Source organism: Streptomyces sp. NPDC056231, from assembly GCF_048270745.1.
GTDB lineage: Bacteria > Actinomycetota > Actinomycetes > Streptomycetales > Streptomycetaceae > Streptomyces.
The window spans coordinates 57672-115342 of the sequence record NZ_JBLVKW010000004.1; the positions used below are offsets into that span (position 1 = coordinate 57672).

A 57671-nucleotide genomic window follows, 5' to 3' on the forward strand; every position below is an offset into this window, starting at 1 on the left:
TCCAGCACGAGGAACGCGCTGGGCGTCATATAGGCGGGCAGCCGTGCGGCGCAGTGGGCGGCCAGTTCCGCGGTGACCGGGGCCCGGCCGTCGGCCGGAACGTAGTGGGCAACGAGCCGCGGATCGCCGGTCGCCGAACGGTGGGCGACGACGACGCACTCCTGGACGGCCGGGTGCTCGGCCAGGACGACCTGGATCTCGCCGAGCTCCACACGGTAGCCGCGGATCTTCACCTGCTCGTCGATCCGGCCGAGGAACTCGACGACGCCGCCCTCGGTCATCCGGGTCAGATCGCCCGTGCGGTAGAGCCGGGCGCCGGGCGGTCCGAACGGGTCGGGTACGAAGCGCTCGGCGGTGAGGCCCGGCTGGGCCGCGTACCCGCGCGCCACTCCCGCACCCCCCACATAGAGCTCGCCCGGCACGCCGACGGGGACGGGGCACAGCGTGGAGTCGAGGACGTAGAGCGTCGCGCCGGGGAGGGCGCTGCCGATCGGCACGGTCTCGGCGCCGCCCAGGCGCTCCACGTCGACGGGGAAGACGGTGCTGCCGACGGAGGCCTCGGTGGGCCCGTACTCGTTGATGAGCCGGCCGGGACCGAGGAGGCGCAGCCAGTGGTCGGCGCTGCGCCCCGGGAATGCCTCGCCCGCCACGACGACGACCGAGGCGAGCTCCTTGGCCCGGGCGTCGTCGAGCCGGTGCGCGATGATTTCCAGATGGCCGGGGGTCAGCTTGAGGAAGCTGAACGGGCCGGCTTCGTGCAGCAGCGGACCGAGGTCCTCGACCGGGAAGTCCTGCGCCAGGATGTGCACCCGGCGGCCGGTGACGAGGGGCGCCCAGAGGTTGGGCACGACCAGGTCGAAGGCGACGGAGGAGAAGAGGGCGGCGCCTCCGGGGCCGCGCGCGGCCAGCGTGCCGGCGGCCCAGCCGATGTGGTTCGAAAGGCCCCGATGGGTGATCTGCACGCCCTTGGGCACGCCGGTGGAGCCCGAGGTGTAGATGACGTAGGCCAGCCGGTCGAAGTCTGCGGAGGCCTCCGGCCTGGTGGCGGGGCGGCGGTCGATGGAGGCCGCTGCCTCGGGCCGGTCCACGACGACCTGGTGGCCCTCGAAGGCGTCGGCGAGCCGGTCGGAGTGGGCCGTCGCGGTCACCAGGAGGCGGGCGCCCGCGGCGCCCAGCATCCTGGCGGTACGGGCCGCGGGCTGGCCCGGGTCCAGCGGCAGATAGGCGGCGCCCGCCTTCCATACGGCGAGGAGGGAGACGATCAGCTCCGGGCCGCGGTCGAGGAGGACCCCGATCACGGACTCGGGGCCGGCTCCGAGCGCGCGCAGCTCATGGGCGAGCCGGTTGGCCCTGGCGTCGGTCTCGGCGTAGGTCAGCCGGTCCTCGCCGTAGGTGACGGCAGTCTCGTCGGGGGTGCGGACCGCCCAGGACTCGAAGAGCTCGGGGACCGTCGCGGAGACGCTCACCGGGGCGGCGGTGGCACTCCACTTCTCGACGAGCAACTCCCGTTCGCCGTCGGGGAGGAAGGTGGCGCGTGCGTCCCCGTCGGTGTCCGCGACCATCGCTTCGAGCACCGCCCGGTACATCCCGGCGAGGCGGTCGGCATGCTCCCGCGTCATGACGTGGGTGTGTGACATCAGCACCACATAGCCGCCCACCGCCAGGGTGGCGAGGGCGAATTCGGTGAGTGAGTCGTCGATGCTGGCGCCGAAGTCGACGAGTTCGGTGTCCACCTGGTGGAAGTCCAGGTAGCTGAAGCGGACATCGAGCAGCCGGGCGCCGTCGCCCTTCTCGCGCTGGATGGCGGGCATCGGGAACCGCCGGTGCGGCCAGAGCTCGACCTCCCGGTCGAAGGTGCGGCGCACCAGGTCGCGCCAGGTGGTGACGGCGGTCCGGTCGTAGCCGAACGGCAGGCTGTTGAGGTACATGCCGTAGACCCGGTCGGCGCCTTCCGCCTCGGGCCGGGCGTTGCAGACCAGGCCGGTGAAGAAGGCGGGCTCGTCGGTGAGCATGCTCATCACCTTGAGATGGGCGGCGTGCAGCACGCTCTTCAACGAGACACCGACCTCGGCGGCCAGCGAGCGCAGACCGGCGTCGAGGTCCTGGTAGGGAATGCGCACTCGGTAGTTGTCCCGCGGTTCGTCCTGGTCACCCGCCCAGGCGGCCGGGAGGGAGAACGTCGCATGGCGGTCGACGACGTCGTGCCAGTAGGCACGGTCCTCCGCGGAGGCCAGCGAGCGCTGCTCGGCGGCGATGAAATCGGCGTACCGGACGGCGGGCTGTTCGACGGGCGCCGGCAGATCGCCGTCGCGCAGGGTTCGGTAGGCCGCCAGCACCTCCATGAGCAGGGAGTGGAAGCTCCAGCCCTCGAGGATGGAGTGGCATTCGGTGAGTCCGAACCACCAGCTGCCGTCGTCGATCACATGGGCCGAGATCCGGATCATGGGGGCCTGAGTGGTGTCGAAGACGGCGGCACGCTCGCTCGCGGTGTACGCCTCCAGCTCTGCCTGCTGCCTTGCGGCGTCCAGGTCCCGCAGATCCCTTACCTCGACAGGGACATCGGCCCGCTCGTGGACGAGCTGCATCGGCACGGAGTAGCCGGAGACCGCGAAGGAAGTACGCAGCATCTCGTGCCGGCTCGTGACCAGCGCCGCCGCGTCACGAAGAGCCCGGGCATCGAAGGGCTGCTCGTCACGGATCCGGAACAGCGTGATGTTGTGATAGCTGTGCTGCTCCTCGTCGGCCAGCATCTCCACCAGCATCCCGAGCTGCACCTGCGACATCGGATACGCATCCGACACCCCGGCAGGCACAAGCTCCCGGTCCGCCGCCGACAGCAGCGCGAACCGCTCCACCGGCCGCTCCCGCTCCACCACCCCACGACCACCCACCGACGCCGCCAGCTCGGCAACCGTACGGAACTCGAACACATCCCGCACCGACACATCCACACCCGCCGACCGCAGCGCACCCACCAGCACCACCGCGCGGATCGAGTCCCCGCCGAGCTCGAAGAAGTTGTCGTGAACACCGATCCGGTCGCCGTCGAGGACCTGCGACCAGGCCGTGGCGATCTGCTCTTCGAGGGGGTTGCGGGGCGCGAGGTACTGGCCGCCGGTGTGGAGGCTGTGCTGCTCGGGTGCGGGCAGGGCGCGCCGGTCCAGCTTGCCGTTCGCGGTGAGCGGCAGGGCGTCCAGTACGACGAATGCGGCGGGGACCATGTAGGAGGGCAGGCGTTCTCCCAGGGCGGCCCGGAGCGCAACGCCGTCGGGGGCGCGTCCGGCCTCCGGTACGACGTACGCGACCAGCCGTCGGCCCACGGCGTCGTCATCGCGCACCACCACGGCGGCGTCGCGGACGCCTGGCCGGCCGGCCAGGGCGGCCTGGATCTCGCCGAGTTCGATGCGGTAGCCGCGGATCTTCACCTGGTCGTCGATACGGCCCAGGAAGTCCAGGGTGCCGTCCGGGTTGCGCCGGGCGAGGTCGCCGCTGCGGTAGAGCCGCGCGCCCGCCGGGCCGAACGGATCGGGTACGAAACGCTCGGCGGTGAGCGCCGGGCGGCCGAGATAGCCCCGGGTCACGCCGGGGCCGCCGACATGAATCTCGCCCGGCACTCCGGACGGCACGACCTGCCCGTGGCGGTCCAGGAGGTAGATGGTCAAGTCCTCCAGCGGGCGGCCGACCGGGTTGCCACCGGCCGTCAGGTCGTGCTCGGTGATGCGGTGGTAGGTGGAGTGCACGGTCGTCTCGGTGATGCCGTACATGTTGAGCAGCTGCGGTCGGTCGAGACCCAGCCGCTCCACCCACGGAGCCAGCTCGGCGAACTCCAGCCGCTCCCCTGCGAACACCACAGCCCTCAGATCGAGTTGGTCGATCCTCGGATCGTCCGACCCCGCGGCACCGACGAGCGACCTGAACGCGGAGGGTGTCTGGTTGAGCACCGTCACCCGGTGCCGCACCAGCAGATCGAGGAAGTCGTCCGGCGACCGGGCGACGTCGAACGGCACCACCACCAGCCGCCCACCGTGCGCGAGCGCACCCCACAGCTCCCACACCGACACATCGAAGGCATAGGAGTGGAACAGCGGCCACACATCCTCTGCGCGGAAGCCGTAATGCCGGTCCCCGACGGCCAACAGCCGCCACACCTGGGTGTGGCTCACGCACACACCCTTCGGGCGCCCGGTGGAGCCCGAGGTGTAGATGACGTACGCCAGCGCGTCCGGTCCCGCCGTGCTGGGGGCGGGGTTCGCCTCGGACTCGGCCGCGATCGTGACCGCGTCGCGGTCGAGGACGACGATCCGCCCGGTGTACACGCCCGCGAGCCGCTCTGCGTACTCCGAGGTGGTGACGACGACCGGCGCCCCGGTGTCGCCGAGGACGAATCCCCACCGGTCGACCGGGTGCGAGGGATCCAACGGCACGTAGGCGGCGCCGGACTTCAGCACGCCCAGCAGGGCGGGGACGAGGTGGCTGCCGCGTCCGAGGCAGACGCCGACCAGATCCTCGGTGCCCACACCGAGCGCCGTGAGGTGGTGGGCCAGCCGGTTGGCGCGGGCGTTGAGTTCCCCGTACGACAGCGCCTCGTCGCCGGCGACGACGGCAACTGCGGTGGGGTTCTCGGCCGCCCGGTCCTGGAAGACCTCGTGCATCGGCCGCGCTTCGCCGGCCGGCCGCACCGCGGGCGGCGCCAGGACGGCGCTCACCCGCTCGCCGTGGAGCGGCAGCCGGGTGACGGGGCTGTCCGGGGAGGCGACCAGGCCGTCGAGCAGGCGCAGGAAGGATGCGGCGAAGCCGTCCATCCACGGCTGGTCGAAGAGCGCGGTGGCGTACTCCAACTGGCCTCGCAAACCGCCGCCCGGTGTCTCCTCGATCTGCAGCGCGAGGTCGAACTTCGCGGTAAGCCACGGGAGTTCGACGACCGAGGTGGCGATGCCGGGCAGCTCGAGTGCTCCTTCCGCCGCCTCGTGCAGGGTGAAGGCGATCTGGAACAGCGGAGTACGGGAGGTGTCGCGGACCGGGGCCAGCTCGTCGACCAGGCGCGCGAAGGGCACCTCCTGGTGATCGAAGGCGCCGAGTACGGTGCTCCGCGCGGCGGCGAGCAGCTCGGTGAACGCCGGTTCGCCCTGCCAGGTTCCGCGCATCACGAGGGAGTTGATCCCGTATCCGATGACGTTCTGGAGTTCGGGGCGGGTGCGCTCGGAGACAACGGTTCCGACCGCGATGTCGTCGCGTCCGGTGTAGCGGGACAGCAGCGCCTGGAACGCGGCGAGCAGCGTCGTGTAGAGGGTGACACCGTGCTCCTTGGACAGGGCATGCAGCCCGGCCGCCAGCGGTTCCGGCAGCTCCAGCGGTACGGCGGCGCCCCGCCAGTCCCGCACCGGCGGCCTGGGCCGGGCAGTGGGGAGTTCGGCCGGTGTGCTGTCGGCGAGGAGGCCGCGCCAGTAGCCGAGCCGGCGGTCGAGCTCGGGACCGGCGATACGGCTCCGCTGCCATGCGGCGAAGTCGGCGTACTGCACGGGAAGTGCGGGTAGCGGGGAAGGGCGGCCCGCTGCGAACGCACCGTAGAGCGCGCCGAGTTCCCGCTCGAACACCTGGATGGACCAGGCGTCGCAGGCGATGTGGTGGAAGACCACGGCCAGCAGATGATCGTCCTCTGCGAGCCGGATCAGCCGGGCGCGGACCGGCCACTGGCCCGCCAGATCGAAGGGCGCGGCGGCGGCTTCGGCCGCCAGGTCGGCGGCCTTCTGCTCGCGTGCGGCGGCGGGCAGTGCGCCGAGGTCCGTGACCGGGAGGTCCGGGGTGCCCGCCGGGTCGACGACCTGGACGGGTTCGCCGCTCTCCAGGCGGTAGCGGGTGCGCAGGATCTCGTGCCGGGCGACGATCTCGGTGTACGCGGCGTGCAGGACGTCGAGGTCGAGCGGTCCGCGCAGGCGGCGCAGGACCGGCACCAGGTACTCGGGGCTCTCCGGGTCGAGACTGCTCAGGAACCAGAGCTGCTGCTGCCCGAAGGAGAGCGGCAGGGTGCCTGCGCGGTCGGCGCGCGGAATGCCCGCGCGGGGGGCCGAGCGGCGCCCGGCGAGCCGCTGCCGCAGCAATTCCTCGCGGGCCGCCGCCACGGCGGTGGCGGACTTCTCGGTCTCTCCGGCGCTCATATCTCTCGTTCCTCCGCCAGCATCGGGTCCGTCAGCAGTGCGGCGTCGTCGAGCCGCGCGATATCCGCTCTGAGCTGTGTCTCAACCTCGGCGGCCAGTTGGGCCACCGAGGGCATGTCGAAGACCTTGCGCACCGGCAGGTCGATGTCGAACTGTTCCTGGACCGCGGCCACCAGCCGCAGCGCGAGCAGGGAATTACCGCCGAGTTCGAAGAAGTTGTCGTGGACGCCGATCCGCTCGGTGTGCAGGATCTGGGCCCAGATGTCGGTGACGGCCTCTTCGGCCTGGTTGCGCGGGGGCACGTAGTCCCCGCCCGTGTGGAGGCTCTGCTCCTCCGGTGCGGGCAGGGCCCGCCGGTCCAGCTTGCCGTTGGCGGTCAGCGGCAGGGCGTCCAGCACGACGAAGGCCGCGGGCACCATGTACGACGGCAGCCGGTCGGCCAGGGCCGCCCGCAGCTCACCGCCGTCGGCCCGGGCGTCGGGTGCCATGACCACGTAGGCGACCAGCCGGCGGTCGCCGGGCCGGTCCTCCCGTACCACCACCGCCGCGTCGCGGACGGCCGGCCGATCGGCCAGCGCGGCCTGGATCTCGCCGAGTTCGATACGGTAGCCGCGGATCTTCACCTGGTCGTCGATACGGCCCAGGAAGTCCAGGGTGCCGTCCGGGTTGCGCCGGGCGAGGTCGCCGCTGCGGTAGAAGCGCGCGCCGGGCGGGCCGAACGGGTCGGGCAGAAAACGCTCCGCGGTGAGTCCCGGCCGCCCCAGGTAGCCACGGGCGACGCCGGGGCCGCCGACATGAATCTCGCCGGTGACGCCGACGGGCACCGTCTGTCCGTGGCGGTCGAGCAGATGGATCCGCAGATCGGCGAGTGGGCGCCCGACCGGGTTGCCGCCGGCGGTCAGGTCGTCGTGGGTGACGCGGTGGTACGTCGAGTGGACCGTGGTCTCGGTGATGCCGTACATGTTGAGCAGCTGCGGTCGGTCGAGACCCAGCCGCTCCACCCACGGAGCCAGCTCGGCGAACTCCAGCCGCTCCCCCGCGAACACCACGGCCCTCAGATCGAGTTGGTCGATCCTCGGATCGCCCGACCCCGCGGCACCGACGAGCGACCTGAACGCCGAGGGTGTCTGGTTGAGCACCGTCACCCGGTGCCGCACCAGCAGATCGAGGAAGTCGTCCGGCGACCGGGCGACGTCGAACGGCACCACCACCAGCCGCCCACCGTGCGCGAGCGCACCCCACAGCTCCCACACCGACACATCGAAGGCATAGGAGTGGAACAGCGGCCACACATCCTCCGCGCCGAACGCGTAGTGCCTCCGGGCGATGGCGTGCAGCCGCCACACCTGGGTGTGGCTCACGCACACACCCTTCGGGCGCCCGGTGGAGCCCGAGGTGTAGATGACGTACGCCGTCGAGGCCGGTCCTGCCGGCAGCGGTGCCGGGTTCGGCAACTCCGCCTCGCCCGGTTCCTGCGGCGCGTCCTCGTCGAGGACGATCAGGGTCCCGGAGTGGATCCGCCCCAGCCGTTCGGCGAACTCCGAGGTGGTGACCACGAGGGAGGCCGCCGTGTCACCGAGGATGAACTCCCAGCGGTCCAGAGGATGCGCCGGATCCAGCGGAACGTACGCGGCGCCCGACTTCAGTACGCCGAGCAGGGCGGGCACCAGCTCGGGCCCGCGCTCCAGGCACACGCCGACCAGCACTTCGGGTCCGGCACCCAGCCCCCTCAGGCGGTGGGCCAGCCGGTTCGCCCGTGCGTTCAGTTCGCCGTACGTCAGCTCGGTGTCACCCGCGACGACGGCCACCGCACCGGGGGTCGCCGCGGCCTGCTCCTCGAAGACCTCGTGCATCGTCCTGGCCTGCCCGGCGTCGTCCACGGCGGCGGGTTCGACGAGGGCCTGCTCGGCGGCCCCGAGCAGCGGAGCCTGTGAGATGCGGCCGGACGGGGCGCTCGCGAGGGCGTCGAGCAGCCGTACGAAGCCCGCCGCGAGATTCTCCACCCAGCCGCGCTCGAAGAGCGCAGTGGCGTACTCGATCTGGCAGCGCGCTCCGCCGCCCGGCTCCAGGTGGACGAAGAGCGTGAGGTCCGTCTTGGCGGTCCGCCAGTTGTCGCCGAGGAGCGCCAGATCGCTGTCGCTGAGCGCCGATCCGGTCTGGCCTTCGTCGAGCAGGTCGAAGGCGGCCTGGTAGAGCGGGGTCCGCGAGCGGTCCCGGTCGCCGAAGGCGTCCACGAGGCGTTCGAAGGGAAGGTCCTGGTGGGCGAAGGCGGTCAGGACCATGTCCCGTATCCGCTCCAGCGCCGCCATGAACGTCGGGTCGCCGCCGAGATCGCAGCGGAGCACGAGGTTGTTGAGGAAGCAGCCCGCGACGCCGGCGCTCTCGGGCCTGGTGCGGCCCGAGACCGGTGTGCCGACCGCGATGTCCTCGCTGCCCGTGTACCGGGAGAGGAGGGCGGAGAAGGCGGTGAGCAGGGTTGTGAAGGGGGTGGCCCCGTGGTGCTGGCCGAGGGCGAGCGCCTGCTTCGTCACGCTGTGCGGGACATGGAAGCCGACCACCGAGCCGCTGATGTCGCGTTCGGCCGGCCGGGGGCGGGCCGTGGGGAGATCGAGGGGGACGAGTCCGTCGAGGACCTCGCGCCAGTGGGCGAGCTGTCGTGCGCTCTCCTCGTCACCGGACTGCTCCCGCTGCCTGACGGCGAAGTCGGCGTACTGCAGCGGAAGCTCCGGCAGCCGGTCCGCCTCGGGTGTGAGGCAGAGGCCGCGGAGGTCGTTCTCCAGCAGGACCGATGACCAGCCGTCCGAAGCGATGTGATGGATGGTCAGGACCAACAGGTGTTCTTCTCCGGGAGTGCGGATCAGCCGGGCCCGCCAGACCGGGCCCTGCTCCAGGTCGAAGCCCTGGGCGAGCTGCGCCCTCAGGTGCGGGGCCGGACCATCGGGGCCCGCGTCCAGCACCTGGAAGTCCACCGTGCTGTGGTTGTCGGCCAGTTGGCGGGGTTCACCGAGCTCGGTGACGTACCGCGTACGGAGGATCTCGTGCCGGTCCGCCAGGGTGCGCAGCGCCGTGCGGACAGTCTCCGGGCGGGTGCCGGCGGGCAGGCGCAGCAGAACGGGCGTGACCCATTCGGCGCTCGCCGGGTTCATCCGGTCCAGGAACCAGATGCGTTCCTGCGCGAAGGACAACGGGAGCGGCGCGCCCCGGCCGGCCGCCGTGACCGTGGCCGTGTCGTCGGCCGGGTCGCCGCGGCCTAGCAGCTGGGCCTGTTCGGCGACGGTGGTGGCGGTGAAGAGGTCACGGAGTTCGATGCGGCGGCCGGTGGCGGCGGTGAGACCGCCGAGCAGCCGGGTCATGTGGAGCGAGGTGCCGCCGAGGCGGAAGAAGTCGTCGTGTGCGCCGACGGTGTCCGTGCCGGTGCCGAGCAGGTCGGCCCAGACGCGGGCGACGAGCCGCTCGTCGTCGGTGCGGGGCTCGACCGCCGCCGGCCCGTCGTCGGCCGTGCTGGGGTCGGGCAGGGCGCTTCGGTCGACCTTGCCGCTGGCGTTGAGCGGGAAGGCGTCGACCGTCACATAGACGGACGGGATGAGTGCCTCGGTGAGGCTGCCCCGGAGGAAGGCCCGGAGTTCGGCGGCGGGCACGGGTTCGGCACGGGGGACGACGTGCGCGGCCAGTCGCGCGGTCCCGTCGGGGGCCTTGAACGGGGTGACGACCGCACCGCTGAGCCCGGGGTGCGCGGCGAGCGCCGCTTCGGCCTCGCCGGGTTCGACACGGGTGCCGTTGATCTTGACCTGGTGGTCCACCCGGCCGACGTACTCCAGCACGCCGTCCGAGCGCCAGCGGGCCCGGTCGCCCGTGCGGTACAGCCGTTCGCCCGCTGCTCCGTAGGGGTCGGGGACGAAGCTCGCGGCGGTCGCGCCCGGGCGCCCCAGGTAGCCGCGGGCCACTCCGGGGCCTCCCGCGTACAGCTCGCCCGGCACTCCGACGGGCACCGGTGTCCCGGCCGCGTCGAGCACCAGGACGCGCATGGAGTCGATCGGGCGGCCGATGGGTACGGGGCCCTGCTCCCTGTCCGGGTGGACGGGGTGGGCGGTGACGTCGATGGAGCACTCGGTGGGGCCGTAGGTGTTCCAGATTCCGGCGCGGATGCGGTCGGGCAGCCGTCGGCAGAGGTCCGCGTGCAGGGGCTCTCCCGCGCAGAACAGCAGCCGCAGGTCCGTGCAGTCGGCCCAGCCGTCCTCGTCGGCGAGCAGCCGCAGCACGGAGGGCACCACCTGGAGGACGGTGATGCGCTGTTCGGCCACCTCCCGCAGCAGCAGCGCGGGGTCGCGCTCGGCTCCCTCGGGGGCCATGACGACGGTGCCGCCCGCCGTGAGCGGGGCGAAGATCTCCCAGCCCGCGGCGTCGAAGCTCATCGTGGTCTTCTGGAGGATCCGGTCGTCCGGGCCGATGCCGTGTCTGCGGACGGTCCAGCCGACGCGGTTCGCGATGCCCGCGTGGTCGACGAGGACGCCCTTGGGGCGGCCGGTGGATCCCGAGGTGTAGATGACATACGCGGCTGACGCCGGGGACACCGGTCCCGGCAGAGCGGTCGCGGGCTGCGCGGCGATGCGGTCCCGCTCCTCGTCCAGGCACAGGGCGGTGACGGGCAGGTCGCGCAGGGCGCCCCGGGCGGTGGGCCCGTCGGTGAGAACGACACGCGCTGCCGTGTCCTCCAGGACCCATTCCAGGCGGGCGCGCGGATGCCCGGGATCCAGCGGTACGTACGCCGCGCCGGCCTTCCAGACGGCGAGGAGCGCCACCACGAGGCCGATGCCGCGCGGCAGGCAGACCGCGACGAGGTCCTCGGGGCCGATGCCGCGGTCGCGCAGGACATGTGCGAGACGGTTGGACCTCCGGTCGAGCTCGGCGTAACCGAGCCGGTCCCGACCGCAGAGCACGGCGAGGGCGTCGGGGGTCCTGGCCGCCTGCAGTTCGAATCGCGCGGGCAACAGCTCCGTACCGGAACGGTCGGTCTCTGACGTCCGCGGCCACACCTGGGATTCCACCCTTGCTCCTCTTCACCTCTGGGCCGGCGCAGCGGGCGAGGGGCCGCCGCATACCTGCCGCGGCCCCTCGCCGTCGCTCCCGCTCCCGCTCCTGCTGCCTGCGTGCGCCGGTGTCAGACGGCGCTGTGCTGCTGTTCCATGCGCCGGCGCAGGCTCAGCGGGCGCATGTCGGTCCAGACCTCCTCGATCCGGGCGAGGCACTCGGCACGGGTGCCTCGGGTCCCCTCCTGGTGCCAGCCGGCCGGAAGTTCCCGGTCGGCGAGCCAGATCGAGTACTGGAGTTCGTCGTTGTGGACGACGAGGTAGGTCCGGTCGTCGCTCTGCTCTTCGGCCATCGGTGGCCTCCTTCTCGTCTGCGGAATCGGGGTCAGCGGCCCGAGGCCTCGGGTACGGCTGCTGCCGTGAGGAAGTCGTCGACGGCGACGCCGAGCTGCTGCTTCTGCGCCTCCTCGTACACCAGCTGGGCCACGGCGAGGTCGAGCACACCGAGGCCGAACGGCGAGACGATGACGGTGCGTTCCGGGTCGCGGCGGAACGACGTGGTACCGCCGACCAGTTCCCCGATCGACGCGTCGATGAAGTCGCGGTTCCCGGAGAGCTGTTGGGCCAGATCCGGGGAGGTCCGCTCGCGGCAGACGTGGTCGGCGTCGTCGACGACGTTCTGCGCGTCGAGGAGCGTCTCCGGGCGGATGTCCCGCAGCGAGACGTTGAGGACCGTCGAGCCCGGCAGGAAGGCGTCCACCGGCAGATACGGTTCTGCGGAGGTGGTGGCCAGCGAGACGAGCGAATGCGCGGCCAGCGCCTGCGCCTGCTCGCGGGCCACGGTCACGGTGACGCCCGGGGCCTTCTCCTCAGCCGTACGGACGAAGGCGGCGGCCCGTACCGGGTCCTGGTCGTACACCGTCGCCTCGGTCAGCGAGGGCAGCCGGGTCTTGAGGAAGTGCAGGATCTCCGCGTTGATGACGCCACAGCCGATGAGCGTGACGCCGGTGGTGCCCGCGCCCTCGTCGGGCAGCAGCAGACCGGCGGCGAGCGCCGCGCCGGCCGCGGTGCGCTTCGCCGAGATCAGCGAGGCCTCGATCACCGCCTGCGGGTGCCCGTTGAGCAGCGAGCTGAGCACGATCACCGCGCTGGCGCGGTCGACGCCCGTCCGGATGTTCCCGGGAAAGGAAGCGATCCATTTCATTCCGGCGGAAGGGCTGTCGCCGCCGATGAATGCGGGCAGTCCGATGATCCGGTTGGCCGGCGCATCGGGAAAGCGGAGAAAAGTGGAGTGCGGCAGCGAGGTACGTCCCTCGTCATGGAGCCGGTACGCGTTCGCCACCAGGTCGATCAGATCGGCTGAGCGGCTTTCGAGAATGCCACTCACCTCACTCTTGCGGACAATCAGCATTCCTGTGCCACCTGGCCTTCCTTTTCCTTCCAGAGATGGGTGACGTCACCGAAGTTCTCGCGCACCCAGTCGTCGGAATAAATCGTGTCGAGATAGCGGTCGCCGCCGTCGGGGAAGATCAGCACACAGGTGGCGCCGTCCTCGATGGAGGGGCTGAGCTTCTCCAGCGCGGCGACGGTCGCCCCGGAGGAGCCGCCGGCCAGGATCGATTCGCGTCGGGACAGCCGCCGGCAACCCGTCACGCACTCCAGGTCCGTGATGTGGACGACCTGGTCCGGTGTGCTGGTGTCCAGCAGGGCGGGGCGCACGGACGCGCCGTGGCCCGGGATCAGCCGGGGCTCGGTGGTGGTCGGCGGCCCGAACAGCACACTGCCGGCCGCGTCGACCGCGACGACCTTGGTGCCGAGGCCGTGCTCACGGATGTACTCCCCGCAGCCGCGGAGCGTCCCGGTGGTGCTCGCCGCGCAGAACAGGTAGTCGACCCGGCCGTCGAGCGCCTGCGCGATCTCGCGCATCGTCGAGCGGTGGGCACGGGGGTTGAGCGGGTTGGCGTACTGGTTGGGCCAGAAGGAGTTCGGCAGCGCGGCCACGAGTTCCCGTACCCGGCGCAGCCGCATCGGCAGGAACTCGCCGGTGACCGGGTCGGCCTCGGTGACCACCTCGACCTCCGCGTGCAGCGCCTTCAGCACGGCGAGGTTCTGGTCGGTGGTCTTGGCGTCCACGACACAGACGAAGCGCAGGTCGAAGTAGCCGCAGATCTGGGCCAGCCCGATGGCCAGATTCCCGGAGCTGGACTCGACCACGACCGAACGGCCGGGCTGGAGCACGCCGTTGCGGATCTCCTCCAGGAGCATGCTGATCGCCGAGCGGTCCTTGATACTGCCACCCGGGTTGAACCGCTCCATTTTGGCGAATACCCTGCCGCCGAATCCGGGGACGAGCCTTTCCAGTTCCACCAGCGGCGTATTACCTATCGTCGAGAGTATTCCCTTGAGACGTTCTTCTGCCACGATTTACCCTTCGCCACCGCGGATCGTCCGGCAAACAAATGATGAAGGCGTGCTCTATAGCCGCCCTATACAGTTCCTGACCCCATGGCCAGCAGCTCCGCGAGGTCGGCACGGTCCACCAGCGCAATGGCTTCTATTTCCGCTCCGGGATCGTCCGTGGCCCGGTCGAGCAGCCGCGCGTAACGCTGGGCGAACCGCTCGACAGTGCCGGCGTCGAAAAGGTCGGTGTCATAACTGAAGACCGCGTCGAGCGTGTCTCCGCTCTGCTCGATCCGCAGCATGAGGTCGAACTGCCCCTCCTGCTGCGGGACTCCGATCCGGGCGACGGTCAGCCCTTCGTACGGCCGGGCGTCCCCTTCGCCGTCGGCGCGGACGGGGCCGAGCCGCGGCTCCGTGCGGTCCGTGGCGATCAGGGTGACGGCGGTACGGAACGGCGGGGTCCGCCCGTCCGGCGCGGCGGCCAGCAGCGCGCCCGGATGTCCGGCGTGCGCCAGGCCCTGGACGAGCTGCCGCTGGGCGGCCAGGACCGCGTCGCGCATGCGGTCGCCGGGCCGGAAACTCCCCCGTACCGGCACGGTGTTGACGAAGTACCCCACTGCAGCGTCCGTCCGGCGGCCCGTGCCGAGCGCGCTGCGGGTGGACATCGGGCAGCCGACCAGGGAGTCCGGCTGTCCTGAGTGGCGGTAGAGCGTGGCCTGGAAGACGCCGAGGAGAAAGGCGAACGGGGTGATGCCGAGTGAGCCTGCGGTCTTCGTCAGCCGCTCTACCGTGCTCGCGGGCAACGGGAGTTCATGGGTGGCCCCGCGGAAACCCTGGGTGGCGGGACGCGGCCGGTCGGTCGGCAGCTCGGCGGGGAGCGCGCCGGCGCGCACCTGACGCCAGTACGCCGCTCCCCGGGCGCCCCGGGCCGAGGAGAGGAGCCGCCGTTCGGCCGCCACCTGCTCGGCATGGATGTCCGGGCCCACCCCCGCCGATACGGGGTCAGGGGCGGAGCCGTCGGCGAACTCCCGGTGCAGGGTGAGGAGCTCACGCAGGATCAGATGGTGCGAGGCGTAGTCGCTGACGATGTGGTGGGTGGCGATGACCAGCACCGCGTCCTGCGCGTCCCGCCGCAGCAGCGTGACGCGGAACGGCGGCTCCACATCGATCCGGAAGGCCTCCTGGGCGCACTCCCGTACCAACGCGTGCAGCTGCCCGTCGGTGGCGTCCGGCAGCTCCCGGACGGTGAGGGCGTCCTGCCCCGGACTGTCGAGCACGGTGCGGTACGGCTCCCCGCCCGCACCCTCGCCGTCCCCTTCCGCGAATACCGAACGCAGCAGGGGATGCCTGGCCGCGACGGCGCGAACGGCCGCGGACAGCGCATCGGTGTCCAGCGGTCCGCGCAGCCGTACCGGCAGCACGATGGTGTAGGCGGCGCTCTCGGGCGCCAGCCGGTGGGCCAGCCAGAGCGCCTGCTGGCTCGCCGAGAGGGGCAGGGTCCGATCGGTCGGTGGCATGCTGCGGCTCCCGGTGGGTAGGGCGGCCGCCGCGCGGGTCGGACGGGAGAGCGCGAAGGGCCGGAAGGCTGAGCGGAGCTGCCCGCCGGAGTTGTCCGGCTGAACAGGCCACTACCTTCCGGCCCTTGGCTATATCCGGGCTATACGCCACCGCCTCGGCTGCCCGCGGGTACCGCGGCCGGCGTGGTCTGCTCGCCCGCCGCGGGCGGTGCGGTGTCCGTGCCGACGGGGCGGCCCGGCCACCAGAAGGGGCGGCCGACGTCCAGGGCCAGGGCCGGGACGAGGACGGACCGCACGAGGAAGGTGTCGATCAGGACACCGACGGCCACGACGATTCCGATCTCGATGAACGCCACTTGCGGGGCCGTGGTGAGCGCGGCGAACGTCGCCGCCAGCACCGCGCCGGCGCTGGTGATGACGCCGCCGGTGGAGGTGAGTCCGCTCAGTACGCCGGCCCGGTGGCCGCGGTGACCGACCTCCTCACGGATGCGGTGGATGAGGAAGATGTTGTAGTCGACGCCGAGTGCCACCAGGAACAGGAAGCCGATCAGCATGACCTGGATGTCCACCGCCGGGAATCCCAGGACGTGCTGGAACAGCTGCCAGCTGATGCCGAGGGCGGCGAAGTAGGACAGCACCACGGTCGCCATCAGCAGCAGCGGCGCAACCAGGGCCCGGAGCAGGACGACCAGGATGAGGAAGACCACGGCGAGCACCAGCGGGATCACCACCTTGCGGTCGTGGGCCTGTGCCTCGGTCTTCTCCTGTGCCATCGCGGTGGGGCCGCCGACCTGGGCGTCGGCACCGGGGACGGCGTGCACGGCGGCGCGGATGCGGTCGACCGTACGGGCCGCCGCCGCGCTGTCCGGGCTGTCCTTCAGTACGGCCCGGGTGCTGGCGAGAGTGCCGTCCGTGGACTTCTCCGGCGCGGCGACCTCGGCAACCCCGTCGATGCCCTTCAGCGCGGCAGCGACCGCGGGTGCGGCCTCGGCCTTGCTGATCACCTCGGCGGGCCTGCTCTGGCCGGCCGGGTAGTGGTCGGCGAGGAGTTCCTGGCCGGCGATCGAGCCGGGCTTGCCGACGATGAGGTGCTCGTCGTCGAGACCGGTCTTCAGGCCGAGCGAGCCGAGGGCCAGCACGGTGAGGACGAGGGCGGAGCCGATCCACACCAGGCGCGGACGACGGGAGATCCTGCCGCCGACCCGGTCCCACAGGCGGTGGTTGGCGTTCTTCACGGCTACTCCGGCGCGCGGCACATTGGGCCAGAACACCCAACGTCCGAGGATCACCAGAACGGCCGGGAAGAGCGTGGTCATCGCGGCGAGACCGCAGATGATGGCGATGGCCCCGGCAGGTCCGAGCGTGTAGTTGAAGCCGACGTCGGCCTGCGTCAGGCAGAGCAGTCCGATGCTGACGGTCGCCGCGGACGCCGCGATCGCGGGGACGGCCCTGCGGACCGCGGTCTGCATGGCCTCGTGCCGGTCCTCGTGGACCCGCAGTTCCTCGCGGTAGCGGGCCAGCAGCAGCATCGCGTAGTCGGTGCCGACACCGAACAGCAGTGCTGTCACGACGATCTCGTTGCCGCCGCCGACCGTGAGCCCGAAGCCCTTGGCGAGGAGGTACGAGACGGCCTGCGTGGTGAGGAAGGCGACTCCGACGGTGAGCAGCGGCAGCAACCACAGGATGGCACTGCGGTACGTGATCAGGAGCAGGGCGGCGACGACGAGGACCGTGATGAGGGTCAGCGCGCGGCCGGTCGACTCCCGGGCGTCGGCCGCGTCCAGCGAGTTGCCCGCCGGGCCGGTGAGTCTGGCTTCGAGGCCGTCCGGCCGGTCGGCGGTGGCCCGGTTCCGTACCTTCTCCGCGTTGTTCGCGAGTGCGGTGCTGTCCTCCTTGTCGAGGGGCACGAACGCGGTCAGTGCCTTGCCGTCCTCGGACGGCCTGGCCGGCCCGACCTCACCGGCCGCGAAGGTCGCGAACTCCTTGATGTCGGACGCGACCTTGGCCTTGTCCTCGGCGGTCAGCCCGCTCTCCCGTACGTAGACGACGATGCCGAGGGAGATCTTGCCGTCGGCGAACCGGTCGGCGAGTCCGGCGACATCGGTGGACTCGGCCCCTCGGGGCAGCTCGATGGTCAGCTCGTCCTTCGCGATCTCCGAGAGCTGTCCGGCGAGGGGCACGGACGCGACGACGATGATCAGCCAGGTGATCAGCGTCAGCCACTTGCCCTTCCTCCCTCCTGGCAGTTTCAGGAGCCGGTCGGCCCAGCGGTGCGGTCGTGACATGGGGACTCCTCGTCCAGGGTGTGGGATGTGCGGGGCACGGGCGCGTGGTGCGTGGTGCGTGGGGGAACAGTTCAGGCGGCGGGCTGTTCGGCGAGCGCCGCCTCCGCGTCGTGGCGCTGGATCCAGGAGGTGTCGGCGACGAGCGCCTTCATCTCCTGGCCGGACTGTCTGCGGGCCTGCAGACCGGCCGGGCCGCCGCCCAGGCGCTGCGAGCCGCTGTCGCGGCTGCCCAGCTGGACCTGCGCGGTGTGGGCCAGGCGGACCGTCTCGTACCGCCGCAGTGCCGCGGCGATGCCCTGCGGACTCGGGGTCTCCCCCGCATCGGCGACGCAGGCCGCCAGGACGACGGCGTCCTCGATGGCCTGGCTGGCGCCCTGGCCGTGATGCGGGAGCATCGGGTGGGCCGCGTCACCGAGGAGCGTGGTGCGCGCGGTGCTCCAGCGGGTCAGCGGCTCGCGGTCGCAGAGTGTCCAGTGGCCGGCCTCGTCAGCGGCGTCGATCAGCTCCTGCACGGTGGGGTCCCAGCCCTGGAACGCCTTGGCGACCAGGTCCAGCTCGGCCGGCCTGCTCCAGGACTCGCGCCGCTGCTCCTCGTCGCTCTCGGGGATCACAGCGACGAAGGACAGCTGCTGCCCGGCGCTCACCGGGGCGGTGAGCATGCGACCGCCGGGACCGGCCCACACGTACATGTCCTCGGCGTCGAGGCGGGGCAGCCGGTCCATGGGGACGAGCCCGCGCACCGCGCAGGTCCCGGTCCGCACCAGGAGGTCCTGTCCGCCCGAAACCGCCGCACGCATGCGGGAGTTGACACCGTCGGCGCCGATCACGAGATCGGCCCGTGCGTTGGATCCGTCGGCGAAGTGAAGTTCCACGCCGTCGAGGTCCTCGGCGTAGCCGGTGCACCGGCTGTCCAGGCGCAGGCAGTCCACCGGGAGGCGGGCGGCGAGCAGGGCGTGCAGATCAGCGCGGTGCACGGTGTAGTGCGGACCGCCGAACTCGGCCTCCCAGGCGTCGCCCATCGGGCGTCGGGTGAGGACCTCTCCGTCGTTCCACCGCCGGACTTCGAGCGCCTCGGGACGTACGGCCACCCGGTGAAGGGCGTCCGCGAGGCCGAAGCGGTGAAGGAGCCGGCTGCCGTTGGGGGCCAGGTGGAGTCCGACACCCACTTCACGGAGTTCGGGGGCCTGTTCGTGGACGGTCACCCGGAATCCTCGGCGGGTCAGAGCCAGCGCGGCGGTCAGTCCGCCGATACCGGCGCCGATGACCGCGATCCTGGGTACGGTGTGCCGTGTCATCGAATCTCTCTGCTCTCTCAGGTACGACCGTTGGTGTCCGCGGTGGCCAACTGGGCCCGGACGTGGCTGACAAGGGCGTCGACCGTGGGGTGCTCCCACACCAGAGCCGCGTCGAGCTCCAGACCGAAGCGGTCCTCCAGATCGCCGCAGAGGGCGACGGCGTAGACGGAGTCGAGGCCCATCGAGATCAGCGAGGCGTCGGGCGGGATGACCGCCGGTGGCCTTTCGAGGTAGTCGGCGACCAGCTCGATGAGCCAGTCACGCGTCGCTTCGGCGTCGAAGTCCGCCGCGTTCACATCGGCTTCGAAGCCCAACAGATTCGGGTCGGTCGTCATGCCTGCCTCTCAGTGGCGTACAGCGGGGTGAGCTGGTCGGACAGGTACAGGTCCCGCATCAGTGAGCGCTGGATCTTTCCGCTGGTGGTGCGGCGGACCTGGCCGGGCCTGACCAGGACGACATGCGGGGCCTTCACGCCGAGGCTGCGGCCCATGGTGTCCTTGACGTGCGCCGCGAGGCTGCTGAGCCGGCCGGGGTCGGTCTGCCCGGCCCGTATCTCCTGGACGACGACGATCTCCTCGCCCTGACCCGCCGGGCCCGGGACGGAGAAGGCGCTGCCGGTCCTGCCCTCGAAGGCCGGGTCGAGTGCGCCGACCTCGCGTTCGATGTCGTGCGGGTAGAGGTTGCGGCCCCGGATGATGAGCATTTCCTTGATCCGGCCGGTGATGAAGAGTTCCCCGTCGAGGAGCGCGCCGAGGTCCCCGGTGCGCAGGAAACCGCGCTCGTCGTCGGTGGTGGCGGCGTGGAAGAGGCGTTCGGTGGCCTCAGGGCGCTGCCAGTAGCCCTGGGTGATGGAGGGGCCCCGCACCCACACCTCGCCGATGTAGCCGTCGGAAAGCTCGTCCAGCGAGCTGGGGTCGACGATCCGTACGTCCATGCCGGCGACCTGCCCGGACCCGGCCAGGGTCACGGAGTCCTCCTCCTCCCCGACCGGCACCATGCGGTGCTTCTCCAGGGAGGCCGGGTCGACCTGACGCAGCACGGGTGCGCGGCCGGTCGGGGTTCCGGAGACCAGGAGGGTGGTCTCCGCCAGTCCGTAGGCGGGAGCGAAGGACTCGTAGCGGAACCCGGCGCGGGCGAAGCGGCGGGCGAAGCGCTCCATGGTGGCGGCGTCGACGGGCTCGGCGCCGTTGGCCGCGCACACCCAGCGGGAGAGGTCGAGTCCGGCGATCTGCTCGTCGGTCAGCCGCCGGACGCACAGGTCGTAGGCGAAGTTGGGGGCGCAGCTGACCTGGATGTCGTACCGGTCGATCAACTGGAGCCACATGAGGGGCCGCTTGAGGAAGGAGGTGGCGGTCATCAGGACCGTGGTGGTGCCGAGGTAGAGCGGGGAGAGCACGGTCAGGATCAGGCCCATGTCGTGGAACATCGGGACCCAGCCGCAGAAGCGCATGTCGGCGTCCCAGCCGAGCGCGTCGGTGAGTTCCCCGATGTTGTGCGCGATGTTGGCGTGGCTGACGATCACTCCGCGCGGATCACTTGTCGATCCGGAGGTGTATTGCAGGAATGCCACGTCGTCGGGACCGGCGCCCGGATCGGTCCAGTTCCCGGCCGGGGCGAGGTCACCGTCGTCCGTCACGGCGTATTCCAGTGCGGGAGTTCCGGGCAGGTCCAGCCAGGCCTGCACGTCGGGCAGGCTGACGCTGTCGGTCAGCACCACGGATGCCGCGCAGTCGACGGCGATCCGGGCAGTCCGCTCGGCCTGGTGGGCGTGACCGCCCGGCACCGGGACGACGACCGGGGCGAGCCCCGCGTACAGACAGGCGACGAAGGACTTCACCAGGTCGAGGCCCTGCGGGTGCAGCAGCAGGACGCGGTCGCCGGGGCGGCAACGGGACTGGAGCCAGGCCGCGGTGGAACGGGCGGCACGGTCCAGGCCGGCGTAGTCCAGCCGTTCGGGCGCGTGGTCCTGGGCAGCCCCCCGGAAGAACAGCACGGCGTCCCGGTCGGGAAGCTCGTCGGCGTGGCGCCGCAACCTGCCGACCATTCCTTCGAATTCTGGCGATCCGGCTCGCATGATTCTGACACTCCCTGTCGGACCGACCGGCCCATTCATTTGGCTTCTCTGATTTCTCTGATTTCCCCGAATGAGGTCATGACTCATCGGGCGCAGCATGCCCGCAGGGGCTATACGGCGCCTATACAGCGAGAGTTGTCAGGAATTCAGATAGGCGAGGACGGCGAGAACGCGGCGGTTGTCGTCATCGGACGGTACGAGGTCGAGTTTCGTGAAGACATTCGATGTGTGCTTGGTGACGACCTTCTCGCTGACACCGAGCCGCCCGGCGATGGCGGCGTTGGAGCGGCCCTCCGCCACCAGTCCGAGCACTTCCCGCTCCCGTGCGGTGAGCCGGCCCAGGGGGGCGTCGGAGGCGTTGCCCGCCAGGAGCTTCGCCACCACATCGGGGTCCATCGCACTGCCGCCCGCGGCCACCCGGCGCACGCAGTCGATGAACTGGCGGCTGTCGAAGACGCGGTCCTTGAGCAGATAGCCGACCCCGCCCGAACCGTCCGCCAGCAGCTCACGGGCGTAGAGCTGTTCCACGTACTGCGAGAGCACGAGCACCGGGAGCCCCGGGATCCGGCTGCGCGCCTCGATGGCGGCGCGCAGGCCCTCGTCGGTGAAGGTGGGCGGGAGCCGTACGTCGACGAGCGCGATGTCCGGCCGGTGTTCGAGCAGGGCGTCCAGGAGTGCAGGGCCGGTGTCCACGGCAGCGGCGATCTCGAATCCATGGGCCGTCAGGAGGCGCACGAGCCCTTCCCTCAGGAGGAAGAGGTCTTCGGCGAGAACAATGCGCACGGGATCTCCATCGTCGCCATCGTCGGTCCACCCTGAGGGCTGTTCACGGCAAGTATGCCGTCGAATGCGGCAATGCGGCTCTCAATTCCGCGCAGCCCCGTTCCAGCAGATGCCGCGGCGCCACCGACCCCGTCGTCGCTCATGCTGATGCGCAGGGCGTCCCGGTCGTGCCTGATATCGATCCATACCCTCCCGGCCTTCGCGTGTTTCGCCACATTCGTCAGCAGTTCACTGACGGCGAAGTACGCGGCGGACTCGACGGGGGCCTCCAGCCGGCCGGGCAGGTCGACCACCACATCGACAGGGAGCGGACTGTCCAGCGCCAGGGCGCGCACGGCGTCTCCCAGACCCCGGTCGGAGAGGACCGGCGGGTGGATTCCCCTTACGAGGTCGCGGAGTTCACTCAGTGCCTTGGAGGACGAGTCCCTGGTCTCCAACAACAGGGCGCGCGCCGCCTCGGGGTTGGAATCCAGGAGCTGTTCGACGGCATCGAGGTTCATGCCCATCGCGACGAGCCTGGCCTGCGCTCCGTCGTGGAGGTCGCGCTCGATCCTGCGGAGCTCCGCCGCCTGGCTGTCGACGACCGCGCCCCGGGTGCGGGTCAAATGACCGACCCGTGCGGCGAGTTCGGCGCTCGGGTGGGTGCCGAGAAGGGTGCCGGTGAAGCGGCCATGTGCCCTGATCAGCTTGGGTCCTGCCCACAGCCCCAACCCGATGAACCCCATGCCGACGAAGGGCATCAGCCAGGTACGCAGACCGGTCTCGCCGTGCACATGGATCAGTCCTGCGTAGTGGTCGTCGTATCCGGCGGACACCAGGTCGTCCCAGACGAACGGGAAGACCAGGCCCTCCAGTCCGTAGACGAGCAGCGCCGCCGGCATGAGGGCGAGGACGGTGCCGACGACGGGGTCAGCGATCGTCCACAGCATGTCCCGCCAGGTGGCGGGGTCGGACAGGAGTTGCCTGCAGCGTCGCCATCGGCCGAAGAAGCCGGGCTCCCGCGGCGGCAGTTCACGGTACGGCTCGGCGATCCGGACCCCCGACCAGACGTGGGCCAGCCTCCGCGACCGGTTCGCCAGCTTCCTGACGGCGGCCACGACCAGCGGCAGGAGCAGGACGCCGACGCCGAGGCCGAGATAGGCCAGGGAGATCACCATCAGGACGAACAGGGCGAGCTGAGGCACCTTCTGTGCCGCCAGGGCCAGCCCCTGCAGTGGCGGCTGCCAGAGCTTGGGCGGTGCGGGTGTCGTCATCCGGGCCTCCTCGGTTCGGAACCTCTTGGTCCCTGCAGGCATCAGTCTGTCCTGCGACCGCTCCGGGAACATTGGGCTTGTCCCCCATTTCCAGGGGGGACCTAGGTCCCCCCTGGACGAATGCCTGGTCAGAGGCCCTGCGTGAGGAGAGGGCCGGGGTGGGCCGGCGGTCAGCGAGGGACGGCTTCGATGAGCGCCGCCCTGGCTCCCCGGTGGATGTCGGCGGTGTCGAAACCGCCCCGGTCCAGCAGGGCACGCCACTCCGACTCGGTACGCTCCCGACCTCCGAGCAGCACCAGCATGTGCAGGTCGAGCAGCGCGGCCGGGTGCCGGGAGCCGTCGTCGGGCACCACCTGTTCCAGGATGAGGAGCCGGCCCTGGCCGCCCATGGCCCGGCGGCAGGACTCCAGGATCCGTATCGCGCTCTCGTCGTCCCAGTCGTGCAGGATCTGGGCCAGGACATAGACGTCGCCGCCTGCGGGCACCTCGTCGAAGAAGCTGCCGCCGACGCAGTCCGCGCGGCCGTCGAGCCCGGCGTCGGCCAGGGCCTGCCGTGCCTCGTCGAGGACGTGCGGGAGGTCGAAGACGAACCCCTTCAGCCGGTCGTTGCCGCGCAGCAGGTCGGTGAGCAGGGTGCCGTTGCCGCCGCCGACGTCGACGACGCTGCCGACCGCGCTCCAGTCCCATTCCAGGAGCGGCAGGAGACGCAGGGTCACCAGACCCGCCTGGCCCTCGTTGAAGGTGCGGGCGGCCTCGGGATGGGCGGCGAGCCACTCGAAGTACGGGCTGCCGTAGACCTTGTCGAAACCGGGCCGCCCGGTGCGCAGCGCGTGGGTCGCGGCTCCCCAGGCCTCGTACGCCTCGCCGGCCATCAGGCTGGAGAGATGGGAGAGGGAGCCGGGGGTGTCGGTACGCAGGAGGGCGCCCATGGGTGTCAGCCCGAAGGTGCCGGGCTGCTCCTCGTTCAGGATGCCCTCGGCCGCGAGGACGCGGAGGAACCGGTGCAGGGCGTCGGGGTCGGCGCCGGTCCCGGCGGCGAGTTCGCCGATGCGCTGCGGGCGGTCACCGAGCAGGTCGGGGATGCCGAGTTCGCAGACCGCGTGGATGGCCTGGGAGACGATGTACCCCATGATCTTCTGGCGCAGTTCATGGTTGTGGCGCTGTGCGTCATCCATCAGTTGACTCCTTCTTCGGACGCGGTGTCCTCGGGGGCATCGGTTCCGGCCTCGTCACGCAGGCGCGGGAAGAGCGGGACCTGCGCGGCCGTCTTCAGATAGGAGGCCCCGCTCGTGCCGCCCGTACCAGGCACGTCGCCGATGATTTTCAGCGTGAGCCCCCAGTGGTTGCGCTTCATCGCCCGCCACGCCTTGTCCAGCCGCTCCATGGCCTCGGCCACCTGTGCCGCACGGTCGGCCGGCAGGCTGGCGGCGCGCGAGGCGAACGCGGCGTCCAGGCCAGGCCCTTCGACGACCACGGCCGGGATCTTCTTGCCCGTCGGCATCGGCTGTCCGGGCACGCAGAAGGCCTCCACCTGCCGGTACCAGCGTGACTGGATGGCGCTCCTGCCGTCCGTGTAGGCGCGGATGACGGCGAACGAGTCGATGGGCATTCCGGTCAGAACGCGGTACAGGATGGGCGTGGCCTCGATCCGGGCGGCCCCGTCGGCGAGCAGTTCGAGGACGGCCGGCACGTTCCCGAGCTCCAGCGCCGCTGCCGCCGCCTCCACGCCGCGGGCGACCTGCTGGTAGATGCCCTCGAAGATCTGGATGCTGCGGATGAACATCAGCTCGTCGTGCAGCCGGGTGGTGGGGATCAGCGTGAGCTCCACCGCCTTCCGGTAGAGCACGGGAAAGCGCTCGGCCGTCGACTGGGCGGCCTTGCTCGCGACGGCGGCCAGGGTGTCGGCGGCGCTCTGCCCGGTCAGTGCCGCACGCAGCTGCGCCAGGTCCTCCGACTCCGCCGCCGCGCGCGGAAGATAGTCCGCGATCCGGGTGAGCGTGCGGGCTGCTGCCCGGGTACGGGCATAGCCGCGCACGTCGTCGGGCGCGGTCGCCAGCGCCTCTGCCTCGATGGCCACGAGGTCGGCGACGGCCACCGCGGTGAATCCGTCGATGGCCTCGGCCCGGCGTCCGGGACCGGCCTGCTCGACGAGCGAGTCGAAGACAGCGGTCCCGATGTACGAGTCGTAGTCGCCGTCCGTGCGGTCGTACGTCATCGGCAACCAGTCAGCGAGCAGCCGCTCCTCCCCGTACGCCGGGGCGCTCGCGGTGAGCTTCTCGCCGACGGTACGCAGCTCGGCGAGCAGACCGTCTTCGGCGTGATTGCGCCCTACGGCCCGGTAGTGGGCGAGCACTTCGGCGTACGGGAACGCCTGCGCCGGAGCCTTCGACCACCGCGCGAGTGCGTGGCGAGCGGCCTCCGCCGAGCGTTCGGCCGGCCTCGCCCGCTCGACGGCCAGGCTCACCCCGCCGACGCCGCCGTGTCCCGGCCAGACGGTCTCCCCGGGGGCTGCCTGACCACCGCTGCGATCTTCTGTTGTGGATCCCACGGATTACCCCATATTCCCTGGATGCGGACGGGCCGCCCGCAGCTGCTCATCAGTCGGGTCTCCGGGCGAAGCATTCCGGGCGTGGCTATATTTCTTCGATATGCAGGGGGTGGCGGCCTGCGGCTCCGGGATTCACTATGATTCGGCGCCGGAGGGGATTTCATATGGGTATTACCGCGGAAAGAAGCGATGAGCTGTGGTTCCGGCGACTGCGGGGCACGGCCGAACCGGCCCTGCGGCTGGCGTGTTTCCCGCACGCCGGGGGCACCGCGAGCATGTTCCGGGGCTGGCGGCGGCTGCTGCCGCCGGACGTCGAGCTGCTCGCCGCCCGCTACCCGGGCCGGCAGGACCGGATCGCCGAACCGGCCATCGAGTCGATGGACGAACTCGCGGAGCGGATCACCGGGGCGCTGCTCGGCCTCCTCGACCGTCCGCTCGCGCTCTTCGGGCACAGCATGGGGTCCGCGGTGGCGTACACCGTCGCGGCCAAGCTGTCGGCGGAGCACGGGGTGAATCCCGCGCTCCTCATCGTCTCGGGCCGCCCGGCGCCGCACCGGGTGGAGCCGACGACCGTGCACCATGAGGGGGACGAGGCGATCATCGAGTCGCTGCGACGGCTGGGCAGTACGCAATTGGACGTCTTCGACGACCCGGACCTCAGGGAGCTCCTGATGCCGGCCCTGAGGGCGGACTACCGGGTGCTGGAGACGGGCAGGCCGCACTACCCGGTGGCACTCGGCACCCCGATCGTGGCCTGCGCGGGCATCAGCGATCCGCGATGCGGCCTCGACGGACTGAGATCGTGGGAGGAACTCACCACCTCGTCGTTCAGCCATCGCATTTTCCCGGGGGATCATTTCTATCTGGAACCGTACGAGGCGGATCTCGTCGACTACTTCTCCAAGCATCTTCGGGCGCTTCGAAATTGAAGTGATATCGCTTCAAAAATAGGAGCCCGTAGCGTTACTCCTGTCGCACCAACAAAGCCTGACGAGGAGTGGGAAATGCTCGCCACAAAGACGGTTTCCGCCACCACCGGAGCCCTGTGCACCGCCGCGCTCCTGCTGGCCGGCATGGCAGCCGCCCTGACCACGGGCCCGGCCACCGCGGACGGCTTCCGGTTCGCCGCCGAGCAGCCGTGGAGCGCTCCTGGCGAGGGAGGCGGCGCCACGGTACTGGGCGAGCAGCCGTGGAGCGCTCCCGGCGAGGGAGGCGGCGCCACGGTGCCGGCCGAGCAGCCCTGGTCCTAGGGCGTGTTTCGAAAGTAGCGTCGTCCGCCCGTAGGGCGGGCCGGGCGGCGTCTGGTGCGTGCGATCGCAAGGCGGAGGGCCGCCCCGATACCGGTCGTATCGGGGCGACCCGACAACGCCGCGAGCGTGCGTGCCAAACGCCGCCCGGCAGGCGGGACTTTCGAAACACGCCCTAGCCGCTCGCACAAGCCCGCCGGCCCGGCCCGCGCCCCCCGTTGCGGACCGGGCCGGCGTTCGTCGGCGCGCGGGCAGGCGGGTCCGCACACGGGCACACGGACAACCGCCGCGTCCCCTCTCCCGTGCCCCCGTCAGTTGTCGAGCAGCCGGGCGAGTTCGGCGACCGGGACGGGGCTGCCGGGGCCCGCGGTCCGTGCCGCGTCGCCGAGGCGGCCGACGCGGCGCTGCCAGGCGTCGGCGCCGAGGTCCTTGAAGACCCCCCGCGCCCGGCCGAGCATCCCCGCGCCTTCCCCGTCCCCCCGCGCGACGAGAATGACGCCGAGATCGACGCTGATCCGGGCCTGAAGGAATCGGTCGGCCAGCTCCTCGGCCACGCGCAGCGCGTCCTGGAGGCAGCTCTGCGCGTCGTCGAGCAGTTCCTGCCGCCACAGTGCCTCCCCGAGCCCCCGCAGCGCGAACACTTCGCCGACAATGTCCCCTTCGACACGGGACAGCCCGAGTGCGGTCCGGCAGTGCTCGGCCGCTCTGGCGGGCTCGCCGTTACGCATCTGGGCCTCGGCCAGCCGGTAGGTGTTCTGCGCCTCGCCCCTGAGGAATCCGGCCGCACGGCTCATCGAGACGGCCTCGGCACTCAGGATGATGGCCTCACGAACCCGCCCAGACTCCAGTTCGATCTGCGCCATCAGGCCGAGGACGTAGCTCTCGGACATCAGATCACCGACCTTCCTGAAGCCGCGCAGCGCCTCTTCGGCGTAGCGCAGGGCCGACCCCAACTCGCCCCGGAACCGCCCGCACAGAGCCAGGTTTCGTCGTACGAGCGCGAGCCCGTGCTCCTCGCCCTGTTCGTCGAAGAGCTGCTGGGCGGGATTCAGCCAGGCCTCCGCCGAGGCGTACCGGCTCTGGTAGATCTCCAGGGAGCCGAGGGACTGGAGCATCGCCGCCTCACCGATACGGTCGCCTGTCCGACGGGCGGCCTCCAGGGCATGCCTGGCGCAGGTGCGCCAGTCCTCCAGGTAGTTGTGGGTGGAGAACAGGGTGCTGCTGCTCATCGTCAGGTCCCAGGCCTGCGCGGACCGGTCGGTGCGCGCCGCCTGCTCGACGACCGCGACGATCGCGGCGCGCTCCGACTCGAACCAGGCCATCGGGTCGGCAAGCAGGCCGTCCACCATCTCCTCGGGCAGGGACAGGCGCGGCGCGGGCCCGTGAAAGATGGTGTAGTCACCGCCGTGCGCCCGTCGGTGTGCGGCATCGGCAAGGGCCAGCCAGCCGCCGAAGGCCCGGTCGAGGGCAGCGTCGCGTTCCTCCTCGGTCTCCTCGGCCTGCGCGCACTCCCAGCCGAACAGCCGCAGCAGATCCTGGAAGCGGTAGCGGATGGCACCGTCCGTTTCCCCGGTGACGACCTCCAGCAGCTGGGCGTCGACGAGTTGCTCGATGAGCGTCTCGGCGGTCGCCGGATCGGTGTCGAGGACGGCGGCGCCGACCCAGGAGGTGAAGTCGGGTACGGCGAGCAGGCCGAGGCGCCTGTACATCCGGGCAGCGGCCGGCGGCAGCGCCCGGTAGCTGAGCCGGAATCCGGCGCGTACCCCCTGGTCGCCCTGGCTGAGTTCGTCCAGCCGCAGCCGCTGGTCGGAGAGCCGGTTGACGAGGGTCCGTACCGACCAGTGCGGCTTGGCGGCCAGCCGGGCGCCCGCGATCCGCAGGGCGAGCGGCAGCCGGTCGCAGAGCTGGCTGAGGAGTTCGGCGCCTGCCGGGTCGGCGGCGATCCGCTCCTCGCCCGCGACCTTCCGGAGCAGCCGGATGGCCTCGTCCTGGCTCATCACGTTGAGCCCGATGCGGCGTACGGCGTAGTCGCCGGTCAGCCCGTCGAGCGCGTCCCGCCCGGTGATCAGCACACAGCACCGGCCGTTTCCGGGCATCAGCAGGCGGACCTGCTGATAGGAGGCGGCGTTGTCGAGCACGATCAGGACCCGTCTGCTGCCCAGGACGCTGCGGTACAGGGCAGCTCGTTCGTTCGGGTCGGTCGGGACCTGCGGACCGGGAACCCCGAGCGCCCGCAGAAAACGGTCGAGGACGGCGCTGGCCGCTGTGGGGTCGTCGTGCTCGTCGTACCCCCGCAGATCCGCGAAGAGCTGCCCGTCGGGGAACCGCTCGGCGACCTGGTGGGCCCAGTGCACGGCGAGCGCCGTCTTGCCCACCCCGCTCACCCCGGAGATGGCTGCCACGGCAAGCGGCGCGTGGCCCCGCCGCTCGTCGAGCAGCCCGTCGAGCAGGGCGAGCTGCGCCGCCCGCCCGGTGAAGGCCGCTCCCCCGGCGGGAAGCTGCGCGGGTAAGGAGACTGTCGGCGCGGCGATATGACGCACGGTCAGCTCCGGGGCGTCCCGCAGCACCTGGTCGTGCAGCTCCTGGAGTGCGGGACCCGGCTCGATCCCCAGTTCCTCCACGAGCAGCTGGCGTGCCTCGCGGAACACTTCGAGCGCCTCGGCCCGGCGCCCCGACCGGTAGTGGGCGAGGATCAGATGGGCACGCGCCTGTTCACGCAGCGGGTGCTCCTTGACCAGCCCGGCGAGCTCTCCGATGAGCGAGCGGTGCTGTCCCAGTTGCAGCCGTATCCCCGCCAGCTCCTCGTACGCGTCGAGGCGGAGCTCATCGAGCGCCGCCGCGCCCTCCTCGGCACCGTTGACCCCGTCGAGCGCGGGCCCGCGCCACAGGTTCAACGCACTCTCCAGCACGGCCCCGGCCTCGGCGGCCTGCCCTCGCCGGATCAGCTCCCGCCCCCGCCGCACCTCTTCCTCGAACTCCAGGGAGTCGACGACATGGTCGCCGGTCGCCAGGATGTAGCCGGGATGTGCCGTGACAATGAGATTGTCCACATTCACCTCGGACTCGAACATCTTGCGCAGCCCCGAGACGCAGATCGCGATCTGATTCCTCGACGTCGACGGTGGACTCCCCTGCCAGACCGCCTGGATGAGACTGTCCACCGACACGACGCGGTCGGGCGACAGCAGGAGCATGGCCAGCACGGTCCGCTGCCGTGCTCCTCCCACCGAGATGGTGCGTTCGCCCGCGTTGACGACCAGTTGCCCCAGGATTCTGAACACCAACTGCTGCGACAAAAATCTCCCCCGTCCCCCGTCCCCACAGATCAGTGTGACTGCGTGCAGTCACACTGACCACAAAAAGCGACCAAAATGATCACAGCATCGTCGCGACCATGAAGGTTGCGTGGGCAATCATGTCAACCGTGAAGGGGTCTGGCGATGCGAGAAGCGTACGGATCCGGACAGTTTTCATCGACCCGGGAGTAACTTCATCCGGCGGGCAACAGCACAGCAAAGAGACCAACGTCTGGAGCCGAAGATTCCGTTACGGCTGTGCGCAGTTCTGACCACCGGACGTTCCCCCGTGCCGATCAGCTCCTGCACCGAGCGCGTCGCACTCCCGGCACGTACAGACGAAACAGGCGTGACACACGAGCGGGAACACCCGTGGCGGAGCCGGGACGGCGGGGGTGATCGCGTCGTGGAGGTCACGGTGCCCCTGGGCGTGCGGGCGTCACTCGGTCACACCGCGTCTGCCACCCGGCCGAAGAACCAGTACAGACTGACCATCACGATGGGCGCGGTCATCGCGGGCAGGGCCCAGCGGTGTGCGGGAGTCCGGCGAAGTAGGACCAGCAGCGGGAACCCGACGGCGATGATGCCCAATTGCACCGCCTCGATGCCGACGTTGAAACTCAGCAACGACAGCAGCAGCTCCCAGGACCGGTTCTCGTCGATGCCGAGCGCGCCGGCGAAACCCAGGCCGTGGACGAGGCCGAACAGGAAGACGGCCGGCAGCCTCCAGCGCCCGGTCCCCTCGCGGTCGCGCAGGGCGACGTTGGCCAGCGCCACGACGGCGATCGAGGCGGCGATGACGGGCTCCACGACGGATCCGGGCACGTTCACGACGCCCGTGGCAGCCAGGAGGAACGTGACGCTGTGCGCGGCCGTGAAGGTGGTCGCCGCGAGGACGATGTCGCGCAGGCCACGGGCGCCGATGAGCAGCGACAGCAGGAAGAGGATGTGGTCCAGGCCGAACAGCAGGTGCTCGGTGCCGAGCAGGAAGAACTCCGCGATCTGGTGCGGCTTGTGGTGTCCGCCGGTCTCCAGGGTCGGTTCGGCGGCGGACAGGACCTGGGAGCCCCTCTGCCCGTCGATGTCGTAATGGACGATCGTCTCCGCGCTGTGGACGAAGCTCTCGGTGTCGGGGAACAGGGCACTGGAGATCGTGTACGTGCCGTCGGTGCCGCCCGCGCAGTCGTAGGCCAGGGTGAGGACGGCGAACGGACGGGTGCCGCGGGTGTGGATGTCCGCGTCGCCTGCACGCCGGGGTGTGCAGGCCTTGCCGCCGCGGGTGACGGCGAAGCGGCCGGTGACGTACTCGGTCACTGCGCCGGCGTTGGTCTTCAGCTGGTGCAGCTGCTCTGCGCGGTCCTTCGCCCCGTACGCCTCGGCGTAGAGCCAGGCCGACTTCATGAGCAGGTCGTATTCGAGGTCCAGCGTCGCGTCGACACGGGCTCCGGTGCCCTTCACCTCGACGTACGCGGTTGAGGTCATGTCGTGCGCGGCGGCGCGCGACGGATGGGCGAGGCCGGCGGCGAGCACGGCCACCAGGGCCGCGACGGTGGTGAGGAGCGCGGCGGGCAGCCGGCGCGGCAGGAGCCGGGGCAGCCAGGAAAAGGGCAGGAGCGTTGGAGTGGGCAGGGTGGCGGGACGCATGGAGATCTCGGTTCTCGTTGTCGACAGGCGAACGACGGCGAGCCCGTCGTCCCGGACCGGTCCGGTCCGGGACGACGGGCGTGGCGGCTGGTCAGCCGGTCAGCGCCGGCCGGTGGGCGACGTGAACCAGGGGTACGCGGGCACGTCCGCTCCCCAGACGCCGGGCCGGCCATGGGCGTCCTTGGTCACGAAGGCACTCGGCTCGGAGGCGGTCACGCCACCGCCCGTGGAGCGCGCCGTGACGAACCACGCGTGGGTCGTGCCGGGCTTGAGTCCGTTCCAGGTCACCGAGGCGATCCCACCGGAGTCGGCCTCGGTCTTCCCGATGACGCTCACGGGGTCGTAGAGCGCCAGCGAGTCGGTCTTGAAGGTCGTCTTGCGGCTGCTGAGGTCGATCGGCAGCACCATGTTGTCCTCGGTGCCGTTGTAGCGGTGGTTCGTGTCGTACTCGGTGGCGCCGAACTCGTCGAGCAGCGGCGAGTAGGTGTCCACGGTCAGCTCGGAGCGGCCGACGTCGAACTGGAGCATCCGGAAGAAGCTCGCGCCGAACTGCAGTTGGTCGCCGGGCTTGTAGCCGCCGATCTCGGTGAGCCCGAGCCGGTCCGCGGACACCGTGTAGAACTGGTAGTCCGCGAGCAGCTCGACGACGTCGTGTGCGACCTTGCCGACCTTGGGCTTCACGTTGGTGCCGACGCCGTGCTCGTGACCGGCGAGGATCAGGAACACGTTCGGGTTGTCCTGGACCACCTTCTTGTACAGCATCGAGCCATCCGGTGCGGAGAACGGGGCGCCGCGCCCGTCGGAGTTGCTGCTCGGGGCGAGGTAGTCGTGCGAGAGCAGAATCCCGTTGCGGTCGGGGTAGCGCTTGAAGACCGAGTCGGCCCATTCGGCCTCCTCGCGCGTCACGCCGTAGGAGAGGCCGACCACGACGAAGTCGAGGCCGCCGGCGGAGAACAGGTCGTAGTGGTTCTGGTTGTCGCCCTCGCGCCACGGGCCGCCGTACTCGGCGTGCTTCCAGCCCTTGGAGAGCGCCTGGTAGCGCTCGGGCCCGTAGTACTGGTTGTAGATCGCGTCCGGACCGTTCTCGGTGCCCGACTGGTTGTCGTGGTTGCCCGCGATCACACCGTTGGGCACACCCGCGTCGTCCAGGATCTTCTGCTGCTTCGAGGACAGCTCCAGCTCGCCGGTGACCTGACGCTGCATCGCCTCGTCGGCGGGCTTGCGGATGTTGTTCTCGATGATGTCGCCGGTGTGGGCGACGTACGCGATCTTGCGCTTGTCCTTGTTGTCGGCGATCCAGCGCGACACGTCGCCGTACGCCTTCTCCCAGACCGCGCGCTCCTCGGGCGTCTCCTGCTCCACCGCGCCCTCGGAAAGGTACTGGGTGTCGGTGTAGTGGACGATCGAGAAGTCGTACGAGTCGGGGTCGGCGAACCGGTTCGGGTCACCGGCGTCGATGTCGTCGGCGAACGGATCCTCGCCGGTCACCATGGCGTGGACCTGCTGCCGGTCGACGTACTTCCGGTCGACGACGGCGGTCAGGACGGTGTCGCCCTCGGCGGCGCCGCGGGCGCTCGTCAGGACGTCCCACTTCTCCGTCGCGGTGTTCCACACGCGCAGCGCGGCGAGCCGTTCGGGGTCGATGACCCCCTGCCAGCGCAGCACCGGCGCGTCGACGTGGCCCTTCACCTGGACGTCGAACCGCTGGAACGTGACGTCCTCGGCGGCCGGCGCGTCGAGCGTCCTGCCGTCGGCGGGGGCAAGGCCTGCGGCCGTCACCTTCTTCTCGCCCTTGACCTGGAGCGTGGTGGGAACGGACCCGGCCGTGCCCTGGAACACCTGGTTCGGGGTGAGGATCTCGGCCTCGGAGAAGGTGGCGCTCACCTTGCCGCCGTCGGGCTCGGCCACCTTCGCCGACAGCTTGACGCTGTTGCCCGCGTCGGCCGTGCCGGACTTCGGGGTGAGGTCGGCGGGGACGTCCGGGATGCCGGCGGAGGTGAACTTCACCTTGTGGGCGCCGCTGTTGCCGACGCCGTCGGTGCCGGACACCGTCAGGGTGTGCTCACCGGCGGACAGGCCGGGCCCCACCGGGGCGCCGAGCTGGACCGGCTTGCCGTCGAGCTTGACGTCGGGGCCGTTCACCACGCCGGAGAGGTCCTCGAGCCGGACGTCGAGGACGACCGAGGCGGTGATCTTCTGCCCGGCGGCGGGGACGCTGGCAGCCACCCGCGGCGCGGAGTTGTCGGTGACGAGGACCCGGGTCGCGGTCTTGCCGGTCTTCGACGTCGCGGCCAGGGTGTGCCTGCCGTCGTCGATCTTCGTGGTGTCGAGGTCCGCGCGGAGGCCCTGGGCAGGACCTTCGACGAAGAACTCCAGGTCGATCTCGGTCAGCGGGTTGACGTTGTCGCCGCAATTGCCGTCGCCGAGGCTGTACGAGCCCTTGAGCATCCGGCCGGCGGCAGTGCCGTTCGCCGGGGTGAGGGTGATGTCGGAGAGGGCGAAGTCGTCGCGGTTGGCGCCGCACGACGTCGGATAGGTGCCCGTGACGAAGTCGACCGTGTTCCAGCCGGGGACGAGCCACTCGTTCGGGAAAGCCAGATCGACGTGCCGGCTGACCAGATCGCCGTCCAGCACGTGCTTCTGACCGTTCACCAGGATGTAGTTCTGGTAGCGGGCCTCGATCGAGTTGCTGTCCACGGTGAAGCCGAGGGTCGCATTGCCGGAGCCGAGGGTGTCAAAGACGTGCACGGCCGGGGCGTCGATCGTGTAGTGCAGTGCCACCTCGCGCAGGCGGGTGTCGCTGCTGCCGCAGGTGCCGTCGCCCATCGCGTAGGAGTCCGCGATGTCACGGCCGGTGACGGTGCCGCCTTCGAAAGCGAGCGCCAGACGCGAGATGTCGAAGTCGTCGCGGTTGTTGCCGCAGCTCTCCTTGTACGGGCCGGTGACGACCTCGACGGTGTTGTCACCGGGCACCAGGAAACGCGCCGGGATCGCGATGTCGACCCGCTGGCTCACCCAGGTACCGCCCAGGTCGATGCGCTTGCCGTTGACCAGCAGATAGTTGTCGTTCCGGTCGTCGATCGAGTTCGACCCGACGTCGAAGGAGAAGGTCGCCGCGCCATTGCCTAGGTGCGGATCGGTGACGGGGGCGTCCCCGTCCACGGTCAGCGACTCGACGCCGCCCTCGGTGCCCGCCGGGAAGTTCGCGAACACGGGCTGCCGGCCGCCCACCAGCGTGCCGTCCTTGGGCAGCAGCCGGGGGGCGCCCGCCGGGGCGTTGTTCACCGTCACGGTGTTCTTGACCGTCTTGCCCGAGGTGGTCGTCGCGGTGAGGGCATGCTCGCCGTTGGTGAGCTTCGTGGTGTCCAGGTCGCCCTGCAGGCCGGTGGTGCCCTGCGGTTCACCCAGGACGAAGAAGCTGAGTGCGGCCTTCGTCAGCAGCGAGGTGTTGGAACCGCAACTGCCGTCGCCGAAGGAGTACGTGTACTCGTTCTCCTCACCGTCCGCGACCTCGCCGAGCAGGTCCAGGCTGATGTCGGACAGCACGAAGTCGTCGTGGTTGACGCCGCACGAGCTGTCGACCGTCCCGGCGAAGAACTCGATCTTGTTCTCGCCCTTGACGAGGTGCTGGTTCGGGATCTCGATCGTGGCCCGCTCGTTGACGAAGTCGCCGATGTCGGCCCGGTACTCGCCGTTGACCAGCACGTAGTTGTGGTAGCGGGCCTCCGTCGAGTTCGACCCGACGTCGAAGCTGAGCCGGGACACCCCGACCGTCTGCTCGCCGTCGATCGCCTTCCCGTCGACCGCGAGCCCCGTCACGGAGTCACCCGCCAGCGTCGGCGTGGCCGCAACCTTCTGCCTGCCCTCCAGATACTCCCCGTCGCCGGGACTGAGGGTCGGCAGACTCGTGGCGTCCGCCGTCCCGCTCTGCCCTGGTGTGCGCTGCTCCGCACCTGTTTCGGCGTACGCCGCCGTCAGGTTGCCGCTCACGAGGAGCAGCGCCGCGAGCGCTGCCCCCACGAGCCGTTGTCCACCTGATCCGCCAACCGGCCGTACGCGCCGATCTGTGGGCCGCATCAGCAGCCGTCCTTCCTGCTCGCCACAAGGTGAAGGGCACGCCGTGATGGTGTACGACGTGCCCGTGGCGAATCCTGGGCAGTGCAGATGAATGGAGTGACATCCCCCGTAAACAACCAGTGAAAGGATTGTCGGTGGGCTAGGTTCTGGATCACTTTCAGTTTCGGCGCCAGAGCCACGGAGGGTCACCGCAACCGAAATCATGAAGTGCGGCCGCGACGGACGCGAACGACTCCGCCCGGTCCGTGAGGGTCTGTCGAACGGGCTCTGTCGCACTGCCCCCGTCACGGACCTGGCCGTGGACAACAGGCCGACATCCTGAGTTCGCCGTCAATTTCACGAGTGCTGCTTGGGCGGTCCGGGGAAGGAATCTAGGTTGGGCCGAATGAGAGCGATGGGGAGCGCGGTCCGGGTATGGACGCGACGGGGCATGTGGGGTTCCGTGCTGCTCTCAGCGGGTGCGTGGGGCGCCGGCGCGTTGCCGCAAGGCGTGCGGGACGGGGTGTGGGGGGCACCGGGCCCGCTCCTCACAGCGATGGGTGCGACGGCGGCGTATGCCGGACTCGGGCTGCTGGTGTGGGCCTGGTGGCAGTTGGGCACGCTGTTGCGGGCCGGTGCGGTGATGAGCCGGAGGCAGCAGTGGAGCACGCTGGGCTGCTGGGCGTTGCCCCTGCTGCCCGCGCCACTGCTGTTCAGCGCTGACGTCTACAGCTACCTGGCTCAGGGTGCGCTGGCCCAGCGCGGCTGGAATGTCTACGAGGTCGGCCCGACGGCACTGGGCGGCTCGCTCGCCGCCAATGTCCCGGAGGTGTGGCGGGACGCACCGGCCCCGTACGGGCCGGTGTCCGTGCTGGTGAGCCAAGCCGTGGTATCGGTGACCGGGGAGCATCATGTGGCCGCCGCGGTCGTGGGGCTGCGGCTGGTGGCGCTCGCCGGGCTGGCCCTCCTGGCGTGGTCCGTGCAGCGGCTGGCCGTGCGGACGGGTGCCGGCGATGGAGGGGCCTGGTGGGCGGCGCCGCTCAATCCGCTGGTGCTGGCGCATGTGGTGGGCGGGGCACACAACGAGGCACTGATGGTCGGCCTGATGATGGCCGGTTTCGTGGCCTTCCGCTCCGGGCGATGGGGTCTGGGCGCTGCGGTGCTGATAGGGGCCGTGCTGGTGAAGGCCCCCGCTGCGGTGGCATTGGGGTGTGCCGCGATGGTGGCGGTGGCCGCACAGTCGGGCTGGCGGCGGCGCTTCGGTCGTGCTCTGGGGATCTCCCTGGTGGCTGGCGGGACGCTGTGGCTGGGTGTGACCCTGTGCGGTCAGGGCTGGGGGTGGCTGCGGACCATGCATACGCCGTCCGAGGTGTACACGCTGCTGTCGGTGAGCACGGACGTGGGCCGAGTGCTGGAGTGGATCGCGGCCGGGGCGGGATCGAACGCGGCGCCGGGAGCGGTGAGCGCGGCACGTACGGTCGGGACGTTGGCGGGGCTGGGCGCGGCAGTGTTCTTCATATGGCGTGCTCCCCGCACGGGGGCGGAACGCGCTGCGGCAATGGGGCTGCTGGCCCTGGTGATCTGCGCTCCCGCGGTGCAGGTGTGGTACCTGCTGTGGGGCGGGGTGCCGCTGGCTGTGGTGGCGTGGCGCACTCTGGCGGATGCCCGGGTGAAGGGGGCGGTGGTCGCTCTGCTCCTGCTGGTGCTGCCCGCGGGCCGGGGGCCGACCTGGACCTATGTGGTCGCTGCCGTCATCGGGGCGTCGGTGACCGTGGTGTTGCTGACATGGGCGGCTCAGCGGAGTCGGGCACAGACGGCCCTCGCCATGACCGGAGCCGCCGAAACAGGCCGGTTCCCGGCGCCTTCACCCTGATGGCGGCGTGAGGGCGGCACCCCGGTCGGCAGAGGTCCGCCGGCCGGGGCTTCCCGGGCAATCGCCCGCGATCGAGCGAAGTTGTTGGAGGGCACAACCATGACAACCGCCGTGGACGACAACGTCGTTCCGCCAAGTGGCCGAGAACCGCAGGACCCACAGCTTCGGTGGCCATCCCTGCCGGCCGTGCGGTCCGCGCTGGCCCGCCGAGCGACATGGGTGCTGGCCGTGAGTTCCCTGGTGATGCTGCTGCTGGTGTGGATCCCCGCCTGCACACGTTCCGGCATGGTGGATCTACGGGTCTACCGCACCGGTTCCACCCATCTGCTCGCCGGCGACCTGTACGCCTTCCGGCTCGACCTGCCCGGCCCCGACATCTTCCGCCTGCCCTTCACCTACCCCCCGTTCGCCGCTGCCCTCTTCCTTCCTCTCTCCACGCTCCCGTTCCCGCTGGCGGCCGCTGCCTGGACCACGGCCTCACTCCTGGCTCTGGTCGTCTTCGTCCACGGCAGCCTGCGCCTGGCCGCCCCGGACACGCCGCCCGAGCAGCACCGGCAGCGGGTACTGCTGTGGAGCGCCGCCCTGATGTGGACCGAACCGGTCACCACCACACTCGCCTTCGGACAGATCAATCTGCTGCTCGCGGCCCTGGTCGTCCTCGCTGTCCGGCAGCGCCCGGCAGCCGCGGCGGGATTCGGTGTCGGTATCGCCGCCGCGATCAAGCTGACCCCGGCGGTCACCGGTCTCTACTTCCTCATCCGCAGGCGCTGGACAGCTGCCGCGTGGTCGGCCGTGGTGTTCGTCGCCGCGGCGGCGATCGGATGGTGGCTGGCGCCAGGGCCCTCCCGCGACTTCTGGCTCCACGCGGTGGGCGATGCCGCACGGGTCGGCCCCGTCGGATCAGGGCTCAACCAGTCGTTGCGCGGGGCGCTTTCACGCTCTCTCGGCCACGATGTGGACATGTCCGCCCCATGGTGGACGGCAACCGCCCTGGTGGGCGTGCTGGCACTCCTCGCCGCGGTGCGCAGCGCACGGCGGTCCGACCGGCTCGGCTGCCTCCTCGCAGTGCAGGTCTTCGGCCTCCTCGCCAGCCCCATCTCGTGGTGCCACCACTGGGTCTGGGCCCTCCCCGCCCTGTTCTGGCTCCTCCACACCCCGCATCGCACCCGTTGGCGCGCAGCCGCCCAGGCCGCCTGGGTGACGACGCTGCCCTGCCATCTCGCTTTCTGGCTGGTACAACTTCATCCCCGGATCACCTCGCTCGACTACTCATGGCCCCTCGCCGTGCTCGGCTGGGCCTACCCCGTGTGCGCACTGCTCACCCTCATGGCTCTGACCTCTGCAGCCGCCCCTTCCCCGGCTTCCCTGCACGCCGGGGAAGCCGGCCGTCCACTGTCACTCTTCCGGGTGACATCTGCCAGGCGGGTTCCGCAGTAGCGGCAACGGGTTCGGCGCCGGGCCGTAGTCCTGCCCGGAAAGGTTCCCCGATCGGCTCGCCGAACTGCTCGGACGTCCGAGCCTCTCCGGTCCCCCTCCCGGGAAGGAAAGCCTCTCCGGGAAGGCGGAAGTGGGAACCGTATGGGCAGCGTGACCCGAGCGGTGCCGCCGAGCTTCACTTCGGCTGTGAGGCGAACGCGGCTGTCAACGGAGGAGCGCGGCCCAGCGGGCCGCCTCTTCGCACTGCTCCTGGCCTCGGCACAGCCGCGCGCGGACGGCCAGGGACACCGTGGTGGTGGTACCCGCGACCGCCACCAGCGCGGCCGCGAACAGGGTGACCGGCATGAGCAGCACCAGCATCGTGAGGGCCGCCGATCCCCACCCGGCCAGTACGGCGGCCGCGACCAGCCGGCGGGAGCGCGGCCGGTCCTGGCCCGCACGCAGATCGATGCAGGCGGGCAGGTACCAGACGTTGCCTGACACGCAGAGCACGGCGACGCCGAGCGCCAGAACACCATGGGACATCGGGCAGCACTCTCCTCGGGGGCGGGGATTGCGGTGGTGGGCGGGGTCAGGGGTCAGTGCGATGCGGCGGGGTCGAGTGCGGCGATCTCCGGATGGTGCAGATCGAAGGCCGGGGACTCGCTGCGGATACGGGGCAGGGCGATGAAGTTGTGGCGGGGAGGGGGACAGGAGGTGGCCCATTCCAGGGAGCGGCCATAACCCCAGGGGTCGTCGACGGTTATCTTCTTGCCGTACTGGGCGGTCTTCCAGATGTTGTAGAAGAAGGGGAGGAACGACAGCCCGAGCAGGAATGAGCCGATGGTGGACAGAGTGTTGAGGGCGGTGAAACCGTCGGCGGCGAGATAGTCCGCGTACCGGCGGGGCATTCCCTCCACACCGAGCCAGTGCTGCACGAGGAACGTGAGGTGGAATCCGGCTGTCAGCACCCAGAAGGTGATCTTCCCCAGGCGCTCGTCGAGCATCTTTCCGGTGAACTTCGGCCACCAGAAGTGGAATCCGGCAAACATCGCGTAGACGACTGTGCCGAAGAGTGTGTAGTGGAAGTGGGCGACCACGAAGTACGAGTCGGAGACGTGGAAGTCCAGTGGCGGTGCGGCCAGGATGACACCGGTCAGCCCACCGAAGACGAAGGTGACCAGAAATCCGGTGGCCCACAGCATCGGCGTCTCGAAGGACAGCGATCCGTTCCACATCGTGCCGATCCAGTTGAAGAACTTCACTCCGGTCGGTACGGCGATCAGGAAGGTCATGAAGGCGAAGAAGGGCAGCAGCACACCACCGGTGACATACATGTGGTGGGCCCAGACGGTGACGGACAATCCGGCAATGGCTATCGTCGCGGAAACGAGACCGATATAACCGAACATCGGCTTCCGGGAGAAGACCGGAATGACCTCGGAGACGATGCCGAAGAACGGCAGGGCCAGCACATAGACCTCAGGGTGCCCGAAGAACCAGAACAGGTGCTGCCACAGAAGCGCACCCCCGTTGGCCGCGTCGAAGATGTGCGAGCCGAACTTCCGGTCCATCTCCAGCGCGAGGAGCGCTGCGGCGAGGACCGGGAAGACCAGGAGGATGAGTACGGCGGTCAGCAGTACGTTCCAAGTGAAGATCGACATCCGGAACATGGTCATTCCCGGAGCACGCATACAGATGATGGTGGTGATGAAGTTCACCGCTCCGAGAATGGAACCGAAGCCGGACAGCGCCACACCCATGATCCACATATCGGCGCCGATGCCGGGGGAATGGGTGGCGTCGGACAGCGGAGCATAGGCGAACCAGCCGAAGTCGGCAGCACCTTGCGGGGTGAGAAACCCTGCGGCGGCGATCAGCGAGCCGAAGAGGAACAGCCAGAAGGCCAGCATGTTCAGTCGCGGGAAGGCCACATCGGGTGCGCCTATCTGGAGCGGCATGAGCCAGTTGGCGAATCCCGTGAACAGCGGCATGGCGAACAGCAGCAGCATCACCGAGCCATGCATCGTGAATGCCTGGTTGAACTGCTCGTTGGAAATGATCTGCGTACCGGGACGGGCGAGTTCGGCGCGCATCACCAGCGCCATCACGCCGCCGATCAGGAAGAAGAAGAACGCGGTGACGAGATAGAGCGTGCCGATCTGCTTGTGGTCCGTCGTCGTGAGCCACGAGACGACGATCCGGCCGCGCGAGGAACGGCCCGGCAGACCGGTGCCGGGCTGCGTACTGCCCGACCGAGTGGGCAGACGACCGGCCGCGGTGGCCTCCGCGTCGATGGGGTCGTCCCCGGGGCCGGGGGGCTTGGGGCCATATGCGTGAGCGGCCTGCTTGCCCTGCGATTCCATTGCGTCCACCGGACCGTGTCCTCCAGCTGTGGCAGTTCTCCGAGCACTCCCCGGCTGCACGGGGGCGTGTCCGGGGAGCGGTCGGGAAGGTCCGGCAGATCACGAGGGGACGGACCGGACCTTCCCGGCCGCACCATGCTGGTCGCCGCCCGCGACGCTCTCCAGGGACCGACGGGCACCTCCCACAGGGCCGACCGGCCCTACTTCCCTGCACATTCGGCAGCCGACCGGCCCTGCCCGCGCCTGCCTCCGGAACCACACCGCCGGACCCTGGGCACCCGGGCTCTCGTAGGCTGACCGCCCGCGGAACGGTCCCGGCCTCGCGCGGTAACGCTGACCGAAGCGGAGTACGGAGCACTCGGCCTTGTCGGGAGTATCTGCTTCCGGCCGGCGGTCGGTTCGCCGTCGTGTCACAGCATGTCAAACAGGCTCTGAACAGGGCCGAAAGGCTCTGTGGCCAGGGTCGGTCGGCAGGCTGGACGCGGTGCCATACTGACGCCGCCGAGATCGTCCGGGCATTACGGACGTCTCTTCACCCCACCCCACCCCACCCCCACCGTCCTGCCCAAAGGAGTCACCGGTCCATGAACACTCCGAGCGAGGACTACCACGCACTGCTCGCGCGGCACGACGCCATGCGGCTGCGGCGACGCATCCTGTCCCCGGACGGAGTCGGCGCCGAACCGTGGAGCGCCGAGGCACCGCAGCCGTACGACGGAACGTCCGACCAGCAGCTGATCATCGCATTCCTGCCTCTGGTGAGCCCGTTGGAGGAGCTGATCGCCGAGCTGTACCGGATTCTGTTCGAGCGGCAACCGTACCTGCGGTCGTTGTTCCCCGAGTCGATGGCCTTCCAGCAGGCCCATCTCGCCGGAATCTTCCGCTATCTGATCGGCAATCTGCACCGTACGGACGAGATGATCGGCACCTTCGAGCAGTTGGGTCGCGACCATCGCAAGCTCGGTGTACGCCCCGCGCACTTCGACGCGTTCGAGGCAGCGCTGATCGAGGCACTGCGCATCCGTGCGGGCGCCCGGTGGACCGGTGCCCTGGAGGACGCCTGGCTGCGGATGTTGCGGCTGGCCGTCTCGGCGATGGTCCGGGGAGCGGACGAGGCGATCGCCGAACCGCCGAGCTGGGAGGCGACGGTGACCTCGCACGAGTTCCGTACGCGGGATCTCGCGGTGCTCAGGGTGCGCCCCCATCAGCCCTACGCTTTCAAGGCCGGGCAGTTCGCGTCCTTGGAGTCGCCGCTGCTGGAGCAGGCATGGCGTCCTTACTATCTGGCCCGCGCGCCGCATCCGGACGGCGAGTTGGAGTTCCATGTACGGGCCCGGGGTGCCGACGGGGTGAGCGATGCGCTGGTGCACGGCACGCGGGAGGGCGTCACTGTCCGCCTCAGCGCACCGCGGGGCGCCCTTGCACTGCCCGACCGCACCCCGTCCGCCGACGTTGTGCTGATCGCCTCCGGTACCGGATGGGCCGCGATGAAGGCAGTGCTCCAGCAGATCGACGCCGAACGGTTCCGTGCGCACCGAGTGCGTCTGCTGCTGGACGAAGGGGCGGGTGAGGGCGGGTACGACGCGGCGTTCCTCGAGGCGTTCCGGCGCGGACGACCCTGGTTGACCGTCCTCACCGCCGGTCAGACCGATCCGGCCGGTACCTCCGCAGATCCTGGTCTGCGGGCCTTGGCCGGAATACTGGCGCAGCGTCCCGGGGCCGCCGCCCGGCAGCACGTCTATCTGGCCCTGGCACCCGAGGCATCCACCACAGACCTGGTGCGGGCCGTCGCCGGCCGGCTGGCCACCGCCGGAGTCCCGGCCACGCACATCCATCACGACACCGTATGGGTCACAGAAACGTCTGCCAGTACGACCAGAACCGGGTTGCTATCAGCATGACGATGACCAGGCACCACGTCACCGGCACCACCAGGGGGAACTCCAGGACCGCCGCGACCAGGGCGCGTGGGGCCGGCAGAACGCCGTGGCGCAGATTGTGCACGGTGGTGTGCCAGAAGATGAAGATGGTGGCCACCCAAACGAGTACGCACCACAGGCAGAGCGCGCCGATGTCGTACAGCGCCTGCGTCATCAGCCACATGCAGAAGCCGACGCCGAACAGGGTGCCCAGGTTCAGCCCCAGCCAATACCACCGCCGGTAGCGCGCACCTGCCAACAGGCCCGCGCCGGTCCCCATCACCACCCCGAAGGCGATCAGCCCGATGAGCGGATTGGGGAAGCCGAACACCGACGCCTGTTCGCTGCGCATCACGTTCGTGCAGGACACCACGGGGCTCAGCGAGCAGGCCGGGACGAAGCCGGGGTCGGCGAGCAGTTCGAACTTGTCGGTGGTGATCACGAAGGAGCCCAGCAGCCCGAGGGCGGCGGTGATCACCAGCAGCCAGGCGAATCCCCGGCGCGCCCCGATCCGCTCCTGTGCGTCGCTCGTCCCCGAGGCACCGTCGTTCGCCCGGTCCTCGGAGAAGTGAACGTCCCGGCCATCGGCTTCGGGGACGTCCGCCACCATCTCCGACTCACGCGCCGACGCGCTCATGCCCACCCCCGCGCGGAGCCGTCCGGCCAGACGACCTCCACCCTGATCCCACGCGCCCGGGCGAATGCAACCAGATGTGCGGTGGCGTCCCGGCCGTCCGACGGCGAACCGTCCCACACGGCAAGCAGGGTCCGGCACGTCTCCACCAGACGTTCATCGGCGCTGACACAGGCGTTGCGGTCGGCCGGATCAAAAGCCAGCAGCCGTACGCTCTCGGCCAGGACCAGCAGTTCCCCTGCGGCCGGCCGGTCCCGCTCGGGCAGCACCGCGGGCACCGCGCCCTGGGCCGGCAACAGTACCGTCAGCTTCCGTCCGGCCTCCCGGGCGGCGCGCCCGAACACGAGCGGCAGCCCGGCCCCGACCCGTACGAGAGCGGCCATGCCCTCTGCCACGGAGTCCAGCCGCGCTCTCAGTTCAGCCTCCACCAGCGCCAGAGTTCTGTTGTTGAGGTCTCTGTGTCCGACGACCGCGATCAACGCATTCCCTTCCTGTGCACATCCGTACCGCCCACTCCGACCGAACGCTCCACACGCCACGGCCCGGCCCCCGGAGCCGCCGTTGGGCCGGCCCATGGCATGCGGTCCCCTGCAGTGAACCCATCGGACGTCCGACGCCGCTAGGGCCGTTGGGCCCTGGCGTGGGAATGGCAGCGCGCGATGTACTCGTACGGCAGGTGAGCGGATCAGAAGACGAGGCCGCCCCATGAGCCACGCAGGTCATCAGTCGCCCCAGCGGTCCGTGTCCGCGGCCGCACCCACGTCGTCGACGTCGGCCCCGGCTCATGGCCCGGCGGCCACCGGACCGCGCCGCACGGTCGAGTTGACGGGCGCTCAGGCGCTGAGCCGGCTCGGCGGGGCTTCGCTCGGGCGGATCGTCTTCACCCAGCGCGCGCTGCCCGCCGTCCGGCCGGTGAACCATCTGCTGGACCTCGGTCATGTCGTCATCCGGACACATCAGGACTCGGACCTGTTCGCCCAGGCCCGGCACCATGGCGACCGGGGAGTCGTGGTCGCCTACCAGGCAGATGACATCGATCCGCTGACCCATCTGGGCTGGAGCGTCGTCGCGACGGGTTACTGCCGCCCCCGTGACCGATCCGGATGCCCTGATGCGCTACCAGAGACTGATCCGGCCCTGGTCGGACCGGGTGATGGACTGTGCGGTCCGCATCCGTCCGGATCTGGTCACCGGGATCCGGCTGACGGTCTGACGCAGCGTCCGGGTGAGGGTGCGGCGTCTGCCAGGCGGCGCCTGGCCCGCCTACGGGCGGACGACACTGCTTCCGAAGCACGCTCTGAGAGCCCTGGTGGATCAGCGCGCGGCGCCAGATACGGTGATACGCCACCCCATATTGGCCAGAGGATGGCCGCAGAGGCTTCAGTCAGAGCGTCCAGACCCTGAGGCAACACTTCAGGCCTGTCGGTCGTGCCGGGCAGAATACGGCTCCGTGAGCCTCCACTACGAAGTCGTCTTCGCCTGCCTCCTCCGCGACGACACGCCCGACGCGGTCCTGGACGCCCTGCGATGGCACCTTGGCCTGACCCCTGATCGCCCGGCAGGGCTCGACGGGGAGGAGCGCACATATCCGCTGCTCTCCCCGGATCCGGACAGCCGCCTGCCCGGGGGTGACTTCGCGTCCCTACAACGCCAGTCCTGGGGCTTCACGGCCAGCGGTGAGCGCCACGTCTGGGGACTGTTCAGCCGCAACCTCTGGCTCGACGACATGATGGGTGACCTCGACCCCATCATGGGCCTGCTCGCACCTCACGTCGAAGAACCTGGCTACGGCGGACACTTCCGCGAGGAATTCGACGCCGAGCCGACCGTCTTCACCTTCCACGCGGGCACCTACGGGCCGCTGAAGCTCTGACCCCACCTCATCGGGTAAGCAGCACCGCTGACCGCCCTGTTCGCAAGCGGAACTCATGGCTAAGGGTTCCTGGGGCCTGTCCGGCGGATCTTGCCGGACAGGCCCCAGGCCCCGAGGAGGGCTCAGCGCTTGAGCGTGAAGGTGAAGTCGCCGGAGAGCTTGCCGCTCAGCCGGACTGCCGAAACGAGGTTGCCCTCCGTGACCAGTCTCTCGACCTCGGCCCGTGAAAGACCGCAGCCTTCAGCGATCAGCCGCACCGGCCGGACAGGGATCCGGGCCGCAAAGCGGACCGAGACATCGATCACCTCGCGGTCCAGGTGATCCGATCCGCCGGTGTCGAGACGCCAGGCGTTGTCCCAGTCGAGGGCGATGCGATTACGGCGCCGCACGACCGGATCCTGGAGCAGCTCAGCTGTCAGGCCGAGGTCGTTGTCATGCAGCCGGTCCAGCAGCTCAGGTCGTACGGAGCGCACATTCACCCGCTCCAGGACCGTGAGCTTTGCAGTTTCCCCGCAAGCGGTACAGAGCACGAGGAGCCAGGCGTCGATGAGCTTGTGGTTTGCGTTGACGCGGAATTTACCGCTTGCCCGGAAGCGCTCGGACGCGCACGCGTGGCAACGACGGAGAACAAGCGGCAGGCAGGTGGGCGCGACCACCCAGTTGGTGAGCACAGAAGTACACCGGTTTCAGTGAGAAGTCCGCAGCAGAAAGGAGCGCGGCGCACAGGCGCGACGCGCGACAAATCAGCACTCGGGGAGGTCTCACAGGGTGTACAACGGCATGTCCTTTGCTGGACGACTTGGTTCGACCGCACGGTAATGGCGCACTGCGGCGCTGTACCACTGGTTTTCGAGCGCCTCACCGCCAGGTTCTGTCCGGCGGATCATGGACGAAGCCAGAGCCAGATCACGGTGACGGTGACGGTGCCGTGGAAGACGTAGGCCCGCTTGATGCCCCTATGCATGTCAAGCTGCGAGTGCGTGCGTTGCTGGGTTCGCGCTGGGGCTGGTGAGCAGTCACTGCTGCTCTTGGTCTTTGACACCTCGTCGGCGAACGGACCAGCAATGTCGACGCATTGCTACTTGCTACGAGAAGACCGCGACCATCTATCTGGCCGGACTCCACATCGCAGGCATCTTCCTCTGGTTCGCTCGATGATCTAGTCGGGTTCGTCTGGACTTCCGCTTGGGCATTGTCCCGGACGCTGGGCGAGAGCCGTGCGCTGGGCCGGAGTGAGCCTGCCGTGCTGGACTGTGACCAGGTGTGCGCCGGAGGAGGTGCGCTGAAGTGTCAGTGGTCCGCAAAGCTCCGGCTGGTGGTCGGCGGCTTGCACAGCAGTGGCGGCGCGCGCCTGTGGCCAGCCGAGGGCGGCGGCGAGTTCATGGGTGGCGAGGGGCCGGGCGGCGTGGAGGAGGGCGGCAAGTACGGTAATCGCGTCGTCGAGTGGCGCGGTGACCGACGGACCGGTCATGTCCCGGTGGATTCCGACAAAGAATTGCCGCATTGCCTCAAGCCGTGCTCCTGCCGGGGTGCTGAGGCCGAACAGGTCAGCACCCACCTGGGCGGTCTCGGCCCACACCGCGCTCTTCTGGGCGCTGTTCAGCCAGGCGCGGAGCCAGACGTCGTCGTCGATGACGTAGCGCGCGCGGCGACGGCCGGGCTCGTGCTCGCGTGTGAGGACGTCGAGCCCTTCGAGGTACCCCACGGCCTTGGACACCGAGGCCGGGCTGACCCGCAGCCGTTGGGCGAGTTCCGCAGCAGTCCGCGCACCAGATGGGGCAGTTACCAGACAGGCCAGCACCCTGGCGGCCGTGCGAGGCAGTCCGGTCCCGATCATCATCGTCGCGAATCTGTCCACGTAGGCGTGAACGGCGGCGGGGCCCCGCCCGTGCGGTGCCTCGGCGGCGGCGGCCGGTGGCGTCGCGGGCCGAGGCCGCCGGCTGCGTCGCTGCCAGGCACTGGCCCGGTCTGCGTATTCCGCGCGGTAGCCGCCGGGCCCGCCGTTGCGGGCAACCTCCCTGCTGACGGTCGAAGTCGGCCGTCCCATTCGTCGGGCGATTGCGGCGTACGGCAAGTCCTCGGCCAGTCCCGCCTCAATGTCCCTGCGGTCCTCCGCGGTGAGTCTCCTGCCGCCCATATCCGCCCTCCCACTGCGTGCACCGCGAGCCGGCCGCACGCGACCGACTCCACGCATCCCCGTTCGTTGCGTTAGCCGTCACCGGCAACGCTACAAGGTGCGGGAAACTCCCCGGCTTCCGGAGATTCCAACGCTCGCACCGCTTCTCTGGATACATGTGCAACGTAGCTTTCAGGTGTCGCGAAAATTTGAAACCAAGGGGTTCTCATGGAAGATGCCACGCCCGCAGCGCACGTCATCCGCAGGAACCACGACGCCGCACAGCGTGTGCTCGACCAAGCGGTGCGGGAAGGGGAAGTACCGGGAATTCTTACTCAGGTACGTGACGGCGGCGGTCACTGGTTCGGCACGGCGGGGGTCGCCGACACACAGACACGTCGGGCGCGCGGGCACGAGGACCGGTTCCGGATCGGCAGCATCACCAAGACCTTCACCGCCACAGTGATCCTGCAACTTGTGGCCGAGGGCCAACTGGCCCTGCAGGACACGGTGGAGCGGTGGCTGCCGGGCGTGCTCACCGGGAACGGGCACGACGGCAACACGATCACTGTCCGACAGCTCCTCAACCACACCAGCGGAGTCTTCAGCCACACCCGCGACCAGCCGGCACTGAGCAGGCAGGAGAGCTACACGCCCGAAGAACTCGTGGAGATCGCCATGTCGCATCCGGCCGACTTCCCGGCGGGGAGGGGCTGGGTGTACTCCAATACCAACTACATTCTCGCCGGGATGATCGTTGAGCGCGTGACCGGCGAAACGCTCGCCGATGAGATCACTGACCGTCTCGCCCGCCCGCTCGACCTGACGGGAACTTCCCTGCCGCTCGGCGCCGACCCGGTGCTCTCCGGACCACATTCGAGCCATTACACCAAACTGTTCTCCCCTGACCCGGACGCGACGGTCTATGACGTCACGGAACTGGAGACGAGTCCATACTGGGCTGCGGGCGGCATGATCTCCACCGTCGCGGACCTCAACCGGTTCTTCGCAGCGCTGCTCGGAGGGCGCCTCCTTCGGCCGCAACAGCAACGCGAGATGTTCACCATGGTCCCGACGGAAAGCTGGCTTCCGGGTGCCACCTACGGTCTCGGAGTTTCCCGCCTGGCCTTGCCTTCCGGCACGGCGGTCTGGGGTATGGGCGGCGCACTCTTCGGCTCCTGGTCGTACGTCTACGGCACACGCGAGGGCACACACATGCTCGCAGTAAACATCAACGCCGACTGGACGACAGGACGTTGGGAGGACCCCATCGGCATCTTCACCGACCTCCTAGAGGCCGAGTTCAGCCGCAGTGCCAACTCGGTCACCGCAAGAGGCAATCGGGCAGTCTGGTAGTGACGGGCCCCCTGCCCGTGCGCTTCCCATGGGCAGGGGACCGTCGTCTACCGACGTAGAGGGCGCGGTCCTTGAGGTGTGGGCTGCGTCCGGGGCTTCGCGGTTCAGTGAGGGAAGGGGCCTCCGAGGGTTTTGTAGGTGAGGCGCAGGGAGTTCACGGTAAAGGCCTTGGAACCGGTGGCGGTGGTGCCGGTCTTCGAGCCCTTCAGCAGGTGGACCATGCCCCAGCGGGTGTTGTCCAGTTGCTCGTTGGTGCCCACCAGGAGGTCGGCGCGACCGTCGCGGGTGTAGTCGGTGAGCTTGAGGCTCAGGCCGAAGTAGTCGTCGTTCTCGATGGCGTCGGCGATACCGGTGGTGTTCTGGTCGTACGCCTTGGCCCCGGTGCCGGACAGGCCGCCCGCACGGCCGAGGAGCACGGTGACCATGCCGCCCTCGCGTTTGCCCGCCAGGTCCTCGCCGGGTACGCCGACGGCGAGGTCCGCGTACCCGTCGCCGTTGACGTCGCCGGCGGCGATGGCGGCGCCGAAGTGGTCCTCGTCCTCCGAGGCGCCGGGTACGCCCGCCGAGTTCTGGGTGAACTTCACCGGCTTGCGTACCGTGTTCGGCCCGGTGGAGCCCCCGTACTGGACGGTGACGTAGCCGCGTTCCCGGTCCGGCTGCTCGTAGCCGCGGCCGATCGCGAGGTCGCCGAAGCCGTCCTTGTCGAAGTCGGCGATGGCGGTGACCTGGCCGCCGCCCACCTGGTGGCCGCCGTCGTCGGGCACGCGGAGCACGCCGGCGCGGCGGGTGAAGTCGCCTCCGCCGCGGTGGAAGTAGGCCCGCAGGTCCAGGTCACTGTCGGCCTGGAGGTCCTCGCCGAGGATGTAGAGGTCGGTGGCGGCGTCGGCGGTGACCCGGCCCGCCGCCAGCTGGGAGGCGTTCAGGTAGCCGTAGTCGCCGCCGAGGGACTGCCAGCCGCCGTGCCGCCCGGTGCGGGTGAAGGGGCCCTTGAGCAGGACGGCGCCGGCCCGGCTGTTGCTGATGGCGGTGAGGTCCTGGTCCCCGTCTCCGTCGAAGTCGCCGGCCACGACGTCCAGCCCGAACTGGTCGCCCGAGCCCGCGTACTCCGGCGCGATCGGCGAGTGGAAGACGGTGCCGGAGCCGAGGCCCTTGGCGCTGCCCCAGATGACGGTCAGCCCGCCTCGGTTTCGGATGTCGCCCACATCCTCACCGGGCGAGGCGACGACCAGGTCCGCGTAGCCGTCGCGGTCGAGGTCGGCGCTGGTCGCGGCGAAACCCCAGTCGTCGCCCTGCTCCACCGCGCCGGGTATGCCGGGCGAGTCCTGGTGGATCGTCTGCACGCGCGTACCGGGGCCGGTCGACGTGCCGTAGACGACGGTGACCCTGCCGTCCTTGCCATGCGCCCCGCCGAGCAGGACGAGGTCTCGGTAGCCGTCGCCGTTGAAGTCGTCGGCGAGCTTGGCCGGGGCCGCGTCCGCCGGAGGGGCGGCGAGCAGCGGGGTGCAGATCGCCGCCGCGAGCGCCGCGGTGGCGGCGAGGGCGGTACGTGTGGCGCGCATGGTTCTCCGTTGTCTCCTGTCTCCGGGGCGCCCCTGATCGCGTTCCCGGAGGAGCCCGTGCTTGCTCGGACTGCACTCTTGGACCACTGCGGACGGAGGATGGTTGTACAGAGGGCGCAACGGAACCGGTGACCGGCCCAACCGGGTCCAGCCCAGTTGGCCGGCCAGCTCGGGCGGGGTGCCCACCGAGGCAACCAGACCCGGCATCACGCTGCTGTGGCTGGCAGGGCCGTGGGCTCCCGAGCGCCTGCGCTGCCCGCGAAAGATTGCGAGGACGCAGGATACCCGCTGCGGGCGGCGTCGAGACCGTATGTGCCCAGAAGGACGGTGGCCCACGCCCGGGTTTGAGCTGGGCCCACCGACAGCGCCATGATGAGGCCGTTCGAGTGGCCCCGGTGCAGTGGGAGCAGCAGATGTGGCAAGACGGGAAGACGGCCCCGTCCGATCTCCAGCTGAAGATCGTGCTGCACGGCACGAGACCGCCTTTGTGGCGTCGCCTCGTGCTGCCGTCCGACACCTCGCTCGGGACGCTGCACGACGCCATCCAGGTCGCCTTCGGATGGCACGGTGGTCATCTGCACCTCTTCACCGACGAGTTCGGCCGGGGGTACGGCGATGCGGCCCGACTCTCCGACATCGATCTCGGCTTCGGCCGCGGAGTCGGCCACGAGGGCGCCACCGCGCTCGGCGACGTGCTGGCCGAGGAGGGAGCACGGCTGCGCTACGTCTACGACTTCGGCGACGACTGGGAGCACCGGATCACGCTGGAGAAGACGCTGCCGCGCCCGGTCGGCGCGGAGCGGACGGTGCGCTGCGTCGGCGGGCGTCGCGCCGATGTACCGGCCGAGGACATCGGCGGCGTGTGGGGGCTGGCCGGGGTGCTGGAGTGTCTCGATGCCCCGGACGGGGCGGGGGATGGCCCGTACGGTGAGCTTGTCGCTGAGTTGCGGGCGGCCGGTTACGATCCGGCGGCCTTCGACCGGGACGGGATCACCGGGCGGCTGGCCCAGTTGATGCCGGACACGGTGTTCGGTGAAGCGAAGCCGCCGGCCGGTGGGCAGGCCGGGCGCGGCGGTGTCCGTCGGCTGACCGCCGAGGACGTGGCGTCGTGCACCTGCGGGCAGTGCCGCGTGGGCGATCCGGTCGACGCCGGAGTCGACGAACCGGACGAGGATGTGCCTGTGCTGCGCCCGGTGACCCTGGCTTCGCAGGAGGACCTTGTCGCTGCCGTGCGCGGTGTTCCGCTCTTCGACGCGGCACTGCGGCTCGTCGCCTGGTGCCGCGAGGGACGGCAGGTCACCGCCGCTCGGGTGCTGCGGCCCGCGCTCGCCCGCGAGGCCGTCGAGGAGCTCCATCTGTGGAAGCCGGCCGGCGACGACTCGCCGTATGCCGATGCCGTCGCGCGGGCTCGTGCGCTGAAATCGCTGCGCAGCGCCAAGGACGTGGCCGTTCTCGATGATCCGTGGTGGCTCGCCGTGGATGGCGGGATGATCACGATCAGCGGGGGCCGCGCGTGGGGCGGCGCGGCAACCGACTTCGCCGACGAGGACCTTCTGGAGTTCTGGGCTGCCACGTTGGGCGATCTGCTGGAGGAGATCGGTGAGACGGGGGTGCTGGACGGGTGGCACGGTGAGCTGGGCGAGCTGACGGCCGAGATCGCCGACGGACTGGTCGGCCTGCTGTACGACGCCCCGGACGACGTCTGGGTGGATGTCGACGACCTGCGTGCGAAGGCCGCTGAGGTGGTCGCGAACGGGCCGGAGTTCGATCTCTACCAGGCGCTGTTCACGGCGTCCTTCCAGGGGCTCGGCGAAGGTCTCGCCCTGCTTGGGGCGGTGGAGTACGAGCCCGGTGACGGCGACGATTCGGCCGAGGAGGCTCTGCGCACACTCCTGAACGCCATGAGCGGACAGGAGATGGGCGGTGGTTCGCGAACCCCGTCGGCTGCGTCGGACCGGTTGCGGGACGACAAGTGCGGGCACCGCATGCGGCTCACCCCACTCGGCCGCTACGGGCTCCGCGCCTACCTGCTGGAGTGCGGTGTGCCTGCGCCGCTGCTCGGTGAGTACGCCAAAGCGGACGCCGGCACTCTGCTCCAGGGGCTCCAGAACTACTCCCCCGAGGAGTTGCGCCGGGAGGTCGAAGGGTGGCTGGCACACCGCTCTGCGGCGGACGCCACGGTAGGGCTGCTCGACGCCTGCGCGGGAGACGGCCCCGAAGCCGCGGCGAAGCGCGCCGTGGCCCAACTGGTGCTGGCCGGCCTCGACGACCCTCGCGCACTGCGAGTGCTGCGGAAGGCAGCGGACTCCGACGTCCAGGGGTGCCGCCAGGTGGCCGCCACGACCCTGGGCGCACACCCTGGGGCAGCAGCGCGCGTGGACCCGGCGCGGGCGGAAGAGGCCGGGTTGTGGCTGCTCATCGACGGGCTGTCGATCCTCGCCGGTGCTCAGGAGAGCGAGGAAATGGTCCAAGGCTTCCTGGAGAACTGGAACACGGCGCCGGAGGAGCTCGAACAGCGGGTGGACGAGCTATGGCGAGTGGAGCACCCAGCCACCGCCCACGTGCTCGCCGAACTGGGTGAGGGCCTGCGCGGCGTCGACAAGAGACTGGCCAAACGCATGCGTACCGCGGCGAACAAGGCCCACTCCCGCCGGTGACAGCAGGGTCGCAACCTGCTGGTGGACGAAGGCGCGGTGAAGACCGCCTGGACGAAGGCGCGGTGAAGACCGCCTGGACGACGGTGAAGGGAAAGAGAGTGGCACGAGTCCTCGTACGGGAGCAGGGCATGGACACGAGGAGCGTGCCGCCCTTGGCCGCACCGGAGTCGGCTGCCTGGGCTCAGGGTCTGCTCGACGGCGGCTGGGCGGCGGTTTTCCTGCCCCGCGAGCCTGCCCGCCTCGGCCGGTTGCTGCTCTGGCAGCCCGTCGGGGCATCCGCCGCCGAGGGCATGGCACCCGTGGGCGTCGAGGCCGAGGCGGCGGAGCTCGTGCTGCCACACGGCCGCTCGGTCAGGCGGCGCAAGGTGGAGGGTTACGCGCTGCCCGTCGCCCTCGCTGTCGCCGCGCTGTCCGGGGTGCAGCCGCCGCATCCGTCCACCGTCGCTTGGCAGGCCGCCTCCCGCTTCGCGCTGCGGCTGCTCGCCGATGGCCGCCTCCACCCGGCCCTCACCCCCGCCGGCTACGACACCTGGCAGGCTGGCCCCTTCACCGCCGCCCAGCGTCGGACGCTGGACGCCCTCGCCGCAGCCTTCCCGCCCCACGCCCACTGCCTGCCCGAGTCCGGGTCCGCACCGCTGCGGATCACGGAACCGGCCGCGCTGGTACGCCAGTTCTGCGACGCGGTCGCCGACGAACTGGTCCGTACCCCGGCCGCTCCGCTCGCCATGGGCGCCCTGCCGTACGCCTGGCGCGAGCCGCGTGCCGTGCCCGCCCTGCGCGAGTGGGCCGAGGAGACCGCCGCCGCGTTCACCGCCGACGTCAAGGTCTCGCTGCGGGTCGACGTACCCGAGGGGAGGCGTCGGCAGTTCCGGGCCGTCCTGCAGTTGCACACCGCAACGGATCCCGCGCTCGTCGTGGAGGCCGCACAGTTGTGGAACGAACAGGCCGAAGTGGAGCGGCTGCTCGGCCCGCGCGCCGAGACCGAGACGCTGCTCGCCCTGCGCCGCGGCGCCCGCGTCTGGCCACCGCTCGACCGGCTACTGAAGGACGCGGCTCCGGACCAGCTGCGGCTGACCGACGACGAGGCCCTCGACCTGCTGGGCGACGCCACCGACACCCTGCGCGGGGCCGGTATCGACGTGCACTGGCCGCGCGAGCTGGTCAAAGCGCTCACCGCCACCGCAGAAATCGGGCAACGCACCGCGCCTGGCTCCAGCGCGGGCGGCATGCTCGACGCCGACACCCTCCTCGACTTCCGCTGGCAGCTCTCGCTCGGCGGCGACCCGCTCACCGAGGCCGAGATGGACGCCCTCGCCGAGGCCCGCCGCCCCCTCGTCCGGCTGCGCGACCAGTGGGTGGTCGCCGACCCGAAGCTGGTGGCCCGCGCCAGGCGCCGCCGGATGGAACCGCTCGCTCCCATGGAGGCACTGGGCGCCGCGCTGACCGGCGAGGTGGAGCGGGACGGGGAAACTCTTCGCTGCGCGGCGGTCGGGGCGCTCGCCGACCTCGTCGCCCGTATCCGCGACCCCGAATCCCGCACCCCCGCCCCGCAGCCCGCCGCTCTGAAGGCCACGCTGCGCGACTACCAGAAACGGGGCCTCGCCTGGCTGGCCGGGATGTGCGAAGTCGGTCTCGGCGGCTGTCTCGCCGACGACATGGGCCTGGGCAAGACCATCACCCTGCTCGCTCTGCACCTGCACCGCCAGACCGATCCCGACACCGCGGGCCCCACGCTCGTCGTCTGCCCCGCCTCGCTGCTCGGCAACTGGCAGCGCGAGGCAGCCAGGTTCGCACCATCCACTCCCGTGCGCCGCTACCACGGCGGCGACCGCCACCTGAAAGACCTGGCCGGGGACGAGATCGTCCTGGTCACCTACGGAGTGCTGCGCCGCGACCGGGAGGCCCTCGCCGAGAACGCCTGGTCGCTCGTCGCCGCCGACGAGGCCCAGCACGTCAAGAACCCCTACGCCGTCACCGCCCGCGAGCTGCGCGCCCTGCCCGCCCGCGCCCGCGTCGCCCTCACCGGCACCCCCGTGGAGAACAACCTCTCCGAACTGTGGGCGCTCCTCGACTGGACCACCCCCGGACTCCTCGGCCCACTCACGGCTTTCCGCGACCGCCACGCCCGCGCGATCGAGTCGGGCGAGGACCCGCAGGCCGCCGAACGGCTGTCCCGTCTCGTCCGCCCGTTCCTGCTGCGCCGCAGGAAGTCGGACCCGGGCATCGCGCCCGAACTGCCCGCCAAGACCGAAACCGACCGTGTCGTACCGCTGACCGCCGAGCAGGCAAGCCTGTACGAGGCGGTGGTCCGCGAAACCATGGCGAAGATCGCCGAAGCCGAGGGCATCGCCCGCCGCGGCCTGATCCTGAAGCTCCTCACCGCGCTGAAGCAGATCTGTAACCATCCGGCCCAGTACCTGCGCCAGTCCACACCGCTGCACGGCCGGTCCGGCAAACTGGCGCTGCTCGACGAACTGGTCGACACCATCACCGCCGAAGGCGAGTCTGTGCTGGTCTTCACCCAGTACAAGCAGATGGCGACCCTGCTGGAGAAGCACTTCAGGGAACGAGGCGTCCCCACCCTCTTCCTGCACGGCGGCACCCCCGTCACCGCGCGCGAAGAGATGGTGGACCGCTTCCAGCGCGGCGAGGTGCCGGTATTCCTGCTCTCCCTGAAGGCCGCGGGCACCGGCCTCAACCTCACCCGGGCCACCCATGTGGTGCACTACGACCGCTGGTGGAACCCGGCGGTCGAGGACCAGGCCACCGACCGTGCCTACCGCATCGGCCAGGACAAGCCCGTACAGGTCCACAAACTCCTTGCGGAGGGGACTGTGGAGGACAAGGTGGCGAGGCTTCTCGAAGCCAAGCGCGCGCTCGCCGACGCCGTGGTCGGCTCCGGTGAGGCCGCTCTGACCGAACTGTCCGACGACGATCTCGCCGAACTCGTCGCCCTGGGGAGGCAGTCATGAGCCCCTCGGTCCCCAGCCCGCGCCGCGTGCCGGCCCGCGGCAGGCGGGCCTTCGCCGCGACCTGGTGGGGCCAGGCATGGGTGACGGCCCTGGAGGACTCCACCCTGGACTCGGGGCGTCTGTCCCGCGGACGCACCTACGCCCGCCAGGGCATGGTCGGCCCCGTCACCATCGCCCCCGGCCAGGTCAAAGCCGCCGTCCAGGGCAGCAGACCCCGCCCCTACCGCTCCGCCGTCCACCTGCCCGTCCTCACCGACGCCCAGTGGGACACCCTCCTCGACACCATCGCGGCCCGAGCCGGGCATCTCGCCGCACTCCTCGACGGCGAGATGCCCGCCGAACTCGTCGACGACGCCCGCCACGCCGGCGTCCCCCTGCTGCCACAACCCACCGAACTCGACCCCGAATGCTCCTGCCCCGACTGGGGCTACCCCTGCAAACACGCCGCCGCGCTCTGCTACGCCATCGCTGCCACCATCGACGCCGACCCCTTCGTGGTGTTCGCCCTGCGCGGCCGCGGCCGGGAGGAAGTCCTCGCCCAGCTGCGCGCCCGCCGTACGGCCGCCCAGGCGACCTCCGCCCCACCGGCCCCGGCCGGTCTCCCTGCCGCCGGCGCCTACGCAGCCTGGGCCGCCCTGGCCGAACACACTCCGCCCCTTCCTGAACTCCCCGAACCGGCCCCCCACATCGCCGCACTGCCCGCCGCCCCGCCACCCGGCACCGGTCTTTCGGCCACTGACCTCGAACGCCTCATGGCGGACACCGCCGCACGTGCCGCCCGGCTGCTCACGGGCAACACCACCAGCCTGCACCTGAACCAGCACGAGGACGCGGCACGGATCGCCGCAAGCAACTGCGGCCCCGAGTGGTTCCGCCACCTCATCCAGAACACCGGTGCCAAACCGACCGCGTTCGCCCGCCTTACCCGTGCCTGGCGGTATGGCGGCCCAACCGGCCTCACCGTCGCCGAACACCCCCACGCCCCCGACCCGACGGCGATAACAACCGCCCGCACCGCCCTGACCGCGGCCCTCACCCAAATGACCACCACCCCGGTCACCCTGAGGGCCTGGCGCAACCGCCTCACCCTCGCCGACCACGACATCCAGCTGCGCCTGGGCCCCGACACCCGCTGGTACCCCTACCTCCAGCATGACGACGGCGACTGGTGGCCGGCAGCACCCGCCGACCCCGACCCCGTCACGGCGCTCACCTCCGTCTGGCAGCAGGCCGAGGGGTGACACGTACGACAAGCCGATGAACCGCCTCCTCAGGACGCCCCCTCACGTCGGACACAGCAGCCTGACCACACTGCCCGACCCCGCTGAACAGCTACCTCTCCGAGGCCCT

34 protein-coding genes and 2 pseudogenes (1 of these 36 only partly in view) are annotated in these 57671 nt (G+C 70.3%); 11 read left to right on the forward strand and 25 right to left on the reverse strand.

Annotated elements, in window-relative coordinates; all coding sequences use genetic code 11:
- The 14 genes from ACNPQM_RS05520 to ACNPQM_RS05585 all read right to left on the reverse strand — a co-directional run.
- On the reverse strand, positions 1 to 6155 hold the 5' portion of the coding sequence (locus ACNPQM_RS05520) for an amino acid adenylation domain-containing protein (protein ID WP_418083077.1). 4576 nt of this gene lie to the left of the window's left edge; 6155 of the gene's 10731 nt are visible here — the first part of the coding sequence; the start codon lies at positions 6153 to 6155; its stop codon lies off the left edge, out of view.
- Positions 6152 to 11200: an amino acid adenylation domain-containing protein gene (locus tag ACNPQM_RS05525; RefSeq protein ID WP_418083079.1), complete on the reverse strand. Its 5049-nt coding sequence runs from the start codon at positions 11198 to 11200 to the stop codon at positions 6152 to 6154. The genes ACNPQM_RS05520 and ACNPQM_RS05525 overlap by 4 nt, the downstream gene beginning before the upstream one ends.
- A 113-nt stretch (positions 11201 to 11313) precedes the next feature.
- Entirely contained in the window at positions 11314 to 11535 is a 222-nt protein-coding gene (locus ACNPQM_RS05530; RefSeq protein ID WP_418083081.1) for an MbtH family protein, read from the reverse strand.
- Between the two features lie 32 nt (positions 11536 to 11567).
- Positions 11568 to 12593: a 2,3-diaminopropionate biosynthesis protein SbnB gene (sbnB, locus tag ACNPQM_RS05535; RefSeq protein WP_418083083.1), complete on the reverse strand. Its 1026-nt coding sequence runs from the start codon at positions 12591 to 12593 to the stop codon at positions 11568 to 11570.
- Positions 12587 to 13606 (reverse strand): 2,3-diaminopropionate biosynthesis protein SbnA, encoded by a 1020-nt coding sequence (gene sbnA / locus ACNPQM_RS05540; RefSeq protein ID WP_418083219.1) that lies wholly within the window; start codon positions 13604 to 13606, stop codon positions 12587 to 12589. Before sbnA ends, sbnB begins: the two co-directional genes overlap by 7 nt.
- Before the next feature lie 62 nt (positions 13607 to 13668).
- Positions 13669 to 15099, reverse strand: coding sequence for a condensation domain-containing protein (locus ACNPQM_RS05545; RefSeq protein ID WP_418083085.1), 1431 nt, complete (start codon positions 15097 to 15099; stop codon positions 13669 to 13671).
- Positions 15100 to 15239: 140 nt separating this feature from the next.
- The gene (locus ACNPQM_RS05550) at positions 15240 to 17384 is read right to left on the reverse strand and encodes an MMPL family transporter (protein ID WP_418083087.1); all 2145 of its coding nucleotides are present in this window, start codon (positions 17382 to 17384) and stop codon (positions 15240 to 15242) included.
- 71 nt (positions 17385 to 17455) lie between these two features.
- On the reverse strand, positions 17456 to 18679 hold the full coding sequence (locus ACNPQM_RS05555) for an FAD-dependent oxidoreductase (protein WP_418083089.1): 1224 nt from the start codon (positions 18677 to 18679) through the stop codon (positions 17456 to 17458).
- 17 nt (positions 18680 to 18696) lie between these two features.
- Complete coding sequence (locus ACNPQM_RS05560; protein WP_418083091.1) at positions 18697 to 19014, reverse strand: acyl carrier protein; 318 nt, start codon at positions 19012 to 19014, stop codon at positions 18697 to 18699.
- On the reverse strand, positions 19011 to 20753 hold the full coding sequence (locus ACNPQM_RS05565; protein WP_418083093.1) for a fatty acyl-AMP ligase: 1743 nt from the start codon (positions 20751 to 20753) through the stop codon (positions 19011 to 19013). The genes ACNPQM_RS05560 and ACNPQM_RS05565 overlap by 4 nt, the downstream gene beginning before the upstream one ends.
- A 138-nt stretch (positions 20754 to 20891) precedes the next feature.
- On the reverse strand, positions 20892 to 21536 hold the full coding sequence (locus ACNPQM_RS05570; protein WP_418083095.1) for a LuxR C-terminal-related transcriptional regulator: 645 nt from the start codon (positions 21534 to 21536) through the stop codon (positions 20892 to 20894).
- A complete protein-coding gene (locus ACNPQM_RS05575) occupies positions 21500 to 22789 on the reverse strand; it encodes a sensor histidine kinase (protein ID WP_418083096.1) in 1290 nt (429 codons plus the stop codon). Before ACNPQM_RS05575 ends, ACNPQM_RS05570 begins: the two co-directional genes overlap by 37 nt.
- A 170-nt stretch (positions 22790 to 22959) precedes the next feature.
- Entirely contained in the window at positions 22960 to 23964 is a 1005-nt protein-coding gene (locus ACNPQM_RS05580) for a methyltransferase (RefSeq protein WP_418083097.1), read from the reverse strand.
- Positions 23964 to 25337: a hypothetical protein gene (locus ACNPQM_RS05585; RefSeq protein ID WP_418083098.1), complete on the reverse strand. Its 1374-nt coding sequence runs from the start codon at positions 25335 to 25337 to the stop codon at positions 23964 to 23966. The genes ACNPQM_RS05580 and ACNPQM_RS05585 overlap by 1 nt, the downstream gene beginning before the upstream one ends.
- A gap of 164 nt (positions 25338 to 25501) precedes the next feature.
- Between ACNPQM_RS05585 and ACNPQM_RS05590 the strand changes: the two genes are divergently transcribed.
- Positions 25502 to 26266: a thioesterase II family protein gene (locus tag ACNPQM_RS05590; RefSeq protein WP_418083099.1), complete on the forward strand. Its 765-nt coding sequence runs from the start codon at positions 25502 to 25504 to the stop codon at positions 26264 to 26266.
- 75 nt (positions 26267 to 26341) lie between these two features.
- Positions 26342 to 26587, forward strand: coding sequence for a hypothetical protein (locus ACNPQM_RS05595; RefSeq protein WP_418083101.1), 246 nt, complete (start codon positions 26342 to 26344; stop codon positions 26585 to 26587).
- Between the two features lie 308 nt (positions 26588 to 26895).
- Here ACNPQM_RS05595 and ACNPQM_RS05600 read toward each other — a convergent pair whose 3' ends face one another.
- The 3 genes from ACNPQM_RS05600 to ACNPQM_RS05610 all read right to left on the reverse strand — a co-directional run bounded on the left by ACNPQM_RS05600 (position 26896) and on the right by ACNPQM_RS05610 (position 35544).
- Entirely contained in the window at positions 26896 to 29865 is a 2970-nt protein-coding gene (locus ACNPQM_RS05600) for a BTAD domain-containing putative transcriptional regulator (protein WP_418083220.1), read from the reverse strand.
- A gap of 462 nt (positions 29866 to 30327) precedes the next feature.
- On the reverse strand, positions 30328 to 31524 hold the full coding sequence (locus ACNPQM_RS05605) for a HupE/UreJ family protein (RefSeq protein ID WP_418083102.1): 1197 nt from the start codon (positions 31522 to 31524) through the stop codon (positions 30328 to 30330).
- 99 nt (positions 31525 to 31623) lie between these two features.
- Positions 31624 to 35544 carry a metallophosphoesterase gene (locus ACNPQM_RS05610; protein WP_418083103.1) on the reverse strand — a complete coding sequence of 1307 codons (3921 nt, stop codon included), beginning with the start codon at positions 35542 to 35544 and terminating at the stop codon, positions 31624 to 31626.
- A gap of 442 nt (positions 35545 to 35986) precedes the next feature.
- On the opposite strand from ACNPQM_RS05610, the gene mptB reads away from it, so the two are divergent.
- The gene (gene mptB, locus ACNPQM_RS05615) at positions 35987 to 37453 is read left to right on the forward strand and encodes a polyprenol phosphomannose-dependent alpha 1,6 mannosyltransferase MptB (protein ID WP_358859932.1); all 1467 of its coding nucleotides are present in this window, start codon (positions 35987 to 35989) and stop codon (positions 37451 to 37453) included.
- Between the two features lie 228 nt (positions 37454 to 37681).
- Complete coding sequence (locus ACNPQM_RS05620) at positions 37682 to 38890, forward strand: glycosyltransferase 87 family protein (RefSeq protein WP_418083105.1); 1209 nt, start codon at positions 37682 to 37684, stop codon at positions 38888 to 38890.
- A gap of 204 nt (positions 38891 to 39094) precedes the next feature.
- On the opposite strand, the gene ACNPQM_RS05625 is transcribed toward ACNPQM_RS05620, so the two are convergent.
- Both ACNPQM_RS05625 and ctaD read right to left on the reverse strand, forming a co-directional pair.
- Positions 39095 to 39415: a hypothetical protein gene (locus ACNPQM_RS05625; RefSeq protein ID WP_358859934.1), complete on the reverse strand. Its 321-nt coding sequence runs from the start codon at positions 39413 to 39415 to the stop codon at positions 39095 to 39097.
- Between the two features lie 53 nt (positions 39416 to 39468).
- The gene (ctaD, locus tag ACNPQM_RS05630; protein WP_418083221.1) at positions 39469 to 41235 is read right to left on the reverse strand and encodes a cytochrome c oxidase subunit I; all 1767 of its coding nucleotides are present in this window, start codon (positions 41233 to 41235) and stop codon (positions 39469 to 39471) included.
- A 584-nt stretch (positions 41236 to 41819) separates the two neighbouring features.
- On the opposite strand from ctaD, the gene ACNPQM_RS05635 reads away from it, so the two are divergent.
- Positions 41820 to 43136, forward strand: coding sequence for a globin domain-containing protein (locus ACNPQM_RS05635; RefSeq protein WP_418083107.1), 1317 nt, complete (start codon positions 41820 to 41822; stop codon positions 43134 to 43136).
- On the opposite strand, the gene ACNPQM_RS05640 is transcribed toward ACNPQM_RS05635, so the two are convergent.
- Both ACNPQM_RS05640 and ACNPQM_RS05645 read right to left on the reverse strand, forming a co-directional pair.
- A complete protein-coding gene (locus tag ACNPQM_RS05640; RefSeq protein ID WP_418083109.1) occupies positions 43087 to 43791 on the reverse strand; it encodes a vitamin K epoxide reductase family protein in 705 nt (234 codons plus the stop codon). The two genes, ACNPQM_RS05635 and ACNPQM_RS05640, sit on opposite strands and share 50 nt — an antisense overlap.
- Entirely contained in the window at positions 43788 to 44267 is a 480-nt protein-coding gene (locus ACNPQM_RS05645; protein ID WP_358859938.1) for a hypothetical protein, read from the reverse strand. The genes ACNPQM_RS05640 and ACNPQM_RS05645 overlap by 4 nt, the downstream gene beginning before the upstream one ends.
- A gap of 226 nt (positions 44268 to 44493) precedes the next feature.
- Between ACNPQM_RS05645 and ACNPQM_RS05650 the strand changes: the two are divergent.
- Positions 44494 to 45001 (forward strand): annotated as a pseudogene (locus tag ACNPQM_RS05650) (pyridoxamine 5'-phosphate oxidase family protein).
- Between the two features lie 237 nt (positions 45002 to 45238).
- A complete protein-coding gene (locus ACNPQM_RS05655) occupies positions 45239 to 45661 on the forward strand; it encodes a hypothetical protein (protein ID WP_418083111.1) in 423 nt (140 codons plus the stop codon).
- A gap of 122 nt (positions 45662 to 45783) precedes the next feature.
- Here the strand turns inward: ACNPQM_RS05655 and ACNPQM_RS05660 are convergent, their stop codons facing one another.
- The 3 genes and pseudogenes from ACNPQM_RS05660 to ACNPQM_RS05670 all read right to left on the reverse strand — a co-directional run bounded on the left by ACNPQM_RS05660 (position 45784) and on the right by ACNPQM_RS05670 (position 47798).
- On the reverse strand, positions 45784 to 46332 hold the full coding sequence (locus ACNPQM_RS05660; RefSeq protein WP_418083112.1) for a DUF1062 domain-containing protein: 549 nt from the start codon (positions 46330 to 46332) through the stop codon (positions 45784 to 45786).
- Between the two features lie 212 nt (positions 46333 to 46544).
- Positions 46545 to 46649: pseudogene (locus ACNPQM_RS05665) on the reverse strand (IS5/IS1182 family transposase); the annotation flags it as partial.
- A 171-nt stretch (positions 46650 to 46820) separates the two neighbouring features.
- Positions 46821 to 47798 carry a helix-turn-helix domain-containing protein gene (locus ACNPQM_RS05670; RefSeq protein ID WP_418083113.1) on the reverse strand — a complete coding sequence of 326 codons (978 nt, stop codon included), beginning with the start codon at positions 47796 to 47798 and terminating at the stop codon, positions 46821 to 46823.
- A gap of 207 nt (positions 47799 to 48005) precedes the next feature.
- Between ACNPQM_RS05670 and ACNPQM_RS05675 the strand changes: the two genes are divergently transcribed.
- The gene (locus ACNPQM_RS05675) at positions 48006 to 49133 is read left to right on the forward strand and encodes a serine hydrolase domain-containing protein (protein ID WP_418083115.1); all 1128 of its coding nucleotides are present in this window, start codon (positions 48006 to 48008) and stop codon (positions 49131 to 49133) included.
- Between the two features lie 104 nt (positions 49134 to 49237).
- On the opposite strand, the gene ACNPQM_RS05680 is transcribed toward ACNPQM_RS05675, so the two are convergent.
- Positions 49238 to 50692, reverse strand: a complete 1455-nt coding sequence (locus ACNPQM_RS05680) for an FG-GAP and VCBS repeat-containing protein (RefSeq protein WP_418083116.1) — start codon at positions 50690 to 50692, stop codon at positions 49238 to 49240.
- A 413-nt stretch (positions 50693 to 51105) separates the two neighbouring features.
- On the opposite strand from ACNPQM_RS05680, the gene ACNPQM_RS05685 reads away from it, so the two are divergent.
- The 3 genes from ACNPQM_RS05685 to ACNPQM_RS05695 all read left to right on the forward strand — a co-directional run bounded on the left by ACNPQM_RS05685 (position 51106) and on the right by ACNPQM_RS05695 (position 57562).
- Positions 51106 to 53349, forward strand: coding sequence for a plasmid pRiA4b ORF-3 family protein (locus ACNPQM_RS05685; protein WP_418083117.1), 2244 nt, complete (start codon positions 51106 to 51108; stop codon positions 53347 to 53349).
- A 128-nt stretch (positions 53350 to 53477) separates the two neighbouring features.
- Positions 53478 to 56321, forward strand: a complete 2844-nt coding sequence (locus tag ACNPQM_RS05690) for a DEAD/DEAH box helicase (RefSeq protein WP_418083118.1) — start codon at positions 53478 to 53480, stop codon at positions 56319 to 56321.
- Positions 56318 to 57562, forward strand: a complete 1245-nt coding sequence (locus tag ACNPQM_RS05695) for an SWIM zinc finger family protein (RefSeq protein ID WP_418083119.1) — start codon at positions 56318 to 56320, stop codon at positions 57560 to 57562. Before ACNPQM_RS05690 ends, ACNPQM_RS05695 begins: the two co-directional genes overlap by 4 nt.
- Positions 57563 to 57671: the final 109 nt, after the last annotated feature.

Coding starts and splice junctions, on each gene's coding strand:
- ACNPQM_RS05595 (WP_418083101.1), top strand. CDS start 26,342: ATGCTCGCCACAAAGACGGTTTCCGCCACCACCGGAGCCCTGTGCACC.
- ACNPQM_RS05565 (WP_418083093.1), bottom strand. CDS start 20,753: ATGCGAGCCGGATCGCCAGAATTCGAAGGAATGGTCGGCAGGTTGCGG.
- ACNPQM_RS05680 (WP_418083116.1), bottom strand. CDS start 50,692: ATGCGCGCCACACGTACCGCCCTCGCCGCCACCGCGGCGCTCGCGGCG.
- ACNPQM_RS05640 (WP_418083109.1), bottom strand. CDS start 43,791: ATGAGCGCGTCGGCGCGTGAGTCGGAGATGGTGGCGGACGTCCCCGAA.
- ACNPQM_RS05550 (WP_418083087.1), bottom strand. CDS start 17,384: ATGTCACGACCGCACCGCTGGGCCGACCGGCTCCTGAAACTGCCAGGA.
- ACNPQM_RS05675 (WP_418083115.1), top strand. CDS start 48,006: ATGGAAGATGCCACGCCCGCAGCGCACGTCATCCGCAGGAACCACGAC.
- ACNPQM_RS05605 (WP_418083102.1), bottom strand. CDS start 31,524: ATGCGTCCCGCCACCCTGCCCACTCCAACGCTCCTGCCCTTTTCCTGG.
- ACNPQM_RS05590 (WP_418083099.1), top strand. CDS start 25,502: ATGGGTATTACCGCGGAAAGAAGCGATGAGCTGTGGTTCCGGCGACTG.
- ctaD (WP_418083221.1), bottom strand. CDS start 41,235: ATGGAATCGCAGGGCAAGCAGGCCGCTCACGCATATGGCCCCAAGCCC.
- ACNPQM_RS05580 (WP_418083097.1), bottom strand. CDS start 23,964: ATGGATGACGCACAGCGCCACAACCATGAACTGCGCCAGAAGATCATG.
- ACNPQM_RS05690 (WP_418083118.1), top strand. CDS start 53,478: ATGGACACGAGGAGCGTGCCGCCCTTGGCCGCACCGGAGTCGGCTGCC.
- mptB (WP_358859932.1), top strand. CDS start 35,987: ATGAGAGCGATGGGGAGCGCGGTCCGGGTATGGACGCGACGGGGCATG.
- ACNPQM_RS05635 (WP_418083107.1), top strand. CDS start 41,820: ATGAACACTCCGAGCGAGGACTACCACGCACTGCTCGCGCGGCACGAC.
- ACNPQM_RS05575 (WP_418083096.1), bottom strand. CDS start 22,789: ATGACGACACCCGCACCGCCCAAGCTCTGGCAGCCGCCACTGCAGGGG.
- ACNPQM_RS05670 (WP_418083113.1), bottom strand. CDS start 47,798: ATGGGCGGCAGGAGACTCACCGCGGAGGACCGCAGGGACATTGAGGCG.
- ACNPQM_RS05695 (WP_418083119.1), top strand. CDS start 56,318: ATGAGCCCCTCGGTCCCCAGCCCGCGCCGCGTGCCGGCCCGCGGCAGG.
- ACNPQM_RS05560 (WP_418083091.1), bottom strand. CDS start 19,014: ATGACGACCGACCCGAATCTGTTGGGCTTCGAAGCCGATGTGAACGCG.
- ACNPQM_RS05625 (WP_358859934.1), bottom strand. CDS start 39,415: ATGTCCCATGGTGTTCTGGCGCTCGGCGTCGCCGTGCTCTGCGTGTCA.
- ACNPQM_RS05530 (WP_418083081.1), bottom strand. CDS start 11,535: ATGGCCGAAGAGCAGAGCGACGACCGGACCTACCTCGTCGTCCACAAC.
- ACNPQM_RS05685 (WP_418083117.1), top strand. CDS start 51,106: ATGTGGCAAGACGGGAAGACGGCCCCGTCCGATCTCCAGCTGAAGATC.
- sbnB (WP_418083083.1), bottom strand. CDS start 12,593: ATGCTGATTGTCCGCAAGAGTGAGGTGAGTGGCATTCTCGAAAGCCGC.
- ACNPQM_RS05555 (WP_418083089.1), bottom strand. CDS start 18,679: ATGACACGGCACACCGTACCCAGGATCGCGGTCATCGGCGCCGGTATC.
- ACNPQM_RS05545 (WP_418083085.1), bottom strand. CDS start 15,099: ATGCCACCGACCGATCGGACCCTGCCCCTCTCGGCGAGCCAGCAGGCG.